A 52409-nucleotide genomic window follows, 5' to 3' on the forward strand; every position below is an offset into this window, starting at 1 on the left:
ACGGAATGGGCGGCCACCTTGCGGGTGAGGTGGCGAGTTCTCTGGCGATTGAAACGCTGTTAACCCATATCAAAGAAGCGCCGCAAGACCCGGAGTCTTATGACGCTTCCGATCTGTTGATCGACGCGATGCAGCATGCCAACCGCGCCGTCCATGAACATGCGGCGACGTCCAAGGACTTCAGTGGCATGGGCACGACGCTGGTGGCGGCGCTGGTCAGCCCCGGTGAGATCTTTCTCGGCCATATCGGGGACAGCCGCGCCTACCTCTGGCAGGCGGGCGAACTGATCCAACTGACGGACGACCACACGCTGGTCTATGAACTTTACAAAAACGGACAAATCACGGAGGAAGAGGCGAACGTGCATCCGCAGCGCAACATCGTGCTGCGCGCGGTCGGCACCGATGAGTCGGTGCAGGCGGACCTCTACCACCGCACTTGGGCTGCAGGCGATATTCTCTTGCTTTGCTCCGACGGTCTGACCGACATGGTGAACCGGGAGGCGATGGTGGAGGTCATGGCGGGCGACTCGGCTTTGGAGACGAAGGTCGACGCGTTGATCAATGGAGCGCTGGCAGCAGGCGGTCACGACAACATCACCGTGGTGGCCGTACTAAATCTGTCGGGGCGAGGTGACGTACTTTGATCGGACGAAAGCTTGGCGATCGTTACGAAGTGATCGAACGAATTGGCGGCGGAGGCATGGCAGTCGTCTATCGGGCGCTGGATACTCTGCTCAACCGCTTTGTCTCGATCAAAGTTCTGCATGCGCAGTTCTCCACCGATGAAGAATTTGTCCGCCGTTTCCGCCGTGAAGCGCAAGCGGCCGCTTCGCTGTCCCACCCTAACGTCGTCAACATTTACGATGTGGGGATGGAGGGCGACGAGTATTACATCGTCATGGAATTTGTCGACGGCCTGACGCTCAAAGAAGTGATTCAGGACCGCGCACCCTTGCCGGTGCAGGAAGCGATCGACATCTGCAAACAGATTTGCTCCGCACTCGGCCACGCGCACGAAAACAACATCGTCCACCGCGACATCAAGCCGCACAACATCCTGATCGGCAAAGACGGCCGGGTGAAAGTGACCGATTTTGGCATCGCGCGGGCGATCACCTCGAACACGATCACCCAGGACGGCTCTGTGCTCGGCTCTGTGCATTACTTTTCGCCGGAGCAGGCCCGCGGCGGCATCACCGACGTCAAATCGGACATCTATTCGCTTGGCGTGGTGCTCTATGAGATGCTGACCGGCGAGCTGCCGTTCTCCGGCGAGACGCCGATTTCGGTCGCGCTCAAACATTTGCAGGACCACTTCGTCGAGCCGCGCCAGATCAACCCCTCACTTCCGCAGTCGGTGGAGAACATCATCCTCAAGTCGCTGGCCAAAGACCCGGGTGTGCGCTACCAGAGCGCACGCGAGATGGCGCGCGATCTGGAGAAGGCACTGCTCTATCCGAACGTGCCGAAGTTCACTCCGCCCCTGTTTGACGAGCAGAGCACGATCCAAATGCCGGCTGTCGGCCTGCGCAGCGCGAAACCTGCGACCGCCGGGTCGACGCAGCCGCCTGCCGAACCGGTCCAGTCGGCTGAGGGGAACAAGCCTGCCGCTGTGGAAGAAGAGGCAGGCGGCAAAAAGAAAAAGAACTTCTGGCGTCCGGTGATCTGGCTGTTTGCGATCTTCCTGTTGCTTGGCGTCGGCGCGGTCACCGCGTACACGCTCGTCACCAATTACATGGGCGAAAAAGATGTCACGATGCCCGACGTCGTCGGCAAGACGTACGACGTGGCGGTCAAAGAGCTGCTTAACGCAGGCCTTGACATCAACAACATCAACAAAGAAGAAGAGTACAGCGACAAGGAGCCGGCCGGCACGGTCATTCGCCAGGACCAGTACGGCGGCAAAACGATCAAAGCCAACCGCGAAGTGACATTGACCGTCTCCCGCGGTCAGGAAAAGATGGAGATGCCGGTCGTCACCGAGCTCAGCCGTGACAAGGCGCTCGAGAAGCTGAAACAGGAAGGTGTCAGCGCGGAAAACGTGTCGTTCGAAGAGCGCGAGGACGCGAACGCAGCGGCCGGTACGGTGCTGTCGCAAAATCCGGCTTCCGGCGTGACGATCGACAAGGTGACGCGGATCGTGTTGACCGTCGCCAAAGCGATTGAAAAAGCGAGCGTGCCGCAGTTGAGCGGGCTGACCGTTCAGGATGCGACCGCCCGCTTGACCGGAGCCGGCTTTAAAGTCGGCGAAGTGATCTCCCAGTACTCCGACAAGGTTCCGTCCGGGAAAGTGATCGGCACCTCGCCGTCCTACACGCCGGGCACGGAGCTGAACAAAGGCGAAACGATTTCGCTCGTCGTCTCCCAAGGCACGAAAGAAGAGCCGAAGAAGAAGACGTATGACGTGCAGGTTCCGGTGGGGGAAGGCGAGAAAAAGCGCGTCAAGATCGTGAAAAATGATGCGCAGTCCAACGCTGTCGTCGTCGATGAGACGATCGAAGCCACGAAAACCTACCATGTGGAAGTGATCGTCAAGCCGGGCGAGATCGCTTCGATCAAAGTCTATATCGACGGCAAGGAAGAGAAGACGATACCTATTCAGTACGAAGACTAAGCACATGACTTCCTGAGAGTACGGAGGCAACACATGCCAGAAGGGCTCATTACCAAAGCAATCGCCGGATTTTACTATGTACAAGACGGAGACGTCGTGCGCCAATGCCGGGCGCGCGGCGTTTTCAAGAAGCAAGGCATCACCCCTTTGGTGGGCGACCGTGTGGTCTATACGCCCATCGGCGGGCAGGAAGGCGTCGTCGAAGAGCTCCTGCCCCGCAATAACGAGCTGGTGCGCCCGCCGCTCGCCAACATCGACCAGTGCGTGCTGACGTTTTCGGTCAAGGAGCCGGATTTCAATCCCAAGCTGCTCGACCGGATGCTGGTGCAGGTGGAGCGGGAAAGTCTGCCCGCCGTGATCGTGTTGACCAAAGTCGACCTGCTGGCCGACCAGGCAGCGGCGGAGCGCTTTTTGCACCCGTACCGCGACATGGGCTATCAAGGGGTCGCCGTCTCGACCAAGTCGGGTGCGGGCGTGGAGCAGGCGCGCGCCCTTTTGTCCGGCAAGCTGTCCGGTCTGTCCGGCAACTCCGGCGTCGGCAAATCGACGCTGCTCAACACTTTGTCGCCGGGGCTGAACCTGTCGATCGGCGAGATTTCGCAAAAGCTCGGCCGCGGGAAGCATACGACCCGCCACTCCGAGATCTTCCGGATTTTTGATGATACGTTTGTGATCGATACGCCAGGGTTTGCCACGCTGGAGTTCGCCGGCATGGAACCGCCGGTTTTGGCGCAGTGTTTCCGCGACGTCTGGGACTTGTCTCATGACTGCAAATACCGCGGCTGTCTGCACGAAGGTGAAGACGGCTGTGCGGTGCGCGCCGGAGCGGAGACGGGCAAGATGAACGGGGGCCGCTATGCGCACTACCTGGAGTTTTTGGGAGAGCTAAAGGAAGCGAAAGAACGGAGGTACTGACGTGTTGGAGATTAAAGTGGCGCCGTCGATTCTCTCCGCCGACTTTTCGAAGCTCGGCGAGGACATTCGCTCGGTGGAAGAAGTGGGAGCGGACCTGATACATGTCGACGTGATGGATGGGCATTTTGTGCCGAACATCACGATCGGCCCGCTGGTGGTGGAAGCGATCAAGCCGCATACGAAACTGCCGCTCGATGTGCACTTGATGATTGAGAACCCCGATCTGTATGTGCCGAGCTTCGTCAAGGCGGGTGCCGACATCATCTCGGTGCACGTGGAAGCGACCCGGCATCTGCACCGTTCGCTGCAGCTGATCCGCTCGCTGGGCGCAAAAGCATCGGTGGCGCTCAACCCGCACACGCCGGTCTCGATGATCGAGCATGTGCTGACCGATCTGGACATGGTACTGTTGATGACCGTCAATCCGGGTTTTGGCGGACAAAAGTTCATTCCGAATGTTCTGACAAAGATTAGTGAGTTGCGTCGCAAGCTCGATGCGATGGACCTGCATCATGTCGAGATCGAAGTCGACGGCGGCGTCAACGCCGAAACATCGCGTCTGGTGCGGGAAGCGGGGGCGAATGTCCTCGTGGCCGGCAATGCGGTCTACAACGCCCCGAACCGCGGGGAAGCGATCCGCCAAATCCGCGGGTAGCCCTGACAAACGATAAGAAATATTACGCCCGTCCTCACGTCTAAAGCCATCGGCACGGCATAGGATGTACTATCGGGAGGGCGGTGGAACGGTCACTCCCATGCGTGTAACGACATGCGGGGGTGGCCGTTTTTCGTTGCACAAAAAGAACTTATAGGAATATATATAATACCGTACCGCCACAGCGTGGGCAGACGTCCATGTGGGCGAGGAGAGGGTGGCACAACGGTGATCGGATACCGCAGGCGCAATCTAAAAATGGGGGCGAAACGAATCGCGGGCATCACGGTGGCATCGGCCGGTCTGTACCTGACCGCGCGCTTCCTCCCGCCTGAGATGTGGGTATCCCTGATGGGTCTCTTCATGATCTGGATCGGGTGGATCCTTTTCAAGAATTGAATCTACTACAAGCAAGGGGGGGTCACTTTGCGCTTTTACACGATAAAGTTGCCTCGTTTCCTCGGCGGAATCGTTAAAGCGATGTTGAATGCGATTCAGAAAGAAAAATAAAAATAAAAAAGCACCCCGAGAGGTGCTTTTTTATTTGCACAGAAAACGCAGGAATTAGATCGCGCGCTTTACTTTGCCAGCCTTCAGGCAGCGGGTGCAAACATTGATACGCTTTACAGAACCGTTTACGTTCGCACGAACTTTTTGAATGTTCGGGAGCCAACGGCGTTTGGTCAGGATATGGGAGTGAGAAACTTGGTTCCCGGTCTTCGGGTCTTTCCCACAGATTTCGCAACGTTTTGCCACGAGCGTGCACCTCCTTAACAACATAGTCCCGAGACACATCGCAGCTAGAATAGAGCGATAGGTCGCAAATACTCAATCATCTTATCATACGGTTGTCCAACTTTGCAAGTGTCTAAGCGTCACTTGTCCCGACTTTTCTGCCGGGGCATTTTTGGGGGCAAATCCGGTTGGTGCAGCGGGAGCTGGATGGGGGCGTGCACCATCGGGTGCAGAGTTTGCAAAATTGTGCAATCTCGGCTTTCTCTTTTTATCCCTCAGTTTACTTTACGTGCCAAGGTGTAGTAAACTGTTGGTGCTACGTTCGAGAATTACAGGGGGTGTGTGTCATCATGCCAAAAGACATTCGCAACGAACTTGGAACGATTACCTTCGATGAGAACGTGATTGCCACGGTAGCAGGTTATTCCGCACTGGATTGCTACGGCCTTGTAGGCATGGCGTCCCGCAAACAGGTCAAGGACAGCATCAGCGAACTGCTCGGTCGTGAAAACATGACCCGCGGTGTGGATGTGCGCATACAGGATGGCGATGTGGTCGTCGATATGTATATTATCGTAAGCTACGGCACAAGAATTTCGGAAGTCGCACATAATGTAATGGACAAGGTGAAATACACCCTGGAACACAATCTGGGACTGAAAGTAGAAAAGGTCAATGTGATCGTCCAAGGCGTTCGCGTGACCGGGGAGAGGTAAAAGGAGGTTTCCATTTACATGATGCAGGTCTTAAACGGATCTTTGTTCGTGCAAATGGTCTTGCAAGGACATGCGAGCCTGGAACAAAACAAGGACCGGGTGAATGCCCTGAATGTATTCCCGGTGCCGGACGGCGACACGGGGACCAACATGAGCCTGTCGATGACATCTGGCGTCAATGAGCTCAAACGATACATAAACGAACCGCTGCACCGCGCTGCGGAAGCGGTTTCAACAGGGCTGCTGATGGGGGCCCGCGGCAACTCGGGCGTCATTTTGTCGCAGCTGTTCCGCGGCTTTGCCAAAGGCGTCGCGAAAAAGACAGAAGCCGATGTGAAGACGTTTGCCGACGCTTTCCAAAACGGCGTGACCACCGCGTATTCGGCGGTCGTCAAGCCGGTCGAAGGCACGATCCTCACCGTTTCGAAAGACGCGGCTGCGGCTGCGCAGACGGCGGCGAAGGACAAGAACGCCACCATTCAGTCGGTGATGGAAGCGGTGCTTAACGAAGCGGAGCGCTCCCTCGAGCGCACGCCGGAACTGCTTCCGGTGCTCCGTCAGGCCGGTGTCGTCGATTCCGGCGGACAAGGCCTGGTCTACATCTACAAGGGCTGGCTGGCAGCGATCAAAGGCGAAAGCGTTTCGGTCGACACCTCGGCTGTCGGCGCGGCACCCGCCAAAGTGTTGACGCCGGCAGCTGCACACGGCGACGGGGAAACTGAATATGGATATTGTACGGAATTTATCATCCGTCTGCCGGAAGCGTCCGACGATGAGAAAGCGACCGAGGTGGCGGTGCGCGACGCGCTGATGCCGCTTGGCGATTCGCTGCTCGTCGTGGCGGCTGATGACATCGTCAAGATCCACATCCACGCGCTCGCACCGGGCAACGTCCTGAACAAAGCGCAGGAGTTTGGCGAACTGACCCGCATCAAGATCGACAACATGACCGAGCAGCATCACGACTTGCAGTCGATGGATTCCGGCGCTGTCGCAGCTGCGGAGTCGGAAGGCCCGAAGAAGCCCTATGCGATCGTCACCGTCACGGTAGGCGTTGGCTTGACCGAAGTGTTCAAGTCGCTGGGCGCAGAAGGCATCATCGAAGGCGGCCAGACGATGAACCCGAGCACCGAAGACATTGTCAACTCGGTGAAAGCGCTTCATGCTGAGCATGTGTTCATCCTGCCGAACAACTCCAACATCATCATGGCGGCGGAGCAGGCGAAGACTGTGCTTGGCGACACCGTGACGGTGATCCCGACCAAAACGATTCCGCAAGGGATCGCGGCGGCGATCTCCTTCGATGCGGCTGCAGCCCTCGAAGAGAACGTCGAAAGCATGAGCGGCGGCATTTCCCGCGTCAAATCGGGTCAGATCACCCAAGCGGTGCGCGACTCCAACTTCCAGGACCTTGAGATCAGCGAAGGCGATTTCATGGGCATGCAAGAAGGCAAAGTCGTAACGCTTGGAAAAGAATTGGATTTGACGGCAGTCTCGTTGCTTGAGAAAATGATAGATGACGAGAGTGAAGTGGTCACCGTGTTCTACGGTGAGGACGTGACCGCAGAGCAGGCAGCGAAGCTGCTCGAAGAGGCACAGAATCAATTTGACCACTGTGAGTTTGAACTGCACTATGGCGGTCAGCCGCTGTACTCCTACATTTTCTCGGTGGAGTAGAGCATCGGCCGCGTAAGCCCAGAACGAATCCGTCCTGTCGTACTTTCGGCAGGACGTTTTTATACGGGCAGGGAGGAGAGAGTTCGATGTCTTCTTTTCGCCATTCGTTTGACATCATCGGGCCGGTGATGATCGGACCGTCCAGCTCGCACACCGCCGGTGCTGCGAGGCTGGGCCGCAGTGCCCGCGGGATCTTCGGGGAACAGCCCGCACGGGCGGAGATCACTTTGTACGGCTCGTTTGCCAAGACTTACAAAGGCCACGGCACCGATGTTGCGCTGGTCGCCGGGCTGCTCGATTTTGAAACGCACGACCCGCGCATCCCGCGCTCGCTGCACATCGCGGCGGCGGCGGGCATGGAGGTCGTGTTTATCATGGGCAAGCCAAACGCTGACCTTCATCCGAACACGGTGCGCATCAAGCTGACCAAAGGCGAGCGGGCGCTGGAGATGATGGGGTGCTCGATCGGCGGCGGCGCGATCGAGATCTTGGAGATCAATCAATTCACAGTCAAAATCACCGCCGCCTATCCGACGCTGGTCATCCCGCATACGGATCAGTTTGGCGTCGTGGCGGCCGTCACCGCGATTTTGTCCACTTATCGGCTGAACATCTCGGCGATGGAAGTCGCCCGCCGCGGGCGCGGCCGGGATGCGCTGATGGTGATCGGCACCGATGAACGGCCGAGCCCGGACGCTGTGGCAGAGATTAAAGCATTGGAAGCGGTGCAAGATGTGGCGATCATCAACCCTTCCTAGGAGGAGTGCATCGTGAGATTTAAGAATCTGGCCGAGCTCGTCGAGCTGGCCGAACAGGAAAACAAGCCAATCTACGAGATCATGATCGAAGAGCATGTCAATGAGACGGGCGACACGCGGGAGCAGATCATTGCGCAGATGACAGAATCCTTTGACGTGATGATGGCATCTGTCGAGCGCGGCTTGAAAGAAGACATCAAGTCGTTCTCCGGTCTGACCGGCGGCGATGCGAAACGCGTCTATGAATATGCGCAGCAAGGCAAGACGCTGCTCGGCAAACAGGCGACCGAAGCGATGGCGATGGCGCTTTCCACGTCGGAAGTCAACGCGGCGATGGGCCTTGTGGTCGCAACCCCGACCGCCGGCTCCTGCGGCATCCTGCCGGGCGTCTTGTCTTCTCTGCGCGGCTCCTTGGGCTTGGAAAAAGAGCAGTTGGTGCTCGGCATGTTCACAGCCGCTGCGGTCGGTTATGTCGTCGCCAACAATGCGTCGATCTCCGGGGCTGGCGGCGGCTGCCAGGCGGAAGTCGGTTCAGCGACGGCGATGGCGGCAGCTGCTGCTGTAGAGCTGGCGGGCGGATCGCCGTCCCAAGCGACACAGTCGGCCGGTCTGGCGCTGAAAAACGTGCTCGGTCTCGTCTGCGATCCGGTCGCAGGTCTGGTCGAGATCCCTTGCATCATTCGAAATGGGTTTGGTTCAGTCTTGGCGCTGGCAGGCGCCGATATGGCACTGGCAGGCGTGAAGAGCGTGATCCCGCCGGATGAAGTGATCTTGGCGATGTACAACATCGGCAAGACGATGCCGGTCGAATTGCGCGAGACGGCGATGGGCGGCTTGGCCGACACGCCGACGGCGCGCAAGCTCGAACGGCAGATTTACGGAAATGAGTTGAACGAAGCGTGACCCTCGCCACTGCGCCGGTCAGCGTTTTGCCAGGTGTAGGCCCCCAGCGACTGCGGACGCTGGGGCTTCTTGGCATTTTCACCCTGCTCGATCTGATCACCTACTACCCATTTCGCTATGAAGACCGCAACGCCCAGCCCGGACGGGAGCTGGAACATGGAGCCCGCGTGACGGTGCGCGTCACCATCGACGGCGCGGCCGGAGTCAAATACCGGGGCAAGCGCGCCTCGACGACGATCTCGCCGGTGGTGACGGAAGACTTCCGCCGCCTGCACGCCGTCTGGTTCAACCAGCCCTACGTCAAAGACCAGCTCAAGCCGGGACGCAAGATGACGATCACCGGCAAATACGATGCCAACCGCCGCTCGATCACCGTCACCACCCACGATTTTGCCGTCGCCGGGGAGACGGTGCACAGCAACCGCATCGTGCCTGTCTACAATGTGAAAACGGACATCACGCCGAAGATTCTGCGCAACCTGATCGCGCAGGCGGTGAAGACGTACAGCGCCGACATTCCGGAACTGCTGCCGCTGGCCCTGCGCCAAAAATACCGCCTGATCGACCGCATCGAAGCGATCCATGAAATCCATTTCCCGCAAAACAGCGACACGCTGCATCAGGCGCGCCGCCGGCTGATCTTTGAAGAGTTTTTCCTCTTCCAGCTCAAGTTGCAGGCGTTTCGCTGGATCCACCGCCATGAGCAGCCCGGCGTGGCGCATACGGCACCGGACGATGCTGTCGCGAAATTTGTGCAAGGGCTGCCCTTTGCGATGACCGGGGCTCAAACGCGCGTCGCCGGGGAAATCCTGCGCGACATGCAAAGCAAAATGCCGATGAACCGCCTCGTGCAAGGGGACGTTGGCTCCGGGAAGACGATCCTCGCCTTTCTGGCCGCCTATGTCGCGGTCCTGTCGGGGAATCAGGGTGCGATTCTCGTGCCGACAGAAATCCTCGCGGAACAGCATTTCCGCTCGGCTGTCGAGCTGCTGGAACCGCTCGGCGTGAAAAGCGTCCTGCTCGTCGGGTCGCAAAAGGAAAAAGAGCGCCGCGAAGTGCTCGCTGAGATCGAAAGCGGCGATGCACAGGTGATCATCGGCACGCATGCCCTGCTCGAAGAAGGAGTGCGCTTCCGCTCGCTGTCTGTCGTCGTCACCGACGAACAGCACCGCTTTGGCGTTGAGCAGCGCTCGATCTTCCGGCAAAAAGGCCACGCGCCAGACGTCCTGTTCATGTCGGCGACCCCGATCCCGCGCACGCTCGCCATGTCCGTCTTTGGCGACTTGGACGTGTCGCTGGTCGACGAGCTGCCGGCCGGTCGCAAACCGATCCAGACCTTTTGGATCACGCCGGACAAAGAGGAGCGCTCCTTGCGCTTTATCCGCAGCGAACTGGCCAAAGGACGCCAGGCGTACATCGTCTGTCCGCTGGTCGAAGAGTCGGAAAAGGTGGAAGGCGTCGTTAACGCCACCGACCTCTACGCGATGCTCAAGGACTGGTTTGCCGGCTTTGAAGTCGGCTTGATGCACGGCAAGCTGCGACCGGCGGAAAAAGAAGATGTGATGCGCCGCTTCGTCAACAACGAAACACAGGTGCTCGTCTCCACCACAGTCATCGAAGTCGGTGTTAACGTGCCGAACGCCACGGTGATGATGGTCTACAACGCCGAGCGCTTCGGGCTCGCCCAGCTGCACCAGCTGCGCGGCCGCGTCGGCCGGGGCGAGCACGCCTCCTCCTGCATCCTGATGTCCAAGCCGGATACAGAGGCGGGCGAAGAGCGGATGAAGGCGATGGTCGCCACGCAAAACGGCTTTCTTCTCGCCGAAAAAGACTTGGAGCTGCGCGGCCCGGGCGAATTTTTTGGCGTCCGGCAAAGCGGGATTCCCGACTTTAAGATCGGCGATCTGCTGCAGGATGCCAAAATCATGCAGGTTGCCCGCGACGAAGTGCAGACCTGCATTCGCACGCCCGATTTCTGGACCCTGCCCAGCTTCGCGCAGCTGGTCGACTTTCTCAAACAGGAGAAAGTCCTGCTTCAGCGCGCCGGCGATTAGCAGGATAAAATCGGCGGGTCCCGCTCATCCTAACTCCTGAAAGGGAGTGACCTCCATGAGCAAAAAGAAAACCGCCTGCGTGCTGGGCAGCCAGCAGGCGATGCAGGTGTTCAAGTATGAAATCGCCCGCGAGATCGGGCTTGGCACGTCCCATTACGAAAAAGTGCCCAGACGCCTGAAGGACGAAGTGATCACCGACGCCATTTCCAAGCGCATGATTGAGCTGGCCGATACCCAGATTCGCAAATGAGACGATCCGCTGCCGGATCGTCTTTTTCTCGGGCGGCACTTACATCCTGTGGGAAATTCCTATATCATTGAACATATGGGAAAAAATCAAAGCAAGAAATTCTCGCTTGCTTCGTATGATAAAGGAAACGGTCATCAGAAGGGTAAGGGTGTTTGGCGATGAACAGTATCTCTGGGCAGATTGAGACACTAAGGCAAAAGCTGCTCGAAACGGTAGACAGTTACCGGGGTGACTTTCTGCATCCGAATGTGCTGCGCATCAGCCAGGAACTCGATTCGCTGATCGTACACGTGCAGCGCAGGAACCAGCAGCAGGCCCAGTCGCCCGATGCCTGTCGGGAGTCGGGACAGGCGGGGCTGTAATCCTGTTGCAATGGCTTGACGCTTAGGAGGTGGAGCAGATGGCAACACCAATCTTGGGGACGGCGCGGGCGACAGTGAACCAGATGCGCACGTTTTTACGCCGCGTAAATTCGGATGCACCCGACTATTCTCAGCTCTATCTCGACATCGGGACCCGCTATAGGGTTCGCGGTGATCTTGCGTTTGCCCAGTCGATTCATGAGACGGGGTATTGGCAGTTCCGGGGGACGGTGCGCCCTTATCAGAACAATTTTTCCGGTCTGGGCACGGTGAACCCGGATGTGCAGGGCGCTACGTTTGCCACGCCTGCGCTGGGCATCGAAGCGCAGATTCAGCATCTCTACGGCTATGCGACGCGGGCGCCGCTGCCCGCCGGCGTGAAAGTGGTCGATCCGCGGTTTGCGATCCTCGAGCGCGCCGGCCTGCGCGGCGTGGCGCCGACCTGGGAGCAGTTGAACGGCAGATGGGCTGTGCCCGGCATCAATTACGGGCAGTCGATCGTGGAACTCTGGCAGCAGATCCTGCAGATGCAGGCGCCAGGACCCTTGCCGACGCCGTCCGCGCCGCCGCAGCCGGACGACATTTTTATCGATCTCGACGAAGCGCTGTGGGCGGAACCGTTCATTCGCCAAGCGGCGGAGCTCGGTCTGATTCAAGGCTATGAAGACCGTTCATTTCGTCCGAATCGGGAACTGACCCGCGCCGAACTGGCCGTGATTTTGACTCAATTACGAGAAAAGCTGAGGGGCTAATCCCTCAGCTTTTTTGTGTCTCAGCGTTTGTGCTTGTCTTTTGGCGGCATCAAGACCATGATTAAAAATTGGAACAAAATGATTCCGACAAAAATCAGAGAAGCGAAAATGGCCACCTGTGCCGGGGTAAATTCAATTTCCATTCCGCTCACCTCCCGCGTCTTCAACGCTCAGATTTGACTGATTTCGTTGATCGCTTCCTGCACCTGCAAGCCGATCTTCAGCTTGTCCTGCGACGCAGGAGCTTCGGCGCCTTGCTCGACCATGTAGCCGATCTTTTGCAGTTCCTTCCGGTAGACGGTGAGGATATCCTGCAAACGGAGGCCGATGCGCCGCTGTTCAGATGAGCCGTTCAAAAGCTGGTTGGTCATGCCTTCTAACTGAGAGCCGGCGAGGCGCATCTGGTGCAGCGACTGTTCGATTTGATGTAAGGGGACAGTCACGGTCATGTTCATAGTTCGTCACTCCTCACGTCTAGGATGCCGCCGAAGCCGCCGCAGAATGTCTGGAAAAAAGAAAAACCCGCGTCCGGGTATACGCGGGTTTCCGCTCGCCGTTTGCACGGCAAGCACTGGGAGAGGAGAAACCGGAGGAAGAGCTTATGGGGAAACCTAAGTCTTCTCCGCGGTTGCCTGCAACAGCTCTCGCCGTTGCTAGTTGTTATGGTTGCCGCCCGGGCGGCAGGATATACCTGCGCAAGAAATTTTTCTTTCGCCAAACGGGGGGATTGGCTCAGCGGTGGTCTTTTATGGTAAAGTAAGGACTGAGGAGTGAAGTCAACATGCGCGTCATCTCTGGCGACTGCAAAGGCAGGCGTTTAAAAGCGGTACCGGGCACGAGCACGCGCCCGACGACCGATAAAGTAAAAGAGTCGATGTTCAACATCATCGGCCCTTATTTTGACGGAGGCTGGGCGCTCGACCTGTTCGCCGGCACCGGCGGATTGGGGATCGAAGCGCTATCCCGTGGCATCGAAAAAGCGGTGTTTCTCGACACCGACCACAAGGCGCTGGCCACCGTCCGCGAGAACGTGAGCACGCTTGGGCTCAAGGAGCGCGCCGAAATCTACAAAAATGACGCCAGACGGGCGCTCGACGTGCTGGCCGGGCGCGGGCTGCAGTTTGAGCTGGTCTTTCTCGATCCGCCCTACAAGCTGGTGCACCTCTACGACGAGCTGATCACGAAACTGCAAACGCTACGCCTGCTGACCGAGCGGGCGTACATCGTCGCTGAGCACAGCGCCGAGGTGGAATTGCCCGAGACGTACGGCCGGGCCAAGCGCTGGCGGCTGGCGGAGTACGGCGAGATCGCCATCAGTTTTTACGAGATTACCGAATTGGCTACTGAAACGGCTACAGAAACGGCTACAGAAACGGTTACAGAAATGGAGACTGAAGCATGAGCATCGCAATCTACCCGGGATCGTTTGACCCGGTTCATTTAGGGCATCTGGACATCGCCGAGCGCGGTGCCAAAGTGTTTGACAAGGTGATCATCGCCGTCATGGTCAATCCGCACAAGAACCCCTTGTTCACGATTGACGAGCGCAAAGAATTGATCCGCGAAGCGGTCAAACACCTGCCGAACGTCGAAGTGGACAGCTTTACCGGCCTCTTGGTCGACTACGCGCGCCAGCAGAACGCGGGCGTGATCATCAAAGGGCTGCGAGCGGTATCCGACTTTGAGAGCGAGCTGCAGATGGCGTCGCTGAACCGCCACATGTACGAGGCGGCGGAGACGCTGTTCATCCCGAACAATCACAACTATTCGTACCTCAGTTCTTCGATCGTCAAAGAGATCGCCCGCCACGGCGGCCCGGTTTCCGACTTTGTGCCTGGCCACGTGGAAGCGGCGATGCGCGAGAAATACAGCAAGTAACAGTTGCACACGCACATATGCCGTGAAGAAACAGACCTGACATACATAGGCAACGCAAAAGCACACAATCAGATGCACGGGGAGGGAGAGCCTTGGTGCGCAGACCACGAGTCGGATTGGCGCTGGGAGCGGGCGGTGCGCGCGGGTTTGCGCATATCGGTGTCCTGCAGGTGCTGGAGAAGATGGGCGTTCAGATCGACATGATCGCCGGGAGCTCGATGGGTTCGATGATCGGCTCCTTTTATTGCTCCGGAATGGACACGCGCTACATGGAGTCCCTCGCCATCAACTTGAAGCGCCGGCACTGGATCGATTTTACGGTCGTGCCGAAGATGGGATTTGTCGGCGGAACGCGGATCATGGAGATGGTCCGCTTTTTGACCAAAGATCAAAACCTCGAAGATTTAAAAATTCCGCTCGCCGTCGTCGCGACCGACATCCAGACCGGCGAACGGGTCGTCTTTCGCGAAGGCCCGGCGTACCATGCGGTGCGCGGCTCGATCTCCATTCCGGGGATCTTCATGCCGCACCGCTACCAGGGGCGCGTACTGGTCGACGGCGGCGTGATCGACCGCGTGCCGATCAACGTGGCCCGCGAGATGGGGGCGGACATCGTCATCGCCGTCGATGTCGGGCTCTACGACCGCGAGACAGAAGTCAAAGGCATCTTCGACGTGATCTTTCAATCGATCGAGATCATGGAGCGCGAGATTTTGCGCACGCGCATCTTAAATGCGGACGTGATCGTGCGCCCCGATGTCGGTCATATCTCATCGACGGCGTTTACCAATATCGAAGAAGTGATCGCACACGGACGGGAAGCGGCAGAGCGCGTGGCCGAGTTGATCCGCAAAACGATCGACGAGTGGCAGGGAGGAGAGTACGCGGATGGGACAGAAGCATAGCGACAGCAGCCGATTTCTCGGCAGGAAGAACATCCGGGGTGCGGTGATCACAGCGGTGATCGCCGTTTCATTCTTCATCCCGACACCTTATTATCTCTATCAGCCGGGGAGCGCCGAGGAACTGGCCCCGATGGTGACCGTCGAAGGCGGCGACAAAGCGGAAAAAGGAACTTTGATGCTGACCACCGTCGCTTCGGTCAAGGCGAGCAATATCTATTACCTCGGCTACGGCTTGGTGGCGCCGCATACGGAGCTGAAAAAGGAAGAAGAAGTGCGCGGCGACATGAGCGATGACGAGTACTCGCGCCTGCTTGACCACATGATGACCAGTTCCCAGCACAATGCGGTCGTAGCCGGGCTGACCGCCGCCAAAGAGCCGGTCACCGTGCATTATGAAGGCGTGTTTGTGCGCGCCTTCCTCGACGGGTCAAAGGCGAAAGGCGTGCTCCAAATCGGCGACATCCTGCACACGATCGATGGCAAGGAACTGCGTAAAGTTGACGAGATGTCGGCGTACATCCAAGCGAACAAAAAGCCGGGCGACCACGTCAAGGTCGGCTACACCCGCGACGGCAAAGAGCAGCAGGCGACGCTCGACGTGGTGGAGTTCTCCGTCAACACCAAGTCGGGCCTCATTAAGCGCGTGGGGCTGGGGATGCAGTTGGAGAATGAGACGCGGATCGAAAATGACCGCGATGTGAAGATCAACGCCGAAGACATCGGCGGCCCGTCGGCCGGCCTGATGTTCTCGCTGGAGATCTACAACCAGATCGCGCCGGGCGACCTGACCAAAGGCTACCGGATCGCCGGTACGGGGACGATCACCATGGACGGCGAAGTCGGGCAGATCGGCGGAATCCGCCACAAGATCGTCGCCGCCCACGACGAAGGAGCAGACATCTTCTTCGCGCCGGCCGATCTCGATCCCACCTATGACAGCAACGCGTACGACGCGGCCGATGAAGTGAAAAAGCTCGGCTACAAAATGAAAGTGGTGCCGGTCGCCACGCTGCAGGAAGCGATCGACTACTTGAGCAAATTGGAGCCGAAACAGTAAAATACGTGGACACGAAAAACGTCTCTCCGGCGCCGGAGAGACGTTTTTGTTTGCTCGAACAGCAAGCTGCCGATGGCGAACGTGACGAAAGTGGGTGGCTGCTGCACCGCGCCGTTACCGCGTTGCCGATTGCGGTGCTTCGATCAGCACCGGGCGGGTGATGTCCCACAGTTCCGCACCCGGCTGCCGAGTCGGATACCCTTGTGCATAGAGGCGTGAGGCGCGCAGGTCGAACTCGAGCATCTTCGGTTTTTCCTTCGGCAATTTGGTCAGAATAGGAACACTGGCGCGGCTTGACGCCGCTTTCAGCACCGCTTGTCCACGCAGGGTGAAGCCGAGCACGCGGATGTAGGAAGGGCCGTCGTGCACAGCGAGCGCTTCCTGCTCGCTGCGGGTCAGCCCGAGCAGAACCTGGGTCAGCGCCCGCTGAATCTTCGTCCACGTGTAGCGCTTGGTCTTGGTGAGCCGGATCAGCTCCTGCACCGTAGCGGCCCGCAGAGCGGCTTCCAGCAACCTGTGCTCCAGCCCCTCGTCGACCCCGACATACTCGCGGAGCTGTTCGGGCGTGGCGCGGTGCAGGAGCGTAAACAGCGCCTGGTGGTAGTTCTCCCACGACAGCGGCCCGCGCCCGGCTGCAAACTCTTCCTGCAGCACCCGGTAGGAGAGGGCAGGGAGCAGATTTTCCGCCGTCTCGATCCCCGTCTCAAACGTCGCTTTGCGAATCGCAGTCGCCGATGCGATCGAGGGATGGGTGATCGTCTGCTGGTTGTAGCCCGCAGCGATGCGGGTGATCGTCGCGGGTTCGATCCGGCTGCCGAGCTTCCGGAGCGCGGCGAGATATTCGAGCCCGAGCATGTTGTTTGGCATCTTGGCCAATGCGGAGTCGATCAAGGGGTCAAGGTCTGCATAGCGGGCCAGCGCGTCGGAAGCGGCGCGGGGGTATGAATGCCCCTTTTGCAGCTCTTCGCGCAAAAAAGTTTTGAAAAGCGGCGGTTCTTCAACTAAAATGTTACTAAGCGCTTGCAGCGACCGGATGTCGCCGCTTTCGCTGCCGAAGCAGACGCTGTCGACCACACCGAGGCGGTCGAGCACCCCGATCGACCCGAGAGCGAACAGCGCGGCACTCTGCGCCGAATACGCGGCAGGCAGCTCCAGCACGAGGTCTGCGCCTTGTAACAGCGCCATTTTCGTGCGGGCCCACTTGTTGACGAGCGCCGGCTCCCCGCGCTGCAGAAAGTGGCCGCTCATCACGGCGACGATCGCATCGGCTTCTGTGGCAGCCCGTGATTGTTCAAGATGATACAGGTGTCCGTTGTGCATCGGATTGTATTCCACGACGACGCCGGTGACTTTCATGGGAACTCCTCCCAACAGCCGTAATATTCGTCATTATAGCAAGCATGAACTTTATTGACAATTTGCCAATCACTAGATATAATGAACTCTGTTGCTTACGAGGTGATATCGTTGAAACTGAGTTGGCGTGAATTGCGAGAGCGATCCGAAGGCGTTACATTGCAAGAAACGGTTGAACTGCCGAACCTCGTCAAAGAGAATCGTCAATTGATCAAGCTTGAGCCCGTCCGTGCAGTGCTGCATGGAACGGAGGCATCCGCTGTCGCACTCCTGCAGGGCAGCCTGCAGAGCAAGGCAACGTATCGCTGCTCACGCTGTCTGACCGATTTTTCCGAGGATTTGCATGTGCCATTTGACGAGCATTTCATGCAAGTGACGGAGGACAAGCTTTCCGCGGAGGAAGGTACTGATTACGACGATGACCGCAATCTTATCGTCGGTGAACAGTTCGATCTTGTGCCTTATCTCGAGCAGGCGATCAATCTCGCTCTGCCGTATCGTCCACTTTGCAATCAGGATTGCGCTGGATTGTGTCCGCAGTGCGGCGTCAACCTCAATGAGGCGAGTTGTTCTTGTCAAACAGAACGAATCGACCCTCGGTTGGCAGATCTGGCTAAATTTTTTGAAAAAGATTCTTAAGCTTTCTTTTTTCTCTGTTAAGGAGGTGGATCCAAATGGCAGTACCGCAAAGACGTACCTCGAAGACCCGCAAGCGCATGCGTCGCACCCACTTCAAGATCTCGGTTCCGGGTATGGTGGAATGCCCGCAGTGCCATGAAATGAAACTGGCTCATCGCATCTGCAAAAACTGCGGCTCTTACAAAGGTCGTACCGTTGTAGAGGCTGAATAATTACGCCCATAAAGGCAAGCGCTGCAGTTTTGGCGCTTGCTTTTTACGTTATTCTCGACAAAACTTCTCCCGAAAGCGACAAAAAAATGAGTTGTGGAAGCTGTCCTTTTTTTATATACTTCTAATAGCACTAGGTACTAAGAGCGAGTAAACATCGCAGACATCTCCTAATGGCTAGGGGGATTCGAGGAGATATGGCAGCGCGTAATAAACGGCAGCGGCAACAGGAGTTGACAGCTTTGATCGACTCGGAGCCGTTCCTGACAGATGAAGAGCTAGCCGACCGGTTTGAAGTGAGCGTGCAGACGATTCGCCTCGACCGGCTTGCCCTTGGGATCCCGGAACTGCGCGAACGGATCAAAGCGGTGGCTGAGCAGAATTATTCAGAAGTGCGGTCGCTGGAAAGCTCAGAAGTGATCGGAGAGCTGATCGAACTCGACCTGAACGCTTTGGCGATCTCGATCCTCGAGATCGGCCCGGAGCACGTGTTCACCCGCACCAAGATCGCCCGCGGACATCATTTGTTCGCACAGGCCAATTCGCTGGCGGTGGGCATCATCAATGCTGAGACGGTGTTGACCGGTTCGGCGGAAGTCCGCTACAAGCGCCCGGTAAAACTGGGCGAACGTCTGGTCTGCAAAGCGGTGGTCAAAGACCTGCGCGGCGAACGCGCTCATGTGGATGTGACGACAAAAGTTCGCGACGACATCGTGTTCGAAGGGCAGTTTGTCGTCTTTAAGATGTAGCACCAGAGGCAGAGAACGGGGGAGAAACCTGTGAGAATAGCGATTGATGCCATGGGCGGCGACAACGCACCGCAGGCGATCGTAGCAGGATCGCTCGACGCGGCGCGCGCCTATCCCGATATCACGCTGGTTTTGGTCGGCGACGAAGCGCAGATTAAGCAGCATGCGGGAGCGAACCTCCCGGTCAATCTTGAAATTGTACATACTACAGAAGTGATCGATGCGGAAGACGAGCCGGTGAAAGCGGTACGCCGCAAGAAGGACTCCTCGATGGTGGTCGCAGCGCGGATGGTCAAAGAGGGTCTCGCGGACGGCATGGTCTCGGCCGGCAACACCGGCGCTTTGATGACGGCAGGGCTGTTGATCGTCGGCCGCGTCAAAGGCATCGAGCGTCCGGCATTGGCATCGATCTGGCCGACGATGGGCGGCAACTCGATGCTTACGCTCGACGTCGGCGCGAACATGGATGCGGAAGCCAATCATCTCTACCAGTACGCGCTGATGGCCAACGCCTATGCACAGATCGTTCTGGAGCGTCCCAAGCCGCGCATCGGCCTGCTGAACATCGGTGCTGAGCCTGGCAAAGGCGACAAGCTGCGCAAAGAGGCGTATCCGTTGCTGGAGTCCGGTCCGTTCTATTTTGTCGGCAATATCGAGGCGCGCGAGGCGCTGAACGACAAATGTGACGTGCTGGTCGCCGACGGCTTCACCGGCAACAACATGCTGAAGCTGATCGAAGGCTTCGGCCTCGGCATCTTCGGCGAATTGAAAAAGATGTTTATGAAGAGCGCGATGACCAAGCTGGCCGCTGTGGTGCTGAAGCCGGGGCTCACCGCTTTCAAGAATAAATTCGACTACGCCGAATACGGCGGAGCGCCGCTGCTCGGCATCGACGGCGCGGTGATCAAAGCGCACGGGTCGTCCAACCCCCGCGCGTTCCGCATGGCGATTCACCAGGCCCGCGCGTTCCTCAAAGGGGACGTGCTCGGCAAGATCCGCACCGATCTGGCGGAAGGAGGAGAACAGACATCATGAGCAAAATTTCGGTCGGCATTTTAGGCACAGGTTCGGCAGTGCCGGACAACGTGGTCACCAATGAAGACATGGCGCAGCGCGTCGAGACGAATGACGAATGGATTCGCACCCGCACCGGGATTCGCGAACGCCGTTTTGCAGACGAAAACACCGCTTCCTCCGATCTCGCCTTCCTCGCCGCACAGCGTGCGATGGAAGCGGCAGGCGTGACGGCTGAAGACATCGGCATGGTGATCTGTGCGACAGTCACCCCCGACATGATGTTCCCGGCGACGGCGTGTCTCGTTCAGGATCGCCTCGGCGCGAAAAACGCGGCGGCGTTCGACTTGTCGGCCGGCTGCAGCGGTTTTCTTTACGGTCTGTCGGTCGCAGTGCCGATGATTCAGACTGGCATGTATAAGCATGTCCTCGTCATCGGCGTGGAGACTCTGTCGCGGATCATGGACTTTGAAGACCGCAGCACCTGCGTGCTGTTCGGCGACGGCGCAGGCGCAGTCGTTCTCGGACCGACCACCGAAGGGCGCGGTTTCCTGTCCTTCGAGATGGGCGCGGACGGCTCTGGCGGCAACCTGCTGAAGCAGGAAGCGGGCGGCTCGCGCAACCCGGCGACGCAGGAGACGGTGCTGGCGCGCAAACACTTCATCTCGATGGCGGGCAACGAAGTGTTCAAATTCGCTGTGCGCATCCTCGGCTCCGCTTCCGAAGCGGCGCTGAAGAAGGCGGGACTCAGCAAAGAGGACATCGACTATCTGATTCCGCATCAAGCGAACACGCGCATCATCGATTCGGCGATCAAGCGCCTCGAACTGTCGGAGGAAAAGGTGTACGTCAACCTCGACCGCTACGGCAACATGTCGTCGGCGTCGATTCCGGTCGCGCTCGACGAAGCGGTGCGCGCAGGCAAGATCAAAGAGAACGACACGCTGGTGCTCGTCGGGTTCGGCGCAGGTCTGACCTGGGGCGCAACCGTGCTGAAATGGTAAGCAACGGCTGAAGGAGTGAAGACATCATGACAGGCAAACTGGCATTTTTATTCCCGGGCCAAGGCGCGCAAGTCGTCGGTATGGGCAAGGAGATGGCCGAGCAATATCCGGCAGCTGCCGAGGTGTTCAAACGAGCGGACGAAGCGCTGGGCTTCTCCCTGTCGGAGATCATCTGGAACGGACCGGAAGATCAGCTGCGTCTGACTTACTACACACAGCCCGCGATCTTGACCACCTCGATCGCCTTTCTGGAAGTGTTGAAGGCGGAAGGGATCGCGCCGGCCGCAACTGCCGGCCACTCGCTCGGCGAATATTCGGCGCTGGTCGCCGCCGGTGCAATGAAGTTTGAAGATGCGGTGCGCGTGGTGCATGCCCGCGGCAAATTCATGGACGAAGCCGTTCCGGCAGGGCTCGGTGCGATGAGCGCCGTGATGGGCGTCGACCGCGAACAGCTCGCTGCGATCTGCCGTGAAGTGTCCGTAACGCACGGACCGGTCGAACTGGCCAACGTCAACTCGCCGGGCCAAGTGGTGATCTCCGGCAAGGCGGAAGCGGTCGAAGAGGCCGGACGCGTGCTGAAAGAGAACAAAGGCAAGGTCACCCCGCTCGTCGTCAGCGGTCCGTTCCACTCTTCGCTGATGCAGCCGGCTGCCGACAAGCTCGCCGCAGTCCTGCAAAACATCGAGATCGAGGATGCGGCAGTTCCGGTCATCGCCAACGTCACGGCAGCTCCGGTGCAGACGGCGGCGGAGATCCGCAACGCGCTGACCCGTCAGGTGTCGTCGTCGGTGCTGTGGGAAGACAGCGTGCTGGCGATGCGAAACGAGCTGGGTATCGAAACGTTTGTTGAGATCGGTCCGGGCAAAGTGCTGACCGGTCTGCTCAAGCGGATCGACAAGACCGCCAAAGGGCTGTTGATCAACAGCCCGGATACATATGCAGCCACGGTGGCTGCGCTGAAAGGGGAACCGGCCGAATGTTAAGCGGAAAAACAGCACTGGTCACCGGCGGTTCGCGCGGGATCGGCCGTGCGATCTGTCTGGAACTGGCCAAGCAGGGCGCGAAAGTCGTCGTGAACTACGCAGGCAGCGCAGGCGCGGCACAGGAAACGGTAGAAATGATCCAAAGCCTCGGCGGTGAAGCGATCGCCGTGCAAGGCGACGTCGCTTCCTACGAGGACGCGGAAAAGATGGTGGCGGCGACACTCGAAACGTTTGGCCGCATCGACATCCTCGTCAACAATGCCGGCATCACCCGCGACAACCTGCTGATGCGCATGAAAGAAGAAGAGTGGGATGCGGTGATCAACACCAACCTGAAAGGCGTGTTCAACTGCACCAAAGCGGCGACACGCCCGATGATGAAGCAGCGTGTGGGCCGCATCATCAACATCACCTCGGTGGTCGGCCAGATCGGCAACCCGGGCCAGGCGAACTACGTGTCCGCCAAGGCCGGCGTGATCGGTCTGACCAAGTCGAACGCCAAGGAGCTCGCCTCGCGCAACATCACCGTCAATGCGATCGCTCCGGGCTATATCGAGACGGAGATGACCGAGAAGCTCGGCGAGGACATCAAGTCCAAGCTGTTCGAAGCGATTCCGCTCGGCCGCATGGGCAAGCCGGAAGACATCGCGCACCTCGTGTCCTTCCTGGCCTCCGACAATGCGTCGTACATCACCGGCCAGATCATGAATGTGGACGGCGGCATGGTCATGTAGCCATCCGCATGATAGAATTTGCTTGAGAGGAGGTGAACAGCATGTCCGCAGATATCTTTGCAAAAGTAAAAACCATCATCGTAGACCGACTGGGTGTCGAAGAAGATCAAGTAAAGCTTGAAGCCTCTTTCAAAGAAGACCTCGGTGCCGACTCTCTTGATGTTGTTGAGTTGGTGATGGAACTCGAAGATGAGTTCGATATGGAAATCTCTGACGAAGACGCAGAGAAAATCAACACCGTAGGTGACGTAGTATCCTACATCACTTCGAATAAGTAAGGTTTACTTACTGGAGTGGGGAAGTCCCGCGACGTATTCCGCCCGGGACTTCCTTTTCTCTATGTGCAGGCAAACTCTAAAAAAGAGAAGGTGAATCTGCGTGAAACGACGTGTAGTGATCACCGGTATGGGAGTTATCAGCCCGGTAGGCAATGACGTAGATACTTTCTGGAACAACTTGACCGCAGGAAAATCGGGAATCCGGACCATCGACCGCTTTGACACCACCGGTTTCGCCACCACGATTGCTGGTCAGGTCGATTTCAATCCGGAAGACTTTATCGATAAAAAAGAAGCGCGCCGCATGGACCGCTTCGTCCAATACGCTGTAGCGTCTGCTCATCAGGCGATGCAGCAAGCCGATTTGAAGATTACGCCGGAAAATGCGGAGCGCATTGGCGTTTACATAGGGTCTGGCATCGGCGGATTGGAAACCCTCTGCGAGCAGCACTCCACGCTGGTCGAAAAAGGGCCGCGCCGCGTGTCTCCGTTCTTCGTGCCGATGATGATCGGCGATATGGCATCCGGTCAGGTCTCGATCCTGCTCGGCGCCAAAGGGCCGAACTCCTCGCCGATCTCGGCGTGCGCGACCGGCACCAACGCGATCGGCGATGCGTCGAAGATCATCGAGCGCGGCGCAGCCGACGTGATGATCACCGGCGGTTCGGAAGCGGCGGTGCTGCCGCTGACGGTGGCCGGCTTCAACTCGGCCAAAGCGATGTCGACCGGTTTTAACGACACGCCGGAAAAAGCGTCCCGTCCGTTTGACAAAGACCGTGACGGATTCGTCCTCGGCGAAGGCAGCGGCGTCCTGGTGCTCGAAGAGCTGGAGCACGCGAAAAAGCGCGGCGCCACCATCCTCGCAGAGGTCGTCGGCTACGGCATGAGCGGTGACGCTTACCACATCACCGCACCGGCTCCGGAAGGCGAAGGCGCGGCGCGCGCGATGAAAGAAGCGCTTCGCGATGCCGGCATCGAGCCGAGCGCGATCGGCTACATCAACGCGCACGGCACCTCGACCGGTTATAACGACCTGTACGAGACCCAAGCGGTAAAGACCGCATTTGGCGATCATGCGTACAAGCTGGCGATGTCCTCGACCAAGTCGATGACCGGCCATCTGCTCGGCGCTGCCGGCGCGATCGAAGCGGTCGCCTGTGTGTATGCGCTGCGCGAAGGCCTGTTGCCGCCGACGATCAATCTCGACGAGCCGGGTGAAAACTGTGACCTCGACTATGTGCCGAACGAAGCGCGGAAGGCGGACGTGGAATACGTCATGTCCAATTCTCTTGGCTTCGGCGGGCATAATGCGTCGATCATTCTTAAAAAATATAGAGACTAGGTCTTTCTCCCTGGCAGTTTGAACTCCTCAAGCTGCCAGGGTATCTCCTTTTCTACGGGCAGGTGAAACATGGTGACGGGTGGTTCCTTCGAACAATTTTTGCAACAACTCGATATTCAATTTAGCAACAAAAAGCTGCTCAAGCAGTCGTTTACACATGCGTCGTATCGCAACGAGCACCGCACAGAAGGCGGGCAGGACAACGAGCGGCTGGAGTTTCTCGGCGACGCCGTGCTTGAGCTGTTGGTCAGTGAATACCTGTTTCTCAAATATCCCAAGCTTCCGGAAGGCGAGTTGACGCGCCTGCGCGCAGCGATCGTCTGCGAGCCGTCTTTGGTGCGTTTTGCCACCAAGCTGGAGTTCGACCGCTACATCCGCCTCGGGCGCGGGGAAGAGATCTCCGGCGGGCGCAAGCGCCCGGCGCTCTTGGCTGACGTGTTTGAAGCGTTCGTCGGCGCGTACTACCTCGACCAGGGTTTGCAGGCGGTCAAAGATTTCCTGCACAAGTATGTGTTTCCGGAGATTCATAGCGTCGGCACTCCGCTCTTGCAAGACTACAAGACATCCCTGCAGGAATACGTGCAGCGTGAAGGGCTGGGACAGCTGTCCTACCAGATCCTCGAAGAGCGCGGCCCGGCGCACAATCGCGAATTTGTGGCGATGGCGATGCTGGACCAGCGTTCGATGGGCGAAGGGGTCGGACGTTCGAAGAAAGAAGCGGAGCAGCGAGCAGCACAGATGACGATGATGATGCTCGGCAAAATCTGAGCAAGGCTTCCTGTAGTGATCAGGGCCGATGCCATGCGGGGGATTTGGTCGCTGGAGGAAGCCTTATACAAGAGATTCTGCTTCCCGCAGGCGCGCGATTTCGCGGTGGAGCGTTTCGTTTTCCAAGGCGAGCTGTTCAAGTTCAAGGCGGTTTTTTTGCAGATCTCGATAAAGACCTGGCGCAAAATAGCGGGCGATCAGCTCGTCGACAGCGTCCAGGTCTTTTTTGTCGATGATGATCGGCTCCAGCCGATCCAGTTCTTCTTGGGTGAGGTAGCCGTCATGTTGGCTTTTGGAGAAAAAATAGCCGAGGACGCGCCGTTTGTCGATCACTTTGACCGCATCGAGCTGCAAGGTGGAAGGGGTGTCAAACGGGTAGTGCAGGGGAAGGTCGTAGTGGAGGGTGACCGGGTCGCCGTACTTCTTCGAGGTCATCGGGGCGACGAACGCCCAGTTCCGCCCTTCGCAGAGGATCAGGCAGGGGTGGCGGTACGAAGTTTCCGAACCGATGTTAAAGGCGCCGAGGTCGGCATAGACGATGCGCCCGCGCTTGTAGCGGGTGTGGTTCTCCGCATACTGGTTGCGCTCCAGCCAAAACTCACTCCATAGCACCAGCGGGATGCTGCGCCGCAGCGGCGACTCGCTCAAAAACAGGACGAGGCGGCCGACCGCTTTCATCATCTCAGGGAACAGGCCCAGCATCCGTGCCGAACTGTCCGGGTGGGAGCGGTAAGACTCCAAAAGCTGTTTCTTGTTGATCATCTGGGGGAAGCTCCTTCGGGGAAAAGTGGGGGGACTTGCGAAGTGTTGTAACGAGTCCCATTTTTCCACATCTCCGTTTAAGCCGTCAAGATGCATTTGCAAAAAAAGACCGCCGCTTATAAGTTCTGAGCGGCGGGAAAAGGTGGGAAGGTACCTATTGAATTTGCTTTCTGTTCCGTTTTAGAGAACAGATTGCAAAGAGCTGGCGCGGTATTTTTCAAATTGCACATCTACAGGGTGCAGTGTAATCATTTTGACCAGTTTGACGATCACCTTTTTCATGGCGATAGCGCCTCCTCGTTTGGGTGGTTTGCCTTACATCTTTATCCTAACCGAGGAGTTTTAAGCCAGTGTGAACGCGGGGTGAAGTTTCAAGAGCGTCCCACAACGATCAAGTGTATGGTAAAATAGAAAGGTTGAAAGTCGATTCATCACGGAGGGGAAATAGGTTGTATCTGAAGCGAATAGAAGCCATCGGATTCAAGTCGTTCGCAGATCGCACGGAGCTTGAATTTGTTCCCGGCGTCACCGCCGTTGTCGGTCCGAACGGCAGCGGCAAATCGAACGTCTCCGATGCGATCCGCTGGGTGCTCGGGGAACAGAGCGCCAAGAGCCTGCGCGGGGCCAAGATGGAAGATGTCATCTTTGCCGGTTCCGATACCCGCAAGCCGGTCAACTATTGCGAAGTGTCCCTGACGCTCGACAACAGTCAGCACGAGCTCGACTTGGCATTTAACGAAGTGGTGATCACGCGGCGCGTCTACCGCTCGGGTGATTCAGAATATATGATCAACAAACAATCCTGCCGCCTCAAAGACATCACCGAGCTGTTCATGGACACCGGGCTTGGCAAAGAGGCGTATTCGGTGATCGGACAAGGCCGGATCGACGAGATCTTGTCCAACAAATCGGAAGACCGCCGCACCATTTTCGAAGAGGCGGCCGGCATCGTCAAATACAAAAGCCGCAAGAAAGAAGCGGAGAAGAAGCTCGACGAGACGACCGCCAATCTGATCCGCATCGGCGACGTGATCGGCGAGCTTGAGGTGCAGATCGAACCGATGGCAGAGCAGGCCGAAGTAGCGCAAAAAGCCAAAGCGTTCAAAAAGCAGCTCGAACGCTACGAAGTCGCCCTCTACGTCCACGAGATCGAAGATCTGCACGGCAAATGGACGCAAGGCAACACCGACGGCCAGGCGCTGGCAGCGGAGCACCTCGACCAGTCTGCCCGCGTCAGCAAGCAGGAAGCCGATTACGAGAAGATCCGCTGGGAGCTGAACCGGCTCGAAGCAGATCTGGAACAGGCGCAGGCGGCGCTCGTCGAAGTGGTGCAGGAGTTCGAAAAGGCGGAAGGCCGCCGCGAAGTGCTGCTGGAGCGCGAACGCAACTTGCTCGCCACGATCGGCGACATCGAAAACACGCTCGCCAAGCTTGGCCGCGAACAGGAGACGACCCGTGACCTGCACCGCGCTGAAACGGACAAGGCGGCCGGGCTTTTGAGCACGATCCAGTCGCTGCGCCGGGAGCTGGAGCAAAAGCTCAACCTCGCCAAAGGCATCCTCGACAAAGTCGGCAGCGAAAATGAAGTTGAGCGTCTGAAAAGCGACCTGATCGAACGATTGAACGACAGCGCCTCCAAGCGCAATGAGCTCAAGAACATCGACGCGACGCTCGAAGGACTTCAGCGGCGCATCGTCCGCCAAAGCGAAGAGGAAGCAGAGCTGAAAAGCCGCGTCCAAGCATTCCGCGAGACGATGTCTGACGTACAAAAGGCAAGGGAAGAAGAAGCTGCGCAAGAGACGGTCACCGCCGCACGCGTGCAAGCTTTGCGCGCGAAGATTCAGCAGGAGTCGCAAGATCAGGAGAAGCGTACCAACATCCTGCGCACCTGGCAGACCGAACACGCGTCCGCCCGTTCGCGCTATGAGCTGTTGCGCGACATGGAAGCACAGTACGGCGGCTACCAGGGCGGCGTGCGCAACATCCTGCAGGCGGCACAGAAAGGCAGTGTAAACGGGATCAACGGCGCGGTGGCCGAGCTGATGCAAGTGCCCCGCGAGCTGGAGCAGGCGATGGAGACGGCGCTGGGCGGGGCGATGCAAAACGTCGTCGTCGACAGCGAGCAGGCCGGCCGCGACGCGATCCGCTTCCTCAAGCAATCGGGCGGCGGACGGGCGACGTTCATGCCGCGCGACGTGATGAAAGGCCGCAGCCTCGGCCGCTCGGAGCGGATGGCGGTGGAAGGTCACAGCGGCTATGTCGGCATCGCGTCGGAGCTGGTCGCCACCGACGCCAAATACCAGAACATCATCGACAACCTGCTCGGCGCGGTCGTAGTCGCCAAAACGATCGCCGACGCCAACGCCTTGGCACGGCTCCTGCAGTACCGCGTGCGCGTCGTCACGCTCGATGGCGATGTCGTCAACCCGGGCGGCTCGATGAGCGGCGGTTCTGTGCAGAAGAAAGGCACCTCGCTGCTCGGCAGGACCCGCGAGATCGAAGAGATGGAAGAAAAGATCGCGGGGATGGAGAAGAAGATTGCGGACGCCGAGACTGTATTCCGGCAAAAAGAGCAAGAATTGGTAACAGCCAAAACGGAGCTCGGCAAGCTGAGCGGACAGGTCGACACGCACCGCGACACGCTGTACCGCCAAGATTCGCAGCTCCGCGAGCTGACGATCCAGCAAAGCGGTGTCGAAGAGCGCCTCGAGCTCGTACTGCTCGAGCTGGAACAATACCGTTTGGAAGCGAAAGACAACAAAGCGAAAAAAGAGCAGGTGCAAGCTGAACTGCTGCGCTTGGACGGTGAAGCGGCCGCGCTGCAGCAGACGGTCGACGAGAAGCAGCATGCGCGGAAAGAACAGCAGTCGGCGATGAACGACGCCAACGAGGAAGTGACCGAATTCAAAGTCCGCCTCGCCGCCGTCGAACAGGAGCACCAGGGCGTGCTCGTGAACCTCGAACGCCTGCAGGTCCGCCTTGACGAACTGCAGGCGGAAGCGCAGGGCAAAGACGCCGAGCTGACCGAGGCCGGGCTGCGCTTGCAGGAGATCAAACGAGAGCTGGCGAGCGCCGTCTCCCTGCTCACCAACTTTGAAGGGCACCGCCGGGCAGCGGAAGACAAGCTCGACCTGTTGCGCCAGACCAAGCAGGAGCTGTCCGGCCAAGCGGGGGCGCTCGAGCAGCAACTGCGCGAAGCCCGCCTCGCGCTGAAAGCGATCGAAGGCAAAGTGCACACCAACGAAGTCAAGGTCAACCGCCTCGACGTGGAGCTGAACAACGCCTTGACCAAGCTCGCCGAAGAGTACCACATCTCCTATGAGCTGGCCAAAGAGCGCTATCCGATGCCGGAGGAGCTCGAAGCGACCCGGCAACGCGTCCGCACGCTGCGCCATGAGATCGAGCAGCTTGGCGACGTGAACTTTGGAGCGATTGAAGAGCACGCCCGGATGCAGGATCGCTTAGGGTTCCTGACCGAGCAGCGCGACGACCTGGTCAAGGCGGTCGAGCAGCTCTATGAAGTGATCGGCGAGATCAACGCCGAGATGTCGAAGCGCTTCCAAGAGACTTTCGATGCGATCCGCCTCCATTTTGTCGACGTGTTTGTCGCGCTCTTTGGCGGCGGGCGCGCCGACCTGACCTTGACCGACCCGGAGTCGATGCTGACCACCGGCATCGAAGTGCTGGCCCAGCCGCCGGGCAAGAAGCTGCAGAATCTGAACCTGCTCTCCGGCGGCGAGCGGGCACTGACGGCGCTGGCGCTCCTGTTTGCGATCCTGCGCGTCAAGCCGGTGCCGTTCTGCGTGCTCGACGAGGTCGAAGCGGCGCTCGACGATGCCAACGTGGCCCGCTACTCCCAGTACCTGCGCGAGTTTTCCAAACAGACGCAGTTTATCGTCATCACTCACCGCAAAGGCACGATGGAAGGCGCCGATGTCCTCTATGGCATCACGATGCAGGAGTCGGGCATCTCAAAAGTCGTCTCGGTGCGTCTCGTAGAAAATGAGATCGAAGCTGTCTAAAAAGACATGCTGTCGTATTCAGCCGTAAGTAAAGGAGTTGTTCCGTCATGGGATTTTTCAGCAAATTTAAAGAAGGCCTGACCAAAACGCGCGACGCGCTAATGGGCAAAGTCGAATCGATCATCTCTTTTGGCCGCAAGATCGACGAGGAGTTCTATGAGGAGCTCGAAGAAGCGCTGATCATGGCCGATGTCGGCGTCAACACCGTCATGGACATCATGGACGAACTGCGCTCCGAAGTGAAAAAGCGCAAGCTCTCCGAAGCTGAAGAGCTGCGTCCGGTCTTGAAAGACATCCTCGTACGCCTGATGGGCGAGCAGAACGGCGACCTGCAGACGTCTCCGGACGGCCTGACCGTCATCCTCTTTGTCGGGGTCAACGGCGTCGGCAAGACGACGACGATCGGCAAGCTCGCTCACCAGTTCAAGTCGCAAGGTCAAAAAGTCGTCTTGGCAGCCGGTGACACCTTCCGCGCCGGGGCGATCGAACAGCTCGAAGTGTGGGGCAAGCGCGCCGGCGTCGACGTGATCAAGCAGCAGGCAGGCTCCGACCCGGCCGCCGTCATCTACGACGGCATTCAGGCGGCGCGCTCGCGCAAAGCGGACGTTTTGCTCTGCGATACGGCGGGCCGCCTGCAGAACAAAGCCAACCTGATGGAAGAGCTGAACAAGATCTATCGCGTCATCAAGCGCGAGGTGCCGGATGCGCCGCACGAGACCCTGCTCGTGCTCGACGCGACGACCGGTCAGAACGCCCTGCAGCAGGCCAAGCTGTTCGGCGAGTCGACCGGCGTGACCGGCCTCGTTCTGACCAAGCTCGACGGCACGGCGAAAGGCGGCATCGTCATCGCGATCCGCAAAGAGCTGTCGATCCCGGTCAAACTGGTCGGGCTCGGGGAAAAGATGGAAGATCTGATGCCGTTTGACGCGCAGGATTTCATCGATGCGCTGTTCGCCAAGAGCGACGAAAAGCCGCAAGAATAAGATTTTTTGCAAGACAGTTGACAAGCCGTTGTCTTTTCAGTAATATATCGTCTGTAAAGGTTCTCGACTTGACAGGCAGGGGGTGTCTCACTTGTTAGAAAAGACCACCCAGATGAACCTGTTGTATGACTTTTACGGTGTCATGCTCACCGAAAAGCAACGGCAATTTGTCGAGCTGTACTACTTGGACGATCTGTCGCTTGCTGAGATCGCCGAGCAATTTGAGATCAGCCGTCAAGCGGTTCACGATAACCTCAAGCGCGCAAGCGCGCAGCTGCTCGATTACGAGGACAAGCTGCGCCTTGTCGAGCGTTTTCTGCACCGCATGGAGACTCGTCAGCAGGTCCTCGATCTGTTGGAAGATCTGCCGGAGGAGAAGCTCGCACAGCTGGAGCTTTTGCTCGATGAACTGATCGCTGAATAAAGGAGGATGGCCATGGTCTTCGAAGGATTAGCGAACCGATTGCAAGACACCTTCAACCGCCTGCGCGGCAAAGGGAAGCTGGGCGAATCGGACGTCAAAGAAGCCATGCGGGAAGTGCGGCTTGCCCTGCTCGAAGCGGACGTCAACTTTAAGGTCGTCAAGGACTTTGTTGAAAAGGTGCGCGAGCGTGCGGTCGGACAGGAAGTCCTGCAGAGCCTGACTCCGGGTCAACATGTCATCAAGATCGTCAACGAAGAATTAACCGCCTTGATGGGTGGCGAGCAGGCGAAGCTCGCCGTCACCAAGCCGCCCACCGTCATCATGATGGTTGGTCTGCAAGGTGCGGGCAAGACCACTCATGTCGGCAAGTTGGCGCGACTTCTGCAAAAAGAGCGCAAAAAGCCGCTGCTCGTCGCCGGTGACATCTATCGTCCGGCCGCGATCAAGCAGCTGCAGGTGCTGGGCGAACAGCTTGATGCTGAGGTCTTCTCGCTGGGCGATCAGGTATCGCCGGTGGAGATCGCCAAACAAGCGCTGCACCATGCGAAGATACACGGCCATGACTATGTGCTGATCGACACCGCCGGCCGCCTGCACATCGACGAACAGTTGATGGATGAGCTCCAGCGGGTCAAGAGCGAAGTCAATCCTGACGAGATTCTGCTTGTGGTCGACGCGATGACCGGGCAAGACGCGGTCAACGTCGCAGAGAGCTTCCATAACCAGCTCGCCGTAACCGGCGCGATCCTCACCAAGCTCGACGGCGATACCCGCGGCGGTGCTGCATTGTCCATCCGGGCGGTGACCGGCATCCCGATCAAATACGCGGGCATCGGCGAGAAGATCGACGCGATCGAACCGTTCCATCCCGACCGGATGGCATCACGCATCCTCGGCATGGGCGACGTGCTTACCTTGATCGAAAAGGCGCAACAGAACATCGACAAGGACAAAGCGATGGAGATGGAGCGCAAACTGCGCAACGCAGACTTCACGCTCGATGACTTCCTCGAACAACTGCAACAGGTCAAGCAACTGGGGCCGCTGGATCAACTGCTCGGGATGATGCCCGGCATGAACAAAGCGATGAAGGGTCTGCAAAACGCCAACGTGGACGAAAAGCAGATCGGACGTGTCGAAGCGATCATCCGCTCGATGACGCCGATCGAGCGCATCGAACCGAAGGTGATCGACTCCTCGCGCCGCAAGCGCATCGCCAAAGGCAGCGGGACGACCGTTCAGGACGTCAACCGCCTGCTCAAGCAGTTCGAAGAGATGCAGAAAATGATGAAACAGTTCTCCGGAATGGCCAAGAAGATGAAAAAAGGGAAAAAGGGCAAGGGCTTCCCGAAGCTCCCGTTCATGTAATCCCTGATTTTCTCACCCAAAAGATAAATCTTTTCGTTCCATCGGAACGAGATTTATGATAAGATATGATTTTGTGATGGAGGTGAAATAAACAATGGCAGTTAAGATTCGTCTGAAGCGTATGGGTCAAAAGAAAGCTCCGTTCTACCGTGTAGTCGTAGCTGATTCCCGTTCTCCGCGCGATGGTCGTTTCATCGAGGAGATCGGTACCTATAACCCGGTAACTCAACCGGCTCAAATCAACATCGACGAAGAGAAAGCGATCAAATGGCTGAACGACGGTGCACAACCGTCCGACACCGTGAAGAACCTCTTCTCGAAAACCGGCATCCTCAAGAAAGTCCACGAAGCAAAAGCTGGCAAGTAATCTCTCTTCCCAGGGAGGAATTTGCTATGAAGCAATTGGTCGAAACGATCGCCAAGGCACTTGTGGATCACCCGGAGGAAGTGCGGGTCAATGAGATTGTGAGCGAGAAGGCCATCGTGTTTGAATTATCGGTAGCGCCCTCAGATATGGGGAAAATTATCGGCAAACAAGGACGGGTTGCAAAGTCGCTCCGCACGGTTGTGTCGGCTGCAGCTTTGCAAGAGCAGAAACGTGTCACGATCGAAATTGTGTAAACAAAAGGCTGGGAGGCTCATGACTCCCAGCCTTTTTGTGGTATAATACCTGTAAATCACAAAGGAGTGTGAATTAACGTGTTAAACCTCAGAGTCCCGGTACAAGTGAAAATTATCCTGACTGAAGATACAAAAGCACAAATCACAGGCGAGATCAATCAAGCGATCCAAGGCATCCAGCGCGAACTGGATCAGATCGATTTCCAATCCCGCAAAGCGCTGCAAGACGCCGAGAAAAACGGCCCGCAAGCGGTGAACGCGGTACAAGCCCGCATCAACCAGGAAGTGGGCATGCGCATGGAGCGCCGTGAGCAGATGATGCAGCAGCTGGTGCAGATCCAGCAAAGCCCGATCGGCTCCGAGATCCCGGGCGGCCAGATCGATACCAACGTTGAAGTCCGCGTCGGCGATGTTTGGGAAGATGTGATCCACGGCACCGAGATCGTGTTGCGCGACGGCATGGTCGTGGAAATTCGTCGAGCAGGTGATCACGCTTGAGTCAACAACAGAACATGATCCTCGTGGGACATCTGGTGAATACGCAAGGAGTGCGAGGGGAAGTTCGGGTGATCTCGCGTACCGACTTCGAAGATCAGCGCTTCAAGAAAGGAGCCCGGCTGTTTCTGGTGCATCCGAATCAGAGCAAGCTGGTGGAACTGACCATTGCGTCTGTTCGCAAGCACAAACAGTTCATTCTGCTGACCTTTGAAGGGCATCAAAACATCAACGATGTAGAAAAGTACAAAGGCGGCGAGCTGAAAGTCTACGAATCGGAACTGATCGAGCTCCCGGAAAATACATACTACATCTATCAGTTGGTCGGCTGTGAAGTGGTGACAGACGAAGGTGTCTTGCTCGGCACGCTCAAAGATGTGCTGCAGCCGGGGGCGAACGACGTGTACGTGGTCAAGCCGCCGAAGGGCAAAGACATCCTGCTGCCTGCGATCCCCGATTGCGTGCTCGACGTGGATGTGGCAAACAAGAAGATCCTTGTGCACATCATGCCGGGCTTGCTTGACGACTAACGCTGGAGGCGAATTCGAGTGCGAATAGACATCGTGACCATCTTCCCTGAGATGTTCCAAGGCGTGGTCGGCACCAGCATCATCGGCCGGGCCTGCGCGCAGGAGGCGGTGGAGATCAATCTCGTCGATTTTCGGGAGTATTCGGGCAACAAGCACCACACCGTCGATGACACGCCGTATGGCGGCGGCGGGGGGATGGTGCTGAAGCCGGAGCCGATCTTCGCGGCCGTGGAGTCCTTGCTGATGGAAGGCAAGCGTCCGCGGGTGATCCTGACCTGTCCGCAAGGGGAAGTCTACAGCCAGAGCAAAGCATTGGAACTCGCGCAGGAAGAACATTTGATCATCGTCAGCGGCCACTACGAAGGATATGACGAGCGCATTCGCGAGCATCTGATCACCGACGAGATCTCGATCGGCGATTATGTGCTGACCGGCGGGGAACTGCCGGCGATGGTGATCGTCGATTCGATAGTCCGGCTCTTGCCTGGCGTTTTAGGCAATGATACATCTGCCGTTTTAGATTCCTTCCGCGAACCCTTGCTGGAGTACCCCCATTACACGCGGCCGGCCGATTTCCGCGGCTGGAAGGTGCCTGACATTCTGCTGTCCGGCCACCACGCCAACATCAGCGTCTGGCGGCGCAAGGAGTCGATCAGGCGCACCCTGCTCCGCCGGCCCGATCTGATGGCGCGTCTGTCGCTCAGCAAGCAGGATGAGAAGCTGCTGGCAGAAGTGAAGCGGGAAGAAGGCTTGGAATAACGGCAACCCTGCTCCGGTGTGAGCAGGGTTGTTTTTGGAAGCAAGCGCAAGAGAGGGCAAAACGAATGCAAATATCGTCGCGTTTTACTTGATCATCCGCGTTGAAAGTTACGCGGGCAGGTGATAGGATTATACCTGTCGCCGCCGTCGCGAGCGGCTATGAAAAAGTTGTTGACAGTATGTGTGAGCTGTGATATATTGAATCTCGTCGCTGATGCGGCAAGCGTCAATCTTGGGGAATCGCCAAGCGGTAAGGCAACGGACTTTGACTCCGTCATGCGAAGGTTCGATCCCTTCTTCCCCAGCCATCTGCCGAAGTGATGGAATTGGCATACGTGCGCGACTCAAAATCGTGATTTTGTGGGTTCGAGTCCCACCTTCGGCACCAACCACATCCTGTCCAGCGGGGGTATAGCTCAGTTGGTAGAGCACCTGCCTTGCAAGCAGGGGGTCAGCGGTTCGAATCCGCTTATCTCCACCATTGTTCCTCGATAGCTCAGTTGGTAGAGCGCCCGACTGTTAATCGGATGGTCACAGGTTCGAGTCCTGTTCGGGGAGCCATACACGCCTTTTTAGCTCAGTAGGTAGAGCGCATCCATGGTAAGGATGAGGTCATCGGTTCGATTCCGGTAAAAGGCACCAGTTCTTGGCCCGTTGGAGAAGCGGCTTAACTCACCGCCCTTTCAAGGCGGCATTCACGGGTTCGAATCCCGTACGGGTCACCATTTTGTTTACAAACTCAATAGCACGTATGGCTCGGTAGCTCAGTCGGTAGAGCAGAGGACTGAAAATCCTCGTGTCGGCGGTTCGATTCCGTCCCGAGCCACCATTTAAGGAAGTTCAGCTAAGGGCGCGACGTCCTGTCGCAACGCTGAACGGAGGTAGCCCAGCTAAAAGCGCGACGTCCTGTCGCAACGCTGGACACGGTACATCCTGTACGTGCGGAAGTGGCTCAGGGGTAGAGCATCGCCTTGCCAAGGCGAGGGTCGCGGGTTCGAATCCCGTCTTCCGCTCCATTATGTTGGTGGCATAGCCAAGTGGTAAGGCATGGGACTGCAAATCCTTGACCCCCGGTTCAAATCCGGGTGCCACCTCCAACTTTTCTTTCTCAAATTCCCCATGCGAGTGTGGTGGAATGGCAGACACAACAGACTTAAAATCTGTCGGGGGCAACCCCGTGCCGGTTCGAGTCCGGCTACTCGCACCAACGTACATAACAAACGACGAGCACCTCTCCTGTGGAGAGGTGCTTTTTTCGTCCTCACGGCACGATCTTCACTTGTGTCCCGACCGAGACTCGCCTCGCCAGATCTTCCACATCTTTGTTGTGCATGCGGATGCAGCCTTTTGATACATATTTCCCGATCGAGGACGGCCGATTGGTGCCGTGGATGCCGTAGCCTTTTTTGGACAACCCCATCCAATACGTGCCATACACAGTGACCGGACCGCCGGGGCGCCGTCCTGGATTGGGCACTTTGCTGATGATCTTAAACGTTCCGCTCGGCGTCCGGGTCGCGATTTTGCCGACGCCAACCGGGTAGCTTTTGATCACTTTGCCGTTTTCCAACAGGTCGAGTCTGCGTTTGCCAAGCGAGATGCGAATCGAAACGGCCAAACGCCATCCCTCCTTTTGCAACGTCCCTGTCAAGGTATGCGCGTTTGCCTAACCGGGGAACCTATGCTACACTCCTACTGTAAAAATGCCCATGATTTGGTGGGAGAGAGAGGACGGTTATCTTACGATGAGACTAGGGGCAAACGTTTCCATTGCCAAAACCGGGCTGCTCAAAGCGGTCGAAGAGTCGATCAGCTACGAAGCGGACACCTTTATGATCTATACCCGTTCCAACCGTGGCGGCAATGCGCGCCCGATTGAAAATTTTGGCCGTGAACAAGCCTACGAGATCATGAAAGCGCACAACCTCGCCGATCCGGTCGTACACGCTCCGTACCTGATCAACCTGGCTTCGAACAAGCCGGAGACGTGGGAATACGGCGTGGAGCTCTTGCGCGAAGACATCAGGCGCACCGAATACCTCGGCATCAACTATATCGTCTTCCATCCGGGCTCCCATACCGGGGCTGGTGTGGAATACGGCGTCAAACGCATCGCGGAAGGCTTGGACGAGATCTTGACGGGCGAAGAAAAGCTGTTTGTCTGCCTCGAAGGCATGGCGGGCGACGGTTCGAAACTCGGCTCCAACTTTGAAGAGCTGGCGGAGATCATATCGCTTGTCAAACATAAGGACAAGCTCGGCGTCTGTCTCGATACCTGCCATCTGTATTCGTCCGGCTATGACATCGTCAATGACTTTGATGGCGTGATGCAGAAGTTTGATGACGTCGTCGGCCTCGACCGCCTGAAGGTGTGGCACATCAACGACAGCAAAACGCCGTTTGACTCGCGCAAAGACCGCCATGCCAACATTGGTGAAGGCTCGATCGGCGGCGACGCGATCAAGCGTATCGTGCATCACCAACTTGCCCAAGGCAAACCCTGCATCTTGGAAACGCCGGAAGGAAAATACAAAGAAGAAATCGCCTTTTTGCGCAGCTAGTCGGCAAAGGCTGACCGGACCCGTCTTGCTGACGGGTCCTTTTCCTTTGCTTCCACCTATTGCTTCGATTTGCCGATTGGCCCGCTCCAAACAATAGCTCCATGGGGTCGAATCCAGGTTGAAGTGAGGAGTGTTGACGATGCGTGCAAAAAAGAAACTCAGTCTGATGCTTGCTGCTGCTTTTGCCCTGATGCCGCTGCCGGCGATGCTGGATGCTCAAGCCTCTCCGTCCCATGGCGGCCATACGCTGCAGGCAGTGCCGACGGCCGCCCATGTACAGGTCAACCGCGCCGGCGTGGCGATCAACGGTGTGATGAAGTCGGCCATCGATCCGATCCGGGTCGGGGGCATGTATTATGTTCCGTTTAAAGAGATCGCCCGCATCCTCGACTATGATGACGTCCGCTACAATTACAGCACGAAAACGTACACCGCCACCGACGGTTCGGCCACGGTGAAAGTGACGATCGGCAGCTCGAGCGCTTTGAAAGGCGACGAGCACGTGCATGTGGACCCGCCGAAGTTTATCAACGGCACCACCTATCTTTCGCTTGGCTCTGTCGGAGCGGTCTTCAACACCTACACGTGGTTCAAAGCGGAAAACGGCTCGATCCAGGTGCAATTGCCTGCCCGCCAATACAAAGTGCAGGCTGGCGATACCTTGTGGGAAGTCGCGCAGGCCCATCACACAACGATCGCTGCCGTGCGTGCTGCGAACAACCTGACCACCGACAGCTTGACGCCGGGCCAGATGCTCCGCGTCCCGCCGGAATATCAAACCCGTGAGATGGAGCCGGTGCGCCAGTCCTCTCCGACGCCATCGCAGCAAAACACGGCAACTCCGGTGCAGTCTTCGGCCGCATCGGCCAAAGCGCAGGCGATCATCTCGACCGGCAAAAAGTACATGGGCCGCCCGTACAAGTTTGGGGCCAAGCCTTCCGAAGCGCCGGCACGGATGGACTGCTCGTCGTTCTTACAGTATATTTTTCAACAGAATGGCATCAGCTTGCCGCGCGACTCGCGCCAGCAGTCGGCGGTCGGCACCCGCGTGGCGAAGTCGGACTTGCAGCCGGGCGACCTCGTGTTCTTCAAATACCCGGAACGCTATTCGGACGGCCGCGTCGGCCATGTCGGGATGTACATCGGCAACGGTCAGATGCTGCACACCGTTCCGAAGACCGGCGTGACGATTTCGAAAATGACGTCCAGCTATTGGACGCGCAATTACCTGTACGGCAAACGCGTGATCAAATAGCGTAATCGCCTCGTAGATATCAAGGGAAACTTCTTGTCATCCTCCCCTGTTCTGTGCTATACTTTCTTTTGTTATCAAGGCGGTCCTCTTTCTGGTGCTCTTTTGACAGCCCATGTTACGAACGCCTGTAGGGAGGAGGTCTACTCATGAACCAAGAATTGCTCAAAGCAATCACTGCTGAACAGATCCGCCAGGACATTCCTCAATTCAAAGCGGGCGACACCGTTCGTGTCCACGTTAAAGTAAAAGAGGGTAACCGCGAGCGTATCCAGGTCTTCGAAGGCGTTGTCATCAAGCGCCGTGGCGGCGGTATCAGCGAGACGTACACCGTTCGTAAGATGTCTTACGGCGTTGGCGTTGAGCGTACGTTCCCGCTCCACACTCCGAAGGTTGATAAGATCGAAGTGACTCGTCGTGGCCGCGTACGTCGCGCGAAGCTGTACTACCTGCGCAACCTCACCGGTAAAGCAGCTCGTATCCGCGAAATCCGCTAACAAAGTACAGGGACTTGTTGAAACGACAAGTCCCTTCTTTGTCTTCTATCGTAGCTTTTGCCGTAGCTTTTTTGTATAAGTTGGTAAGCTGGGAGGCACAGTAATGAGTGAATATAATCCTCAAAACGAAACGAACCAAGACACTGCGGGTCAGGAAGAAAAGAAAAAAGGTTGGGGAAAAGAAGCTTGGGAATGGGGCAAGTCCCTGCTGGTGGCGTTTTTGCTGGCGCTTCTGATTCGTCAATTTGCTTTTGCGATCTTTATGGTGGACGGTCAATCGATGGTGCCGACATTGGAAGACAAAGAACGTCTTGTCGTCAACAAAATGGTCTATTACTTACATAAACCGGAACATAACGACATTGTTGTTTTTAAATATCCGGCCGACCCATCGAAAGACTTCATTAAACGCGTCATCGGTGTGCCGGGCGATAAGATTGAGATTCGCGATTATAAAGTCTTCCGCAACGGGGAAGAGTTGACGGAGCAATACATTGCGGAACCGACCGCGACCAACAACGGCGTCTTTACGGTGCCGGAGGGCACGATTTTTGTCCTTGGTGACAACCGCAACTATTCGAAAGACAGCCGCGACCCGCAAGTCGGCTACGTGCCGTATGATGCGGTGATCGGGCGCGCCGAATTTGTCTGGTGGCCGTTTGACCAGTTCCGCGACATCTAGGACGCCAAGACGAGCTTAAAGGAGCTAACGGAGAAATGACGATTCAGTGGTTCCCCGGCCATATGGCCAAAGCACGCCGGGAAGTAACCGAGAAGTTAAAACTGGTCGATATCGTGTTTGAACTTGTCGATGCGCGGCTGCCTCTGTCCAGCCGCAACCCGATGATGAACGAGATCGTGCAGAACAAGCCGCGCCTGGTGTTGCTGAACAAGGCCGACCTCGCCGATCCGCGCATCACCGACCAGTGGATGAGCTATTTTCAAAAGCAGGGTCTCGCCTGCGTGTCGATCAACGCGCTGAAAGGGGAAGGTCTGCCCAAGGCAGCCTCCGAAGCGAAGCGCCTGTTCGAGCCAAAAGTCGAAGCGATGAAGAAAAAGGGCATTCGCCCGCGGGCTGCGCGCGCGATGATCTTAGGCATTCCGAACGTCGGCAAATCGTCTTTGATCAACCGCATGGCGAAAAAGTCGATCGCCAAGACGGGCGACCGTCCGGGCGTGACGCAGGCACAGCAGTGGATCAAAGTCGGCAAAGACTTCGAACTGCTTGATACGCCGGGGATTCTCTGGCCGAAGTTTGAAGATCCGGCTGTGGGACTGCGCTTGGCGGCGACCGGAGCGATCAAGGAAGAGATCCTCGATACGGAGCCGGTGGCGATCTTTATCGTCGAAGTGATGAGCAAGCGCTATAAGGGCGTGCTCGAATCGCGCTTTGGCGTGGAAGATCTGCCAGCAGACCCGCGTGCGGCGCTGGAAGCGATCGGCCGCAAGCGCGGATTCCTGCGCGCCGGCAACGTTGTGGACATGGAAGCAACGTGGAAGCTGATGATCCGCGAGTTCCGCGGTGGACAGTTTGGGCGGATCTCGTTGGAAGGCCCCGCCGATTTTGCTGAGGAGGAGAACTCCGGCGCAGAAGAGGCAGCGGTGCAGGCACCGGTAGAGACAACGGAAGAGTAAGACATTGCCACCGTGGCGACACGGTGGTTTTTTCTGTCTGGGACAGGAAACGACAGGGGCGCGGCGAAAGGATAAGGGACATAGAAAGGGGTTCCTGCGGATGGCACGAACGATCGATTTTGAAACGTTGACCGTGGGCGAGATACGCGACTGGTTAGCTGCGGTGGCACCGAACAAACGGCAGGAGAAGCAGTTGCTGGCCGATCCGCGCAGCGGTGTCCGCAAGCTGATCGAGTCCTATCTGCGCGAACGGGCGAAGGGGGAGGCAACGGCCGCTTGGCGTGCCGGGATGTGGCAGTATGAGCGGGAAGCGGCCGCACAGGGCTATCGTCTGGTCGCCGGCGTCGATGAAGCGGGCCGCGGGCCGTTGGCCGGGCCGGTCGTGGCTGCAGCGGTCATCCTGCCGGAGGGGATCGAGCTGCCGGGACTGAATGACTCGAAGCAGGTGGCGGAGGAGACTCGCGAGCGCCTGTTTGACTCCATCTGCACCGGAGCGGTGGCGTACGGCATCGGAATCGTGGATCCGGAGTACATCGACCGGCACAACATTTTGCAAGCGACGTTCGAGGCAGCCCGGCAGGCGCTCGGCAAGATGGGCGAGCAGTTTGCAGTGGCGCCCGATTATCTGTTGACCGACTTTTTGAAGATCCCGGATGTGGTGCAGCCGATCCAGCCGATCGTCAAAGGGGATGCGAGTTCGTTTTCGATCGCGGCCGCGTCGATTTTGGCGAAGGTGACGCGGGACCGCCTGATGACCGAGTATGCGATAGCATATCCGCAGTATGGTTTCGAGCGGCACAAGGGCTACTCGGCGCCGGAGCATCTGCAGGCGCTGGCCGAGCACGGGCCTTGTCCGATCCACCGAAAATCGTTTGCTCCCGTGCAGAAATTGCTGCAGGGGTCGTTGTTTGATTTTGCCGGTCTGTAAGGCTTTGGAGGAGGGTGTGCGATGCGAATCAATGCGGGGCAAGTCGGACAGATCGTCCTGTCCACGCTGCAAGGTGCGAAGGAACTGGAAGGGAAGCTGGAGCTGAAAGTGGGCAGTGTGGTGCGGGCGACGCTGATGCAGCAGGCGGGCAAGGATGAAGTCTGGCTGCAGATCGGCGGCAAGAATGTGCGGGCGCGGCTGGATGCTAACGTCAAGCCGGGCGACCAGGTCGATCTGCTGGTGACGGGGGAGCAGAAGCAGGGGGCAATGGAGCTGAAAGTGGTCGGGCAGCCGATCAAAAGCGGCGAGAGTGGCAAACAGCTCGACATCGCGGGCCTTGTCCGCGCGCTCGGTTTGCCGGAGACGGAAGAGACCAAGGCGCTGGTGCAAGAGCTGGCGTCCCGAGGCGTGCCGCTGAAGCAGGAGACGGTGCGCGCGGCGCTTGCCGTTCTGCGCAATCTGCCGCAAGTTACGCCGGCGCACATCACGACGCTTGGCAAGATGGCAGAGCTTGGCATTCCGATCCTGCCCAGCACGTTTGAAGCGATGCACACGCTGGAGGCGGGGCCGAAGCTGCATGATCTGCTGACGAAGATTCAGACCGCCTTGCAAGGGCTCTTTCCCGAATCTGCACGGCCAGTTGGCACAGGCGGGGCGACAGGGACTAGCCTCCAATCTGGCGCTGCAGGCAATACAAGCACGCAAGCAGGTACAGCGACAACGGCACCGGGAGCGGCAGGTGCTGCTTCGTCTGCAGCAAGTGCTGGTGGTACGCCGTCAGCAGCGAATGCTTTAGCAGGCGGTGCCGCCTCAGGAGCGGTAAACACGCCAGCAGGTACCGGTACACCGGCACCGGGAGCAGCGAGCACTTCAGCAGGCGGTGCCGCTTCAGGAATGGTAAACACGCCAGCAGGAACCGGTGCACCGGCACCGGGAGCAGCGAGCGCTCCAGCAGGCGGTGCCACGTCAGGTGCAGTGAGCACGCCAGCAGGCACTGTGACATTGGCACCGGGAGCAGCGAGTGCTTCAACAAGTGGTGCCGGATCAGGAGCAGGAATCACGCCAGCAGGTACCGGTACACCGGCACCGGGGGCGGGGAGTCCTTCGGTAGGAAGTACCTCGCCAGGAGCAGTAACCACGCCAGCAGGTAACGGCATACCGGCAACGGGAGCAGCGAGTGCTTCAGCAGGCGGTGCTGCAACCACGGCACACGGAACAGCAAACACGTCAGCGAGCGGCACCGTTCCAGGTACTGCAACTACGCAATCCGCTTCCCCGGCAACTGCAAATCCGCGTAGCGTGGCCGCAGCAAACGCCGCTCATTTTCCGGGAAATAATCAGGCAGCACCCTCTGCAAGCACGCTCTCTACACCGACGCGCACCAATCTGGAGCTGCTTCTGCACGTCACGACCCAAATGCTTCAAGGCGCGGACAACACGGCACAGCAGGCAGGCCAACTGGCTGACAAAGCAAAGCAACTGGGCCTGAACTTCGAAGAGCAGCTCGCCCACGCCCTGCGCCGTCTGCCGCCGGACAGCGATACGGCCCAGATTCGCCACACTTTCCAGCACGCTTTGCAATCGGCTGCCGAGCAAGGCACGACGCTCAAGCACGCCCTGCTCCTCACCCAAGCGGCCGCCGCCGAACTCGATGCCGCCGGACTGGGCAGCTTGCAGCAAGATCTGAGCACCGTGCTGAAAAACGTCACCGGCCAGCAGCTGATGCAAACGTCCGGTGGCGACCGCGCCGACTTGCTGTATCAGTTCGCCGCCGTCCCGGTCCGCCATGGCAAAGACGAACAGACGGTGGAACTGCACGTCATGGCCCGCAAGAGCCATGGTCAAAAAACGATCGATCCGGCCAACTGCTACGTCCTGTTCCGCCTCGACATGCCAAACTTAGGCGAGTTGGACATCCACCTGCACATCGTCGACAAAGTGGTCGGCGTCCGCTTTCTCTCGGAAAAACATGCCGACATGGCGGTGACCCCGGCTGATCAGCGCGATCTGCGTGACGCGTTGCAAAAAGTCGGCTTCCACCTCGGCGTGCTCAAAGTTGAGGACAAAAAACAGCAGGAGCCAGGCGCAGCAGAGCCGCTGCTTCCACCGATTCTCACTCACAAGCAGTTTGACTTGAAGATCTAATCCAAACGAGAGGAGGGCCGAATCATGACCGATCCGACCCGCAAAAAGGCAGTCGCCATCCACTACGATCAGAACAAAGATTCGGCTCCCCGCATCGTGGCCAGCGGACGCGGGGCGGTCGCCGAGCAGATCCTGTCGGTCGCAGCCGAACACGATGTGCCGCTGCACGAAGACCGCGCGCTCGTCGAAACCCTGCTCGCTTTTGACATCGGCAAAGAGATTCCGTCCGACCTCTACCAGGTCGTTGCAGAAGTCCTCGCCTTTGTCCAGCGCATCGACAAAAGGGAGCGTGACACATGACCCGCTCCCGCAAACAAACCGGCGCCATGGGCGAACAGATCGCCAGCGACTGGCTCCTGCAGCAAGGCTGCGTGCTGATCGCCCGCAACTGGCGCTGCCAGGATGGCGAACTCGACATCATCGCCGCAGAAGGCGATACCCTCCTGTTCCTCGAAGTCCGCACTCGGACGACTCTCGGGCGCTTCGGCACCGCCGAAGAATCGGTCGACTGGCGCAAACAGCGTCAAGTCCGCCACCTCGCCGCCCGCTACCTTTCCGCACACCAGCATTTCTATCGCCGTTTCCGCTTCGACGTCATCGTCGTCTACCTGCATCGTCACTCCGATCATGTGCAAAACATCCGCCATATACGAAACGCTTTTTAAAACCCTGTCGCCTGTGGTATCATGGGAAAAGAAAGATAGACGTAGGAGGATACATACTCATGTCCACTTTAGCAACCACACTCATTGCGATCGGTACGCTGGTACTCGGTCTGGTACTCGGCGCCATCGGCGGTGTTTACTACCTCAAGAACAAGATGACCAACATGCAAATGTCCGACAAAGATATCCAATCGATGGCCCGCTCCATGGGCATGAACCTCAACCAAAAGCAGCTCATGCAGGTGTCGAAGCGCATGCAGGCTGCCAACAACAATAAAAGCAAACCGAAAAAGAAAAAATAAGCACACAAAAAGAGAGGGCAAATGAGCCCTCTCTTTTTCATGCCTGCGAGATTACCAGAATAACAGGCCGGTCAGGGCGAGAATGGTCAGGAACGGAACAAAAAACGCTGCCGGGTTGTAACCGTAGCCATACCCCAAGCCACGTCCGTACCCTAAGCCAGGTCCGTACCCCAAGCCACGTCCGTACCCGAATCCGCGTCTGTACCCTCCGTAAAAGATGTGTTCAGCGTTTATGTCGGAAGCGGGCGCCTCAAGCGTGCGGAACAAATTCTCTTTTTCACCGGAGGCCATGCCGACCGGGCGTAGATACAGCCCTCTGCTGTTGACGCGCTCCACGACGCCGCGATGTTGCCCGTCCTTCGTTTGCACGTGCACCATCTTGCCGACGTATGGCCGACAGTTCCCAACGTGATAACGGCACATGTGGAATACCTCCTTTCAAGTTTGGTCTTTATCAGCATATGTGTGAAACGGGTACAGGCTCACGGCATCTGCGGAGGACGAACCAAAGATAGACGGGTCACCAACTGCATACACATGGAAAGAGAAGGAGGCGATCGTCATGAAAATGGGGTCTCCCTTGTGGAAATTTCGTTACCAAACCCGCCGCCATCCGTGGCTGATCCTCGTTCCGCTGCTTTTGGCCGTCCTCTTGCTGGCCGGAAGCTGTGCGCTGATCGGCGGGGGAGAGGGAAGCGAAACGAAAACGGTTGGACAGTCGGTCGTTGACGGCTGGCTGTATGGAGGTTTCGATTCGTCGGGCAACCTGATCTTCCGTCAAGGAGATCAGGTTGTTCTGTTGCCCCAAGGCAGCACGGAAGTCAAATTAAACGGGGAGACGGTGCGCATCGCCAGCGCCACACCGAACACGCTGGAGTTGCAAAGCGCTGCTGAAGCTGATCCCACAACGTTCGCTGTGCCTTCTGCGGTCTGGTGGGCGCTGGGAACAGGCGTGTGCGGATATGCGCTTGGCCGCATGCACAAAAGCAAGCCCTCCGCATCGGCGTTTCCTGCTTCTCCGTCCGTCCCGAGGTGGAAGCCCCGGCGCTGGCCTCGCTAACATAGGCAAAGGTTATCGGAAGCAAAAAGACTGCAATCCACACTATGGCGAGCGGTCTTTTTTGGTATACTGGGGAAGGACAAACTATGGAGCAGGAGAGAAGCAGAATGAAATTTACAGGGGAACGCAATTGGATGTTCATCGCCATTGCTGCCGTATCGCCGTACATCTGGATCAACATTGCCCTCAAAAAAACGGACCCGCTCATCGTGGCGATCGCAGCCGGACTCTGCGTGCTGGCGGTGATGCTACTCGTGTTTTTGCTGCGCAAACAATACATCGAAATCAACAACAACAGCATTCTATTACAGAGCATGTTCAAGCGGCGCGAGTTCGCCCCTGATGACCTGCAGAGAATCGTCATCGAAGAGCACGTCATCACCGCTTTCGACAGCAATGGCAAGCCGCAGCACCTGATGATCCCGCTGAAAAAAGAGCAGCTCCAAGAACTGAAAGACGCGATCAAAGCTTTCTGCAAACGCAACAAAGTGCCGCTGCAATAACAGGACCCAGCCAGTTCAGCAAGACGAACTGGCTGTTTGATTTAAAACGGGCAGTTCTTGTGATTGCTCAACGTCACAACTTTCTTACTAGCAGTGAGACAAACAGGCAGCCGGCGTTATTGATTGTGGGTTGTATCTTTTACTCGCCCCAGAATTTCCGGTCGAGTCCCCGGTACTGGATCGCCTCCGCGATATGGGCGATATCCAAGTCAGCTGCGCCTTCCAGATCGGCGATCGTGCGGGCGACTTTTAGAATCCGGTCATAGGCGCGGGCGGAGAGGCCAAGCTGTTCGAACGTATCTTCAAGAAGGGATTCGGCTTCGGGGGTGAGGCGGCAGTGGAGGCGGATGTCGCGGGAGGTCATGGCGGCATTCCAGGGGAACGCGCGGTCTTTGAGGCGCGTATGCTGAAGGGCGCGGGCTGCTGTCACCCGCTCGCGGATCTTGGCGGACGTCTCTTCGCAGGCCTCGCTTTTGATGTCGTGGTATTTGACGCGGGGCACTTCGATATGCAGATCGATTCGGTCTAAGAGCGGCCCTGAGATCTTGCTGCGATAACGGGTGATCTGCAGCGGGGTACAGGTACACGGCTTGTAATTCGAACCGTAATACCCGCACGGACAGGGATTCATCGCCGCCGCCAGCAAAAACCGACTCGGAAACGTATACGTCGCCTGCGTCCTCGCGATCGTCACTTTCGCATCTTCCAGCGGCTGGCGCAGCACTTCCAACACCGATTTTTTAAACTCGGGCAGCTCATCCAAAAACAGTACGCCGCCATGCGCCAGCGTCACTTCGCCCGGTTTGGGAATCGTGCCGCCGCCGATCAGCCCGCCGTCGGAGATCGTATGGTGCGGCGAGCGGTACGGCCGCGCCCGCAGCATCGTCCCGCCACGCGGCAACAACCCCGATACGCTGTACACCTGCGTCACCTCCAGCGACTCCGCCTCCGTCAGCGGCGGCAGAATCGTCGGCAGCCGCCGCGCCAGCATCGTCTTGCCACTTCCAGGAGGGCCGATCAACAGCACATTGTGCGACCCGGCCGCCGCGATCTCCAGCGCCCGCTTCACATGCGGCTGCCCTTTGATTTCGGAGAAATCATCCTCGCCGCCCCCGCTTTCGGCAATCGCCGCACTTTCTGCCGCAAACGGCGCTATTTCTTTTCTTCCATTTAAAAACTCATACGCCTCGCGCAGCGACCCGGCCGCATAGACCTGCACCCCGCCGACCAATGCGGCCTCCCGGGCATTCTCCGCTGCGACGAGCAGCCTTTTCACGCCTTGCTCCTTCGCGGCCAGCGCCAGCGACAGCATGCCGCGCACCGGTCGGAGCGTCCCGTCCAACGCGAGTTCGGCAACGGCCGCCAACTGCTCAGGCAACGGCTGTTGCATCATTCCGCCCGCCGCCAAAATCCCCAGCGCCAGACACAGGTCATACCCTGCTCCTTCCTTACGCAGCCCGGCCGGAGCCAGATTGGCGGTGATCCGCTGCAACGGGAAATCAAATCCGCTGTTGCGCAGCGCAGCTCGCACCCGGTCTTTCGCTTCGCGCACCGAACTGTCCGGCAGTCCGACCAGATCAAAACTGGGCAGACCGTTCGCTAAATCGACTTCGACCTGCACGATCATCCCTTGCAGGCCAAACAAGGCAACCCCTGTCATTTGTGCATACATCAAGAAATCCTCCTTCATGCGCGGTTTTTAGACAGCATTCGATAATAATTTGATTTTGTTTAGTTCAGGATCGTTTGCTTTTGCATACAATAAAGAAGAGTCGCGGCAGAGGACGAAGAATGAATCTAAACAAATTATGAAGATGTCCTTGGTATTACTGATCTTTTTAGCGGTTTGGTCTATAATAAGGAAGTTGGGATGATTGAGAAGAAGGAGGTGAAAGGGGTTGGAATTTGTGTGCCTCGAATGCGGAGGTTTCTTCGAGGGAGACGAAATCCGCCGATCCAAGAATCGTTGTGAGTCATGCGAGGATGTTACTTCAGATGACGAACAAGGAGAGTGTCATGGATACCGTTGACCGAAAGAAACCGAGCTAAACGCCCCCGTTCGTGCAAACGATGGGGGCGTTTAGCATGTTCGGCCTTTACATATCCTATAGACGTCCATCCTAAACGAGAGGAGGCGTTCTGATGATTTCTGTGCAGCTGTACCATGATCAATATGCCAAGATGAACCGTGACAAGTCCCTGCAACATTTCTTTCCGAAAAACAGCGCCGTCATGGAATGCAAGATGACGGAAAGCGAATTTGACGAGTTCCTCAAGCAAAATGATATGATCACCATCCGCCATCATTTAAAAACCTACCAAGACGGTCTGATCTGCGGAGAATTTGAAGTCATCTAGACCGAATCCGGCACGAGCTGCCAAACGGCAAGCGGTGGTGACACTGCTTGTCTTCAGCGTGATCTGACATTCGCCCAGCTGGAAAACTGCTTGAGCTGGGCCAGTAGTTCGGCATGCCAAGTCTCGTCGCCGAGCGTTTTGGCCATGTTGATCATGTCGAGCAGCGAGTCGATCTGCTCCGGCAAGACGCGGCGGCCGGTGCGGTGACGCTCGTCCTCAGGGTAAGTGCTGAGCACTTGCTGGATCTTGTCCGTCCCGATCGCTTCCTCCAGCGAGGCAATCCTGACACCATCCGTCTCCGCATGGTGTGCCAGCATGATGAAATCAAGCTCCAGCTCGGGGGCGAGGTGACTTGTATGACAGGTAGGGCAGACGAGCATCGGCACGTCATGAATCAGCACTCCGCCTTCGGAGTAGACGCTTCTCATGATCGCGTTCATCGTCAGCCCGCAACAAAGCGTATCCTTTGACACAGGCGGTTCCCCCTTACGTATTGCAACCCAAGGCGATCTGCTTTTAGGGTATCACAAAACCCCCTTCAGCGGGGGTTTTTTACTACTTTGCAGTCTCGACAATCTCAAGTACGATCAGCGAGGATTCATCGGGGATGTCCCCGCGAAACTGGTCGAGATAGCGTATCGCATCTGCTTTCGTCACGCCGGGCACCGTCACTTGGGCCTGGACGATGATCTGCGACCCGTCTTCCGTAAAGCGGCTGCCGAGGATCTGCCCGTTTTCGGCATAGGCCGGGACGACTTGGAGCAACTTGTGCAGATACCCGTCGCCTTTAGCCAGCCGGTCTTCCTCATACTCGTTGTTGGCGAGTATTTTCGTCGTGATGAACTTGCGGATTTTGTACTCCAGCATCAGCGTATGCCCATGACTTACCATGTGCTACAACTCTTCCGGCGATACGGTATTTTTAAAGCCAAACGCCGCCGTTTGTCCGGGGTCCGTTTTCACAAATTCGATCTTTACCACCGATTTGACATTCAGGCATTCGCTGTGCCCGTCCGGTACCAGCAGGCGCACAGGAAAGCCTTTTTTCAGCGGCAGGTCCTCCTGTTGAAACAGCAGGTAGGCATTTTGTAAGTCAGCTTTAGGCAGGACAGCTTGAAAATCGTCGCTAGCGTGAAAAACGGCGTGCGTGCTTTCCGCAAACGGCTGTATTATTTCGATAAGCGAAGAAACTGGGGTCGCTTTTCCCGTGAAGGTTGGTACAATAGGAGTAACATCAAGGAGCGGACCCAATTTTCCGCTGATAAAGTCAGAATATTCCAAGTCAAGTTCACGTTCAACAAGACCGCGGACTACTACCTGAAACGCATCTTGTGCCACCTGAAATTTCACTCCTTCGTTCAATAGGTATGTAAGAGGTGTCTTGAGGTGATTGTACATCACAGAAAGAAGGAAAGTCCATGCCACTTTGGAAGCGGAACTTAATTGTACTATGGTTTGCCAACTTTACGGTGATGATGGGGATGAGCCTGGTCATGCCCTTTTTGCCTCTCTACATTGAAGACCTCGGCGTCACCGATCCGAAAGAGTTGGCGATGTGGGCAGGGCTGGTTTTTTCCGGCACCTTTATGGCCTCGGCGGTCTTCGCGCCGATCTGGGGCGCCTTGTCCGACAAGACCGGGCGCAAAGTGATGCTTCTGCGCAGCGCGATCGGCATGTCGATCGTCATGGCCTTGATGGGCTTTGTCACCTCGGTGGAGCAGCTGTTTGCGCTGCGCATCGGCATGGGGATCATCTCCGGCTTCATCCCGGCCGCCGTCGCGCTGATGGCGACCAACACGCCCAAGGAGCATGTCGGCTACGCGCTGGGCACCTTGCAGACAGGCGGGGTGTCCGGGCAGATCATCGGCCCGCTCGTCGGCGGCGTGCTCGCCCATTTTCTCGGCTTTCGCAGCGTGTTCTGGTTCACGGCAGGGCTGCTCTTGATCGCGACGGTCATCGTCGTCGTCTTCGTCAAAGAGGAGTTCAAAAAACCGGCTCCGGCCGCGAAGAAAGCCAAAGGCGAGCGGCGCCACTTTGAGATGCTCGATCATTTGAAGATGATCTGGCCGGTGCTGATCGTGTCGTTTTTGATCACCTTCTCGATGATGATGATCGACCCGATGATGTCGCTGTACGTCGCGCAGTTGGCCCCGAACGCGGAAAACGTGGCGCTGATCGCCGGGATGATCACCGCCTGTACAGGGATTGCCAACATCATCTTCTCGCCGCGCCTCGGCCGGCTCGGCGATAAGATCGGCTATAAAAAAGTGCTGATGCTCGCGATGTGCGGCGCGGCCTTGTTCTACCTTCCGCAGGCGTTCGTCACCGCGCCGTGGCAACTGATGATCTGCCGCTTTGGGCTGGGCATGTGCATCGGCGGTCTGATGCCGCAGGTAAACTCCCTGATCCGGACGCGTGTGCCGCATGAGCTGCAAGGGCGGATGTTCGGCTACAACACATCGGCGATGTTCCTCGGCAACTTGTGCGGTCCGAACGTCGGGGGATTTATCGGGGGCACATTCGGGATTAGTTCGCTCTTTTTCATCTCGGCGTGTACAATGATAAGTAACGCGCTGTGGCTGCGGTTTGCTGTCAAAGATCCCAAAGACCAGCAGACGGCCAACGCGCAGGGAGCGTAGCAAGAAACGGAGGACATGCAATGAAACGATTGATCGCAGCGGGCCTGTGCGCCGGACTGATTCTCGCCGGGTGCGCGCCGCAGACTGCTGAGCCGCCGAAACCGGCGCATGAGGAGAAGCCGACGGGTGAGTCGATTCAGTTCGATGATCTGTTGCAAACGACGAAGATCGTCATGACCACCAAGGCAGGCTCCGACCTGCCGAAAACGTGGAAGTTCGAAGGGGACGAAGCGAAGGCCAAAGCAAACAGCCTCGTTCCGGTGCTGAAGGAAGGCGCGGCTCTCCCGGCAGGTGAAGGCCGCCTCGTGCAAAGCACGGTGCCGATGGTCTCGTTCATCCTCGATGTCGGCACGACCAAGGCGAGCATCAACGTCTACCAGGACCGCTATGAGTTCCAAGGGAACTGGTATCAGATGGAAAATGCGCCGGAGCGGACGTACGGCGCGATCAACAAACTGGAAAAATAGCTTCAGGCAGCAAAAGACACCCGATCGCAGTGGTATTATCCCCTCATGGTAGACAAGAGAAAAAGGACATCGATAAGATGGACTTATCCTTGTTGACCGGAGGGGATTTTTTATGGCTAAAAA

63 protein-coding genes and 10 tRNA genes (1 of these 73 only partly in view) are annotated in these 52409 nt (G+C 57.6%); 62 read left to right on the forward strand and 11 right to left on the reverse strand.

Going from position 1 to position 52409, the window contains the following annotated elements; translation table 11 throughout:
- The 6 genes from EV586_RS18495 to spoVM form a co-directional block, all read left to right on the forward strand.
- Nucleotides 1-647: the 3' portion of a Stp1/IreP family PP2C-type Ser/Thr phosphatase gene (locus tag EV586_RS18495; RefSeq protein WP_132946620.1), read on the forward strand. 112 nt of this gene lie to the left of the window's left edge; the window shows 647 of its 759 coding nt (coding positions 113-759); its start codon lies off the left edge, out of view; its stop codon occupies nucleotides 645-647.
- Nucleotides 644-2617 carry a Stk1 family PASTA domain-containing Ser/Thr kinase gene (gene pknB / locus EV586_RS18500; protein WP_132946565.1) on the forward strand — a complete coding sequence of 658 codons (1974 nt, stop codon included), beginning with the start codon at nucleotides 644-646 and terminating at the stop codon, nucleotides 2615-2617. Before EV586_RS18495 ends, pknB begins: the two co-directional genes overlap by 4 nt.
- Nucleotides 2618-2650: 33 nt before the next feature.
- Nucleotides 2651-3532 carry a ribosome small subunit-dependent GTPase A gene (gene rsgA / locus EV586_RS18505; RefSeq protein ID WP_132946566.1) on the forward strand — a complete coding sequence of 294 codons (882 nt, stop codon included), beginning with the start codon at nucleotides 2651-2653 and terminating at the stop codon, nucleotides 3530-3532.
- A 10-nt stretch (nucleotides 3533-3542) separates the two neighbouring features.
- On the forward strand, nucleotides 3543-4187 hold the full coding sequence (rpe, locus tag EV586_RS18510) for a ribulose-phosphate 3-epimerase (protein WP_132946621.1): 645 nt from the start codon (nucleotides 3543-3545) through the stop codon (nucleotides 4185-4187).
- Between the two features lie 258 nt (nucleotides 4188-4445).
- On the forward strand, nucleotides 4446-4586 hold the full coding sequence (locus EV586_RS21265) for a hypothetical protein (RefSeq protein WP_165898702.1): 141 nt from the start codon (nucleotides 4446-4448) through the stop codon (nucleotides 4584-4586).
- Nucleotides 4587-4613: 27 nt separating this feature from the next.
- A complete protein-coding gene (gene spoVM, locus EV586_RS18515) occupies nucleotides 4614-4697 on the forward strand; it encodes a stage V sporulation protein SpoVM (RefSeq protein ID WP_132946622.1) in 84 nt (27 codons plus the stop codon).
- Nucleotides 4698-4751: 54 nt separating this feature from the next.
- Here spoVM and rpmB read toward each other — a convergent pair whose 3' ends face one another.
- The gene (gene rpmB / locus EV586_RS18520) at nucleotides 4752-4943 is read right to left on the reverse strand and encodes a 50S ribosomal protein L28 (RefSeq protein WP_087457747.1); all 192 of its coding nucleotides are present in this window, start codon (nucleotides 4941-4943) and stop codon (nucleotides 4752-4754) included.
- Nucleotides 4944-5272: 329 nt separating this feature from the next.
- Here rpmB and EV586_RS18525 point away from each other — a divergent pair, with 329 nt between their 5' ends.
- The 8 genes from EV586_RS18525 (at nucleotide 5273) to EV586_RS18560 (ending at nucleotide 12394) form a co-directional block, all read left to right on the forward strand.
- On the forward strand, nucleotides 5273-5638 hold the full coding sequence (locus tag EV586_RS18525; protein WP_087457748.1) for an Asp23/Gls24 family envelope stress response protein: 366 nt from the start codon (nucleotides 5273-5275) through the stop codon (nucleotides 5636-5638).
- An 18-nt stretch (nucleotides 5639-5656) separates the two neighbouring features.
- Nucleotides 5657-7315 carry a DAK2 domain-containing protein gene (locus EV586_RS18530; RefSeq protein WP_243653089.1) on the forward strand — a complete coding sequence of 553 codons (1659 nt, stop codon included), beginning with the start codon at nucleotides 5657-5659 and terminating at the stop codon, nucleotides 7313-7315.
- Between the two features lie 86 nt (nucleotides 7316-7401).
- Nucleotides 7402-8073 carry an L-serine ammonia-lyase, iron-sulfur-dependent subunit beta gene (sdaAB, locus tag EV586_RS18535; RefSeq protein WP_132946567.1) on the forward strand — a complete coding sequence of 224 codons (672 nt, stop codon included), beginning with the start codon at nucleotides 7402-7404 and terminating at the stop codon, nucleotides 8071-8073.
- A gap of 12 nt (nucleotides 8074-8085) precedes the next feature.
- Nucleotides 8086-8976 carry an L-serine ammonia-lyase, iron-sulfur-dependent, subunit alpha gene (gene sdaAA / locus EV586_RS18540; RefSeq protein WP_132946568.1) on the forward strand — a complete coding sequence of 297 codons (891 nt, stop codon included), beginning with the start codon at nucleotides 8086-8088 and terminating at the stop codon, nucleotides 8974-8976.
- Nucleotides 8973-11030: an ATP-dependent DNA helicase RecG gene (recG, locus tag EV586_RS18545; protein ID WP_132946569.1), complete on the forward strand. Its 2058-nt coding sequence runs from the start codon at nucleotides 8973-8975 to the stop codon at nucleotides 11028-11030. Before sdaAA ends, recG begins: the two co-directional genes overlap by 4 nt.
- Nucleotides 11031-11085: 55 nt before the next feature.
- Nucleotides 11086-11280: a small, acid-soluble spore protein, alpha/beta type gene (locus tag EV586_RS18550; RefSeq protein ID WP_132946570.1), complete on the forward strand. Its 195-nt coding sequence runs from the start codon at nucleotides 11086-11088 to the stop codon at nucleotides 11278-11280.
- A 158-nt stretch (nucleotides 11281-11438) separates the two neighbouring features.
- A complete protein-coding gene (locus tag EV586_RS18555) occupies nucleotides 11439-11642 on the forward strand; it encodes an aspartyl-phosphate phosphatase Spo0E family protein (RefSeq protein ID WP_132946571.1) in 204 nt (67 codons plus the stop codon).
- A gap of 38 nt (nucleotides 11643-11680) precedes the next feature.
- Nucleotides 11681-12394 (forward strand): S-layer homology domain-containing protein, encoded by a 714-nt coding sequence (locus EV586_RS18560; protein ID WP_132946572.1) that lies wholly within the window; start codon nucleotides 11681-11683, stop codon nucleotides 12392-12394.
- A 20-nt stretch (nucleotides 12395-12414) separates the two neighbouring features.
- Here EV586_RS18560 and EV586_RS21680 read toward each other — a convergent pair whose 3' ends face one another.
- Both EV586_RS21680 and EV586_RS18565 read right to left on the reverse strand, forming a co-directional pair.
- Entirely contained in the window at nucleotides 12415-12537 is a 123-nt protein-coding gene (locus EV586_RS21680) for a hypothetical protein (protein ID WP_279388311.1), read from the reverse strand.
- 27 nt (nucleotides 12538-12564) lie between these two features.
- Nucleotides 12565-12849 carry a hypothetical protein gene (locus EV586_RS18565; protein ID WP_132946573.1) on the reverse strand — a complete coding sequence of 95 codons (285 nt, stop codon included), beginning with the start codon at nucleotides 12847-12849 and terminating at the stop codon, nucleotides 12565-12567.
- Nucleotides 12850-13175: 326 nt separating this feature from the next.
- Between EV586_RS18565 and rsmD the strand changes: the two genes are divergently transcribed.
- From rsmD to EV586_RS18585, 4 genes are all read left to right on the forward strand, one after another.
- Nucleotides 13176-13796: a 16S rRNA (guanine(966)-N(2))-methyltransferase RsmD gene (gene rsmD / locus EV586_RS18570; protein WP_132946574.1), complete on the forward strand. Its 621-nt coding sequence runs from the start codon at nucleotides 13176-13178 to the stop codon at nucleotides 13794-13796.
- Nucleotides 13793-14272, forward strand: coding sequence for a pantetheine-phosphate adenylyltransferase (gene coaD, locus EV586_RS18575; RefSeq protein WP_132946575.1), 480 nt, complete (start codon nucleotides 13793-13795; stop codon nucleotides 14270-14272). Before rsmD ends, coaD begins: the two co-directional genes overlap by 4 nt.
- 95 nt (nucleotides 14273-14367) lie before the next feature.
- Nucleotides 14368-15177 (forward strand): patatin-like phospholipase family protein, encoded by an 810-nt coding sequence (locus tag EV586_RS18580; protein ID WP_132946576.1) that lies wholly within the window; start codon nucleotides 14368-14370, stop codon nucleotides 15175-15177.
- Nucleotides 15161-16234, forward strand: coding sequence for a SepM family pheromone-processing serine protease (locus EV586_RS18585; protein WP_132946577.1), 1074 nt, complete (start codon nucleotides 15161-15163; stop codon nucleotides 16232-16234). The genes EV586_RS18580 and EV586_RS18585 overlap by 17 nt, the downstream gene beginning before the upstream one ends.
- A 114-nt stretch (nucleotides 16235-16348) precedes the next feature.
- On the opposite strand, the gene EV586_RS18590 is transcribed toward EV586_RS18585, so the two are convergent.
- Nucleotides 16349-17590: a nucleotidyltransferase gene (locus tag EV586_RS18590; RefSeq protein ID WP_132946578.1), complete on the reverse strand. Its 1242-nt coding sequence runs from the start codon at nucleotides 17588-17590 to the stop codon at nucleotides 16349-16351.
- Between the two features lie 111 nt (nucleotides 17591-17701).
- On the opposite strand from EV586_RS18590, the gene EV586_RS18595 reads away from it, so the two are divergent.
- From EV586_RS18595 to rnc, 10 genes are all read left to right on the forward strand, one after another.
- Nucleotides 17702-18229: a YceD family protein gene (locus EV586_RS18595; RefSeq protein ID WP_165898703.1), complete on the forward strand. Its 528-nt coding sequence runs from the start codon at nucleotides 17702-17704 to the stop codon at nucleotides 18227-18229.
- Between the two features lie 35 nt (nucleotides 18230-18264).
- Nucleotides 18265-18441 (forward strand): 50S ribosomal protein L32, encoded by a 177-nt coding sequence (rpmF, locus tag EV586_RS18600; protein ID WP_087457762.1) that lies wholly within the window; start codon nucleotides 18265-18267, stop codon nucleotides 18439-18441.
- A 194-nt stretch (nucleotides 18442-18635) separates the two neighbouring features.
- Nucleotides 18636-19187 carry a transcription factor FapR gene (gene fapR, locus EV586_RS18605; protein WP_132946580.1) on the forward strand — a complete coding sequence of 184 codons (552 nt, stop codon included), beginning with the start codon at nucleotides 18636-18638 and terminating at the stop codon, nucleotides 19185-19187.
- 30 nt (nucleotides 19188-19217) lie between these two features.
- Nucleotides 19218-20222, forward strand: coding sequence for a phosphate acyltransferase PlsX (plsX, locus tag EV586_RS18610; RefSeq protein WP_132946581.1), 1005 nt, complete (start codon nucleotides 19218-19220; stop codon nucleotides 20220-20222).
- Nucleotides 20219-21205 carry a beta-ketoacyl-ACP synthase III gene (locus tag EV586_RS18615; RefSeq protein ID WP_132946582.1) on the forward strand — a complete coding sequence of 329 codons (987 nt, stop codon included), beginning with the start codon at nucleotides 20219-20221 and terminating at the stop codon, nucleotides 21203-21205. Before plsX ends, EV586_RS18615 begins: the two co-directional genes overlap by 4 nt.
- 26 nt (nucleotides 21206-21231) lie before the next feature.
- Nucleotides 21232-22188, forward strand: a complete 957-nt coding sequence (gene fabD / locus EV586_RS18620; RefSeq protein WP_132946583.1) for an ACP S-malonyltransferase — start codon at nucleotides 21232-21234, stop codon at nucleotides 22186-22188.
- On the forward strand, nucleotides 22182-22922 hold the full coding sequence (gene fabG / locus EV586_RS18625; RefSeq protein WP_132946584.1) for a 3-oxoacyl-[acyl-carrier-protein] reductase: 741 nt from the start codon (nucleotides 22182-22184) through the stop codon (nucleotides 22920-22922). Before fabD ends, fabG begins: the two co-directional genes overlap by 7 nt.
- 41 nt (nucleotides 22923-22963) lie before the next feature.
- Nucleotides 22964-23200: an acyl carrier protein gene (gene acpP, locus EV586_RS18630; protein WP_087457768.1), complete on the forward strand. Its 237-nt coding sequence runs from the start codon at nucleotides 22964-22966 to the stop codon at nucleotides 23198-23200.
- Nucleotides 23201-23300: 100 nt separating this feature from the next.
- Nucleotides 23301-24542 (forward strand): beta-ketoacyl-ACP synthase II, encoded by a 1242-nt coding sequence (gene fabF / locus EV586_RS18635; RefSeq protein ID WP_132946585.1) that lies wholly within the window; start codon nucleotides 23301-23303, stop codon nucleotides 24540-24542.
- Nucleotides 24543-24611: 69 nt separating this feature from the next.
- Entirely contained in the window at nucleotides 24612-25310 is a 699-nt protein-coding gene (rnc, locus tag EV586_RS18640; protein ID WP_132946586.1) for a ribonuclease III, read from the forward strand.
- Nucleotides 25311-25373: 63 nt separating this feature from the next.
- Here rnc and EV586_RS18645 read toward each other — a convergent pair whose 3' ends face one another.
- A complete protein-coding gene (locus EV586_RS18645) occupies nucleotides 25374-26072 on the reverse strand; it encodes a type II toxin-antitoxin system PemK/MazF family toxin (RefSeq protein ID WP_165898704.1) in 699 nt (232 codons plus the stop codon).
- Between the two features lie 449 nt (nucleotides 26073-26521).
- Between EV586_RS18645 and smc the strand changes: the two genes are divergently transcribed.
- The 19 genes from smc (at nucleotide 26522) to EV586_RS18740 (ending at nucleotide 36481) form a co-directional block, all read left to right on the forward strand.
- Complete coding sequence (gene smc, locus EV586_RS18650) at nucleotides 26522-30094, forward strand: chromosome segregation protein SMC (protein ID WP_132946588.1); 3573 nt, start codon at nucleotides 26522-26524, stop codon at nucleotides 30092-30094.
- A 47-nt stretch (nucleotides 30095-30141) separates the two neighbouring features.
- On the forward strand, nucleotides 30142-31077 hold the full coding sequence (gene ftsY / locus EV586_RS18655; protein ID WP_132946589.1) for a signal recognition particle-docking protein FtsY: 936 nt from the start codon (nucleotides 30142-30144) through the stop codon (nucleotides 31075-31077).
- A gap of 91 nt (nucleotides 31078-31168) precedes the next feature.
- Nucleotides 31169-31501, forward strand: coding sequence for a YlxM family DNA-binding protein (gene ylxM / locus EV586_RS18660; protein WP_132946590.1), 333 nt, complete (start codon nucleotides 31169-31171; stop codon nucleotides 31499-31501).
- A gap of 12 nt (nucleotides 31502-31513) precedes the next feature.
- Nucleotides 31514-32869 carry a signal recognition particle protein gene (gene ffh, locus EV586_RS18665; protein ID WP_132946591.1) on the forward strand — a complete coding sequence of 452 codons (1356 nt, stop codon included), beginning with the start codon at nucleotides 31514-31516 and terminating at the stop codon, nucleotides 32867-32869.
- Between the two features lie 94 nt (nucleotides 32870-32963).
- Complete coding sequence (gene rpsP, locus EV586_RS18670; RefSeq protein WP_094236931.1) at nucleotides 32964-33236, forward strand: 30S ribosomal protein S16; 273 nt, start codon at nucleotides 32964-32966, stop codon at nucleotides 33234-33236.
- Nucleotides 33237-33262: 26 nt separating this feature from the next.
- Nucleotides 33263-33490: a KH domain-containing protein gene (locus EV586_RS18675; protein WP_132946592.1), complete on the forward strand. Its 228-nt coding sequence runs from the start codon at nucleotides 33263-33265 to the stop codon at nucleotides 33488-33490.
- A gap of 78 nt (nucleotides 33491-33568) precedes the next feature.
- Nucleotides 33569-33988, forward strand: a complete 420-nt coding sequence (locus tag EV586_RS18680; RefSeq protein WP_165898705.1) for a YlqD family protein — start codon at nucleotides 33569-33571, stop codon at nucleotides 33986-33988.
- 14 nt (nucleotides 33989-34002) lie between these two features.
- A complete protein-coding gene (gene rimM, locus EV586_RS18685) occupies nucleotides 34003-34515 on the forward strand; it encodes a ribosome maturation factor RimM (protein ID WP_132946624.1) in 513 nt (170 codons plus the stop codon).
- A gap of 18 nt (nucleotides 34516-34533) precedes the next feature.
- Nucleotides 34534-35274 carry a tRNA (guanosine(37)-N1)-methyltransferase TrmD gene (gene trmD / locus EV586_RS18690; protein WP_132946594.1) on the forward strand — a complete coding sequence of 247 codons (741 nt, stop codon included), beginning with the start codon at nucleotides 34534-34536 and terminating at the stop codon, nucleotides 35272-35274.
- Nucleotides 35275-35507: 233 nt separating this feature from the next.
- Nucleotides 35508-35582 (forward strand) — tRNA-Gln (locus EV586_RS18695).
- A gap of 3 nt (nucleotides 35583-35585) precedes the next feature.
- A tRNA-Leu gene (locus EV586_RS18700) sits at nucleotides 35586-35662 on the forward strand.
- Nucleotides 35663-35679: 17 nt separating this feature from the next.
- A tRNA-Ala gene (locus EV586_RS18705) sits at nucleotides 35680-35755 on the forward strand.
- A gap of 4 nt (nucleotides 35756-35759) precedes the next feature.
- Nucleotides 35760-35835 (forward strand) — tRNA-Asn (locus EV586_RS18710).
- 5 nt (nucleotides 35836-35840) lie between these two features.
- Nucleotides 35841-35916: transfer RNA gene (locus EV586_RS18715), tRNA-Thr, on the forward strand.
- Between the two features lie 6 nt (nucleotides 35917-35922).
- A tRNA-Glu gene (locus EV586_RS18720) sits at nucleotides 35923-35999 on the forward strand.
- 28 nt (nucleotides 36000-36027) lie between these two features.
- Nucleotides 36028-36103, forward strand: a tRNA-Phe gene (locus EV586_RS18725).
- Between the two features lie 112 nt (nucleotides 36104-36215).
- Nucleotides 36216-36290 (forward strand) — tRNA-Gly (locus EV586_RS18730).
- Nucleotides 36291-36297: 7 nt separating this feature from the next.
- Nucleotides 36298-36371: transfer RNA gene (locus EV586_RS18735), tRNA-Cys, on the forward strand.
- 24 nt (nucleotides 36372-36395) lie between these two features.
- Nucleotides 36396-36481, forward strand: a tRNA-Leu gene (locus EV586_RS18740).
- A 54-nt stretch (nucleotides 36482-36535) separates the two neighbouring features.
- On the opposite strand, the gene EV586_RS18745 is transcribed toward EV586_RS18740, so the two are convergent.
- Entirely contained in the window at nucleotides 36536-36892 is a 357-nt protein-coding gene (locus EV586_RS18745) for a L,D-transpeptidase (RefSeq protein ID WP_132946595.1), read from the reverse strand.
- A gap of 127 nt (nucleotides 36893-37019) precedes the next feature.
- On the opposite strand from EV586_RS18745, the gene EV586_RS18750 reads away from it, so the two are divergent.
- The 10 genes from EV586_RS18750 (at nucleotide 37020) to EV586_RS18795 (ending at nucleotide 45259) form a co-directional block, all read left to right on the forward strand.
- Nucleotides 37020-37835: a deoxyribonuclease IV gene (locus tag EV586_RS18750; protein ID WP_132946596.1), complete on the forward strand. Its 816-nt coding sequence runs from the start codon at nucleotides 37020-37022 to the stop codon at nucleotides 37833-37835.
- Nucleotides 37836-37974: 139 nt separating this feature from the next.
- Entirely contained in the window at nucleotides 37975-39090 is a 1116-nt protein-coding gene (locus EV586_RS18755; RefSeq protein WP_132946597.1) for a C40 family peptidase, read from the forward strand.
- Nucleotides 39091-39236: 146 nt separating this feature from the next.
- The gene (gene rplS / locus EV586_RS18760; RefSeq protein ID WP_132946598.1) at nucleotides 39237-39584 is read left to right on the forward strand and encodes a 50S ribosomal protein L19; all 348 of its coding nucleotides are present in this window, start codon (nucleotides 39237-39239) and stop codon (nucleotides 39582-39584) included.
- Between the two features lie 103 nt (nucleotides 39585-39687).
- Nucleotides 39688-40266, forward strand: coding sequence for a signal peptidase I (gene lepB / locus EV586_RS18765; RefSeq protein ID WP_132946599.1), 579 nt, complete (start codon nucleotides 39688-39690; stop codon nucleotides 40264-40266).
- Nucleotides 40267-40301: 35 nt separating this feature from the next.
- Nucleotides 40302-41219, forward strand: a complete 918-nt coding sequence (ylqF, locus tag EV586_RS18770; RefSeq protein WP_132946600.1) for a ribosome biogenesis GTPase YlqF — start codon at nucleotides 40302-40304, stop codon at nucleotides 41217-41219.
- Nucleotides 41220-41319: 100 nt separating this feature from the next.
- The gene (locus EV586_RS18775; protein ID WP_132946601.1) at nucleotides 41320-42147 is read left to right on the forward strand and encodes a ribonuclease HII; all 828 of its coding nucleotides are present in this window, start codon (nucleotides 41320-41322) and stop codon (nucleotides 42145-42147) included.
- Nucleotides 42148-42168: 21 nt separating this feature from the next.
- On the forward strand, nucleotides 42169-44292 hold the full coding sequence (gene fliK, locus EV586_RS18780) for a flagellar hook-length control protein FliK (RefSeq protein ID WP_132946602.1): 2124 nt from the start codon (nucleotides 42169-42171) through the stop codon (nucleotides 44290-44292).
- Between the two features lie 24 nt (nucleotides 44293-44316).
- A complete protein-coding gene (locus tag EV586_RS18785) occupies nucleotides 44317-44592 on the forward strand; it encodes an EscU/YscU/HrcU family type III secretion system export apparatus switch protein (protein WP_132946603.1) in 276 nt (91 codons plus the stop codon).
- Nucleotides 44589-44957, forward strand: coding sequence for a YraN family protein (locus EV586_RS18790; RefSeq protein WP_132946604.1), 369 nt, complete (start codon nucleotides 44589-44591; stop codon nucleotides 44955-44957). The genes EV586_RS18785 and EV586_RS18790 overlap by 4 nt, the downstream gene beginning before the upstream one ends.
- 59 nt (nucleotides 44958-45016) lie before the next feature.
- Entirely contained in the window at nucleotides 45017-45259 is a 243-nt protein-coding gene (locus EV586_RS18795; protein ID WP_132946605.1) for a YneF family protein, read from the forward strand.
- Between the two features lie 51 nt (nucleotides 45260-45310).
- On the opposite strand, the gene EV586_RS18800 is transcribed toward EV586_RS18795, so the two are convergent.
- Entirely contained in the window at nucleotides 45311-45682 is a 372-nt protein-coding gene (locus EV586_RS18800; RefSeq protein ID WP_132946606.1) for a hypothetical protein, read from the reverse strand.
- Nucleotides 45683-45821: 139 nt separating this feature from the next.
- Here EV586_RS18800 and EV586_RS18805 point away from each other — a divergent pair, with 139 nt between their 5' ends.
- Entirely contained in the window at nucleotides 45822-46319 is a 498-nt protein-coding gene (locus tag EV586_RS18805) for a hypothetical protein (protein WP_132946607.1), read from the forward strand.
- A gap of 107 nt (nucleotides 46320-46426) precedes the next feature.
- A complete protein-coding gene (locus EV586_RS18810; RefSeq protein WP_132946608.1) occupies nucleotides 46427-46822 on the forward strand; it encodes a hypothetical protein in 396 nt (131 codons plus the stop codon).
- 139 nt (nucleotides 46823-46961) lie between these two features.
- On the opposite strand, the gene EV586_RS18815 is transcribed toward EV586_RS18810, so the two are convergent.
- A complete protein-coding gene (locus tag EV586_RS18815; RefSeq protein ID WP_132946609.1) occupies nucleotides 46962-48494 on the reverse strand; it encodes a YifB family Mg chelatase-like AAA ATPase in 1533 nt (510 codons plus the stop codon).
- A 470-nt stretch (nucleotides 48495-48964) separates the two neighbouring features.
- Between EV586_RS18815 and EV586_RS18820 the strand changes: the two genes are divergently transcribed.
- Entirely contained in the window at nucleotides 48965-49180 is a 216-nt protein-coding gene (locus EV586_RS18820) for a hypothetical protein (RefSeq protein ID WP_132946610.1), read from the forward strand.
- A gap of 53 nt (nucleotides 49181-49233) precedes the next feature.
- Here EV586_RS18820 and EV586_RS18825 read toward each other — a convergent pair whose 3' ends face one another.
- The 3 genes from EV586_RS18825 to EV586_RS18835 form a co-directional block, all read right to left on the reverse strand.
- Entirely contained in the window at nucleotides 49234-49653 is a 420-nt protein-coding gene (locus EV586_RS18825) for a hypothetical protein (protein ID WP_243653090.1), read from the reverse strand.
- 82 nt (nucleotides 49654-49735) lie between these two features.
- Complete coding sequence (locus EV586_RS18830; RefSeq protein ID WP_132946611.1) at nucleotides 49736-50071, reverse strand: hypothetical protein; 336 nt, start codon at nucleotides 50069-50071, stop codon at nucleotides 49736-49738.
- Nucleotides 50072-50074: 3 nt separating this feature from the next.
- On the reverse strand, nucleotides 50075-50518 hold the full coding sequence (locus EV586_RS18835) for a molybdopterin-dependent oxidoreductase (protein WP_165898706.1): 444 nt from the start codon (nucleotides 50516-50518) through the stop codon (nucleotides 50075-50077).
- Nucleotides 50519-50598: 80 nt separating this feature from the next.
- Here EV586_RS18835 and EV586_RS18840 point away from each other — a divergent pair, with 80 nt between their 5' ends.
- Nucleotides 50599-51819: an MFS transporter gene (locus EV586_RS18840; protein WP_132946613.1), complete on the forward strand. Its 1221-nt coding sequence runs from the start codon at nucleotides 50599-50601 to the stop codon at nucleotides 51817-51819.
- A gap of 20 nt (nucleotides 51820-51839) precedes the next feature.
- On the forward strand, nucleotides 51840-52286 hold the full coding sequence (locus tag EV586_RS18845; protein WP_132946614.1) for a hypothetical protein: 447 nt from the start codon (nucleotides 51840-51842) through the stop codon (nucleotides 52284-52286).
- The last annotated feature ends 123 nt before the right edge of the window (nucleotides 52287-52409 follow it).

It is taken from the genome of Tumebacillus sp. BK434 (assembly GCF_004340785.1).
GTDB lineage: Bacteria > Bacillota > Bacilli > Tumebacillales > Tumebacillaceae > Tumebacillus_A.

What these genes read in the sequence shown, in the direction of transcription:
- rsgA (WP_132946566.1), top strand. Translation starts at nt 2,651, where the DNA reads ATGCCAGAAGGGCTCATTACCAAAGCAATCGCCGGATTTTACTATGTA.
- EV586_RS21265 (WP_165898702.1), top strand. Translation starts at nt 4,446, where the DNA reads ATGGGGGCGAAACGAATCGCGGGCATCACGGTGGCATCGGCCGGTCTG.
- EV586_RS18525 (WP_087457748.1), top strand. Translation starts at nt 5,273, where the DNA reads ATGCCAAAAGACATTCGCAACGAACTTGGAACGATTACCTTCGATGAG.
- EV586_RS18530 (WP_243653089.1), top strand. Translation starts at nt 5,657, where the DNA reads ATGATGCAGGTCTTAAACGGATCTTTGTTCGTGCAAATGGTCTTGCAA.
- sdaAB (WP_132946567.1), top strand. Translation starts at nt 7,402, where the DNA reads ATGTCTTCTTTTCGCCATTCGTTTGACATCATCGGGCCGGTGATGATC.
- EV586_RS18550 (WP_132946570.1), top strand. Translation starts at nt 11,086, where the DNA reads ATGAGCAAAAAGAAAACCGCCTGCGTGCTGGGCAGCCAGCAGGCGATG.
- EV586_RS18555 (WP_132946571.1), top strand. Translation starts at nt 11,439, where the DNA reads ATGAACAGTATCTCTGGGCAGATTGAGACACTAAGGCAAAAGCTGCTC.
- EV586_RS18560 (WP_132946572.1), top strand. Translation starts at nt 11,681, where the DNA reads ATGGCAACACCAATCTTGGGGACGGCGCGGGCGACAGTGAACCAGATG.
- EV586_RS21680 (WP_279388311.1), bottom strand. Translation starts at nt 12,537, where the DNA reads ATGGAAATTGAATTTACCCCGGCACAGGTGGCCATTTTCGCTTCTCTG.
- EV586_RS18565 (WP_132946573.1), bottom strand. Translation starts at nt 12,849, where the DNA reads ATGAACATGACCGTGACTGTCCCCTTACATCAAATCGAACAGTCGCTG.
- rsmD (WP_132946574.1), top strand. Translation starts at nt 13,176, where the DNA reads ATGCGCGTCATCTCTGGCGACTGCAAAGGCAGGCGTTTAAAAGCGGTA.
- coaD (WP_132946575.1), top strand. Translation starts at nt 13,793, where the DNA reads ATGAGCATCGCAATCTACCCGGGATCGTTTGACCCGGTTCATTTAGGG.
- EV586_RS18585 (WP_132946577.1), top strand. Translation starts at nt 15,161, where the DNA reads ATGGGACAGAAGCATAGCGACAGCAGCCGATTTCTCGGCAGGAAGAAC.
- EV586_RS18590 (WP_132946578.1), bottom strand. Translation starts at nt 17,590, where the DNA reads ATGAAAGTCACCGGCGTCGTCGTGGAATACAATCCGATGCACAACGGA.
- rpmF (WP_087457762.1), top strand. Translation starts at nt 18,265, where the DNA reads ATGGCAGTACCGCAAAGACGTACCTCGAAGACCCGCAAGCGCATGCGT.
- fapR (WP_132946580.1), top strand. Translation starts at nt 18,636, where the DNA reads ATGGCAGCGCGTAATAAACGGCAGCGGCAACAGGAGTTGACAGCTTTG.
- EV586_RS18615 (WP_132946582.1), top strand. Translation starts at nt 20,219, where the DNA reads ATGAGCAAAATTTCGGTCGGCATTTTAGGCACAGGTTCGGCAGTGCCG.
- fabD (WP_132946583.1), top strand. Translation starts at nt 21,232, where the DNA reads ATGACAGGCAAACTGGCATTTTTATTCCCGGGCCAAGGCGCGCAAGTC.
- fabG (WP_132946584.1), top strand. Translation starts at nt 22,182, where the DNA reads ATGTTAAGCGGAAAAACAGCACTGGTCACCGGCGGTTCGCGCGGGATC.
- acpP (WP_087457768.1), top strand. Translation starts at nt 22,964, where the DNA reads ATGTCCGCAGATATCTTTGCAAAAGTAAAAACCATCATCGTAGACCGA.
- rnc (WP_132946586.1), top strand. Translation starts at nt 24,612, where the DNA reads ATGGTGACGGGTGGTTCCTTCGAACAATTTTTGCAACAACTCGATATT.
- EV586_RS18645 (WP_165898704.1), bottom strand. Translation starts at nt 26,072, where the DNA reads ATGATCAACAAGAAACAGCTTTTGGAGTCTTACCGCTCCCACCCGGAC.
- ftsY (WP_132946589.1), top strand. Translation starts at nt 30,142, where the DNA reads ATGGGATTTTTCAGCAAATTTAAAGAAGGCCTGACCAAAACGCGCGAC.
- ffh (WP_132946591.1), top strand. Translation starts at nt 31,514, where the DNA reads ATGGTCTTCGAAGGATTAGCGAACCGATTGCAAGACACCTTCAACCGC.
- rpsP (WP_094236931.1), top strand. Translation starts at nt 32,964, where the DNA reads ATGGCAGTTAAGATTCGTCTGAAGCGTATGGGTCAAAAGAAAGCTCCG.
- EV586_RS18675 (WP_132946592.1), top strand. Translation starts at nt 33,263, where the DNA reads ATGAAGCAATTGGTCGAAACGATCGCCAAGGCACTTGTGGATCACCCG.
- rimM (WP_132946624.1), top strand. Translation starts at nt 34,003, where the DNA reads ATGATCCTCGTGGGACATCTGGTGAATACGCAAGGAGTGCGAGGGGAA.
- EV586_RS18750 (WP_132946596.1), top strand. Translation starts at nt 37,020, where the DNA reads ATGAGACTAGGGGCAAACGTTTCCATTGCCAAAACCGGGCTGCTCAAA.
- EV586_RS18755 (WP_132946597.1), top strand. Translation starts at nt 37,975, where the DNA reads ATGCGTGCAAAAAAGAAACTCAGTCTGATGCTTGCTGCTGCTTTTGCC.
- rplS (WP_132946598.1), top strand. Translation starts at nt 39,237, where the DNA reads ATGAACCAAGAATTGCTCAAAGCAATCACTGCTGAACAGATCCGCCAG.
- lepB (WP_132946599.1), top strand. Translation starts at nt 39,688, where the DNA reads ATGAGTGAATATAATCCTCAAAACGAAACGAACCAAGACACTGCGGGT.
- ylqF (WP_132946600.1), top strand. Translation starts at nt 40,302, where the DNA reads ATGACGATTCAGTGGTTCCCCGGCCATATGGCCAAAGCACGCCGGGAA.
- EV586_RS18775 (WP_132946601.1), top strand. Translation starts at nt 41,320, where the DNA reads ATGGCACGAACGATCGATTTTGAAACGTTGACCGTGGGCGAGATACGC.
- fliK (WP_132946602.1), top strand. Translation starts at nt 42,169, where the DNA reads ATGCGAATCAATGCGGGGCAAGTCGGACAGATCGTCCTGTCCACGCTG.
- EV586_RS18785 (WP_132946603.1), top strand. Translation starts at nt 44,317, where the DNA reads ATGACCGATCCGACCCGCAAAAAGGCAGTCGCCATCCACTACGATCAG.
- EV586_RS18790 (WP_132946604.1), top strand. Translation starts at nt 44,589, where the DNA reads ATGACCCGCTCCCGCAAACAAACCGGCGCCATGGGCGAACAGATCGCC.
- EV586_RS18795 (WP_132946605.1), top strand. Translation starts at nt 45,017, where the DNA reads ATGTCCACTTTAGCAACCACACTCATTGCGATCGGTACGCTGGTACTC.
- EV586_RS18800 (WP_132946606.1), bottom strand. Translation starts at nt 45,682, where the DNA reads ATGTGCCGTTATCACGTTGGGAACTGTCGGCCATACGTCGGCAAGATG.
- EV586_RS18805 (WP_132946607.1), top strand. Translation starts at nt 45,822, where the DNA reads ATGAAAATGGGGTCTCCCTTGTGGAAATTTCGTTACCAAACCCGCCGC.
- EV586_RS18810 (WP_132946608.1), top strand. Translation starts at nt 46,427, where the DNA reads ATGAAATTTACAGGGGAACGCAATTGGATGTTCATCGCCATTGCTGCC.
- EV586_RS18815 (WP_132946609.1), bottom strand. Translation starts at nt 48,494, where the DNA reads ATGTATGCACAAATGACAGGGGTTGCCTTGTTTGGCCTGCAAGGGATG.
- EV586_RS18820 (WP_132946610.1), top strand. Translation starts at nt 48,965, where the DNA reads ATGATTTCTGTGCAGCTGTACCATGATCAATATGCCAAGATGAACCGT.
- EV586_RS18830 (WP_132946611.1), bottom strand. Translation starts at nt 50,071, where the DNA reads ATGGTAAGTCATGGGCATACGCTGATGCTGGAGTACAAAATCCGCAAG.
- EV586_RS18840 (WP_132946613.1), top strand. Translation starts at nt 50,599, where the DNA reads ATGCCACTTTGGAAGCGGAACTTAATTGTACTATGGTTTGCCAACTTT.
- EV586_RS18845 (WP_132946614.1), top strand. Translation starts at nt 51,840, where the DNA reads ATGAAACGATTGATCGCAGCGGGCCTGTGCGCCGGACTGATTCTCGCC.